The organism is Sphingobium xanthum (assembly GCF_019737615.1).
In the GTDB taxonomy this organism is placed as follows: Bacteria; Pseudomonadota; Alphaproteobacteria; order Sphingomonadales; family Sphingomonadaceae; genus Sphingobium; species Sphingobium xanthum.
This window is the reverse complement of the sequence record NZ_JAHKKS010000001.1, coordinates 1-57,358: the sequence shown is the minus strand read 5'-3', so window position 1 is coordinate 57,358 and position 57,358 is coordinate 1. Positions and strand designations below refer to the sequence as shown.

The 57,358-nt window shown below is 65.4% G+C and carries 52 protein-coding genes (1 of these 52 cut by a window edge); 25 read left to right on the top strand and 27 right to left on the bottom strand.

The window, feature by feature from the left end:
- From KM135_RS00260 to KM135_RS00215, 10 genes are all read right to left on the bottom strand, one after another.
- Positions 1 to 1,572: the 5' portion of a nitrate reductase gene (locus tag KM135_RS00260; RefSeq protein WP_221711902.1), read on the bottom strand. 1,029 nt of this gene lie to the left of the window's left edge; the window shows 1,572 of its 2,601 coding nt (coding positions 1-1,572); its start codon is at positions 1,570 to 1,572; its stop codon lies off the left edge, out of view.
- A gap of 121 nt (positions 1,573 to 1,693) precedes the next feature.
- Positions 1,694 to 2,032 (bottom strand): nitrite reductase small subunit NirD, encoded by a 339-nt coding sequence (nirD, locus tag KM135_RS00255; RefSeq protein WP_221711901.1) that lies wholly within the window; start codon positions 2,030 to 2,032, stop codon positions 1,694 to 1,696.
- Positions 2,029 to 4,557, bottom strand: coding sequence for a nitrite reductase large subunit NirB (nirB, locus tag KM135_RS00250; protein WP_221711900.1), 2,529 nt, complete (start codon positions 4,555 to 4,557; stop codon positions 2,029 to 2,031). Before nirB ends, nirD begins: the two co-directional genes overlap by 4 nt.
- 311 nt (positions 4,558 to 4,868) lie before the next feature.
- Positions 4,869 to 6,113 (bottom strand): nitrate/nitrite transporter, encoded by a 1,245-nt coding sequence (locus KM135_RS00245; RefSeq protein WP_221711899.1) that lies wholly within the window; start codon positions 6,111 to 6,113, stop codon positions 4,869 to 4,871.
- A 220-nt stretch (positions 6,114 to 6,333) separates the two neighbouring features.
- On the bottom strand, positions 6,334 to 7,542 hold the full coding sequence (locus KM135_RS00240; RefSeq protein WP_221711898.1) for a CmpA/NrtA family ABC transporter substrate-binding protein: 1,209 nt from the start codon (positions 7,540 to 7,542) through the stop codon (positions 6,334 to 6,336).
- Positions 7,539 to 8,120, bottom strand: coding sequence for an ANTAR domain-containing response regulator (locus KM135_RS00235; RefSeq protein WP_221711897.1), 582 nt, complete (start codon positions 8,118 to 8,120; stop codon positions 7,539 to 7,541). Before KM135_RS00235 ends, KM135_RS00240 begins: the two co-directional genes overlap by 4 nt.
- 153 nt (positions 8,121 to 8,273) lie before the next feature.
- A complete protein-coding gene (locus tag KM135_RS00230; RefSeq protein WP_221711896.1) occupies positions 8,274 to 9,071 on the bottom strand; it encodes an N-acyl homoserine lactonase family protein in 798 nt (265 codons plus the stop codon).
- Between the two features lie 16 nt (positions 9,072 to 9,087).
- The gene (locus KM135_RS20120) at positions 9,088 to 9,978 is read right to left on the bottom strand and encodes an NAD(P)-dependent oxidoreductase (protein WP_343228113.1); all 891 of its coding nucleotides are present in this window, start codon (positions 9,976 to 9,978) and stop codon (positions 9,088 to 9,090) included.
- Between the two features lie 24 nt (positions 9,979 to 10,002).
- Positions 10,003 to 10,803 carry an SDR family NAD(P)-dependent oxidoreductase gene (locus KM135_RS00220; protein WP_221711895.1) on the bottom strand — a complete coding sequence of 267 codons (801 nt, stop codon included), beginning with the start codon at positions 10,801 to 10,803 and terminating at the stop codon, positions 10,003 to 10,005.
- Entirely contained in the window at positions 10,796 to 12,178 is a 1,383-nt protein-coding gene (locus KM135_RS00215) for an MmgE/PrpD family protein (protein WP_221711894.1), read from the bottom strand. The genes KM135_RS00220 and KM135_RS00215 overlap by 8 nt, the downstream gene beginning before the upstream one ends.
- Positions 12,179 to 12,415: 237 nt before the next feature.
- On the opposite strand from KM135_RS00215, the gene KM135_RS00210 reads away from it, so the two are divergent.
- Both KM135_RS00210 and KM135_RS00205 read left to right on the top strand, forming a co-directional pair.
- Positions 12,416 to 13,393: a LacI family DNA-binding transcriptional regulator gene (locus KM135_RS00210; protein ID WP_221711893.1), complete on the top strand. Its 978-nt coding sequence runs from the start codon at positions 12,416 to 12,418 to the stop codon at positions 13,391 to 13,393.
- 87 nt (positions 13,394 to 13,480) lie between these two features.
- Positions 13,481 to 14,209 (top strand): SDR family NAD(P)-dependent oxidoreductase, encoded by a 729-nt coding sequence (locus tag KM135_RS00205; RefSeq protein ID WP_221711892.1) that lies wholly within the window; start codon positions 13,481 to 13,483, stop codon positions 14,207 to 14,209.
- 173 nt (positions 14,210 to 14,382) lie between these two features.
- On the opposite strand, the gene KM135_RS00200 is transcribed toward KM135_RS00205, so the two are convergent.
- Positions 14,383 to 16,017, bottom strand: a complete 1,635-nt coding sequence (locus tag KM135_RS00200) for a thiamine pyrophosphate-binding protein (protein ID WP_221711891.1) — start codon at positions 16,015 to 16,017, stop codon at positions 14,383 to 14,385.
- Positions 16,017 to 16,943, bottom strand: coding sequence for a TauD/TfdA dioxygenase family protein (locus KM135_RS00195; protein ID WP_221711890.1), 927 nt, complete (start codon positions 16,941 to 16,943; stop codon positions 16,017 to 16,019). The genes KM135_RS00200 and KM135_RS00195 overlap by 1 nt, the downstream gene beginning before the upstream one ends.
- A gap of 168 nt (positions 16,944 to 17,111) precedes the next feature.
- On the opposite strand from KM135_RS00195, the gene KM135_RS20115 reads away from it, so the two are divergent.
- Together KM135_RS20115 and KM135_RS00185 are read left to right on the top strand one after the other, a co-directional pair.
- Complete coding sequence (locus KM135_RS20115; protein ID WP_221711889.1) at positions 17,112 to 17,552, top strand: PaaI family thioesterase; 441 nt, start codon at positions 17,112 to 17,114, stop codon at positions 17,550 to 17,552.
- Between the two features lie 67 nt (positions 17,553 to 17,619).
- Positions 17,620 to 19,428 (top strand): flavin-containing monooxygenase, encoded by a 1,809-nt coding sequence (locus KM135_RS00185; protein ID WP_221711888.1) that lies wholly within the window; start codon positions 17,620 to 17,622, stop codon positions 19,426 to 19,428.
- A 10-nt stretch (positions 19,429 to 19,438) separates the two neighbouring features.
- Here the strand turns inward: KM135_RS00185 and KM135_RS00180 are convergent, their stop codons facing one another.
- The 4 genes from KM135_RS00180 to KM135_RS00165 form a co-directional block, all read right to left on the bottom strand.
- Complete coding sequence (locus tag KM135_RS00180; RefSeq protein ID WP_425516982.1) at positions 19,439 to 20,374, bottom strand: MBL fold metallo-hydrolase; 936 nt, start codon at positions 20,372 to 20,374, stop codon at positions 19,439 to 19,441.
- Between the two features lie 164 nt (positions 20,375 to 20,538).
- Complete coding sequence (locus tag KM135_RS00175; RefSeq protein ID WP_221711886.1) at positions 20,539 to 22,188, bottom strand: GMC family oxidoreductase; 1,650 nt, start codon at positions 22,186 to 22,188, stop codon at positions 20,539 to 20,541.
- A 12-nt stretch (positions 22,189 to 22,200) separates the two neighbouring features.
- Positions 22,201 to 22,836, bottom strand: a complete 636-nt coding sequence (locus KM135_RS00170) for a gluconate 2-dehydrogenase subunit 3 family protein (protein WP_221711885.1) — start codon at positions 22,834 to 22,836, stop codon at positions 22,201 to 22,203.
- A 254-nt stretch (positions 22,837 to 23,090) separates the two neighbouring features.
- Positions 23,091 to 23,660: a carboxymuconolactone decarboxylase family protein gene (locus tag KM135_RS00165; protein WP_221711884.1), complete on the bottom strand. Its 570-nt coding sequence runs from the start codon at positions 23,658 to 23,660 to the stop codon at positions 23,091 to 23,093.
- Positions 23,661 to 23,803: 143 nt separating this feature from the next.
- Between KM135_RS00165 and kce the strand changes: the two genes are divergently transcribed.
- Both kce and KM135_RS00155 read left to right on the top strand, forming a co-directional pair.
- A complete protein-coding gene (gene kce / locus KM135_RS00160; protein WP_221711883.1) occupies positions 23,804 to 24,727 on the top strand; it encodes a 3,5-dioxohexanoate:acetyl-CoA acetone transferase in 924 nt (307 codons plus the stop codon).
- Between the two features lie 76 nt (positions 24,728 to 24,803).
- On the top strand, positions 24,804 to 25,748 hold the full coding sequence (locus KM135_RS00155) for a LysR substrate-binding domain-containing protein (RefSeq protein WP_221711882.1): 945 nt from the start codon (positions 24,804 to 24,806) through the stop codon (positions 25,746 to 25,748).
- Here KM135_RS00155 and KM135_RS00150 read toward each other — a convergent pair whose 3' ends face one another.
- Positions 25,749 to 26,525 (bottom strand): SDR family NAD(P)-dependent oxidoreductase, encoded by a 777-nt coding sequence (locus tag KM135_RS00150; protein ID WP_221711881.1) that lies wholly within the window; start codon positions 26,523 to 26,525, stop codon positions 25,749 to 25,751. It abuts the gene before it with no gap.
- A 241-nt stretch (positions 26,526 to 26,766) separates the two neighbouring features.
- On the opposite strand from KM135_RS00150, the gene KM135_RS00145 reads away from it, so the two are divergent.
- The gene (locus KM135_RS00145; RefSeq protein ID WP_221711880.1) at positions 26,767 to 27,588 is read left to right on the top strand and encodes an EthD domain-containing protein; all 822 of its coding nucleotides are present in this window, start codon (positions 26,767 to 26,769) and stop codon (positions 27,586 to 27,588) included.
- A gap of 8 nt (positions 27,589 to 27,596) precedes the next feature.
- Positions 27,597 to 28,304: a CoA transferase subunit A gene (locus tag KM135_RS00140; protein WP_221711879.1), complete on the top strand. Its 708-nt coding sequence runs from the start codon at positions 27,597 to 27,599 to the stop codon at positions 28,302 to 28,304.
- A 6-nt stretch (positions 28,305 to 28,310) separates the two neighbouring features.
- On the opposite strand, the gene KM135_RS00135 is transcribed toward KM135_RS00140, so the two are convergent.
- From KM135_RS00135 to KM135_RS00115, 5 genes are all read right to left on the bottom strand, one after another.
- Positions 28,311 to 28,649: a hypothetical protein gene (locus KM135_RS00135; protein ID WP_221711878.1), complete on the bottom strand. Its 339-nt coding sequence runs from the start codon at positions 28,647 to 28,649 to the stop codon at positions 28,311 to 28,313.
- Between the two features lie 40 nt (positions 28,650 to 28,689).
- The gene (locus tag KM135_RS00130; protein ID WP_221711877.1) at positions 28,690 to 29,850 is read right to left on the bottom strand and encodes an iron-containing alcohol dehydrogenase; all 1,161 of its coding nucleotides are present in this window, start codon (positions 29,848 to 29,850) and stop codon (positions 28,690 to 28,692) included.
- Complete coding sequence (locus KM135_RS00125) at positions 29,847 to 31,346, bottom strand: CoA-acylating methylmalonate-semialdehyde dehydrogenase (protein ID WP_221711876.1); 1,500 nt, start codon at positions 31,344 to 31,346, stop codon at positions 29,847 to 29,849. The genes KM135_RS00130 and KM135_RS00125 overlap by 4 nt, the downstream gene beginning before the upstream one ends.
- Before the next feature lie 30 nt (positions 31,347 to 31,376).
- Positions 31,377 to 32,081 carry a hypothetical protein gene (locus tag KM135_RS00120; RefSeq protein WP_221711875.1) on the bottom strand — a complete coding sequence of 235 codons (705 nt, stop codon included), beginning with the start codon at positions 32,079 to 32,081 and terminating at the stop codon, positions 31,377 to 31,379.
- Positions 32,082 to 32,188: 107 nt separating this feature from the next.
- Entirely contained in the window at positions 32,189 to 33,811 is a 1,623-nt protein-coding gene (locus KM135_RS00115) for an NAD(P)/FAD-dependent oxidoreductase (RefSeq protein ID WP_221711874.1), read from the bottom strand.
- A 144-nt stretch (positions 33,812 to 33,955) separates the two neighbouring features.
- On the opposite strand from KM135_RS00115, the gene KM135_RS00110 reads away from it, so the two are divergent.
- The 4 genes from KM135_RS00110 (at position 33,956) to KM135_RS00095 (ending at position 38,629) form a co-directional block, all read left to right on the top strand.
- Entirely contained in the window at positions 33,956 to 34,321 is a 366-nt protein-coding gene (locus KM135_RS00110) for a response regulator (RefSeq protein ID WP_281422100.1), read from the top strand.
- A 209-nt stretch (positions 34,322 to 34,530) separates the two neighbouring features.
- On the top strand, positions 34,531 to 36,339 hold the full coding sequence (locus tag KM135_RS00105) for a TonB-dependent receptor plug domain-containing protein (protein WP_246605634.1): 1,809 nt from the start codon (positions 34,531 to 34,533) through the stop codon (positions 36,337 to 36,339).
- Positions 36,340 to 36,416: 77 nt separating this feature from the next.
- A complete protein-coding gene (locus KM135_RS00100; RefSeq protein ID WP_246605633.1) occupies positions 36,417 to 36,911 on the top strand; it encodes a TOL_0243 family YfiR-like periplasmic protein in 495 nt (164 codons plus the stop codon).
- On the top strand, positions 36,908 to 38,629 hold the full coding sequence (locus KM135_RS00095; protein WP_221711870.1) for an ATP-binding protein: 1,722 nt from the start codon (positions 36,908 to 36,910) through the stop codon (positions 38,627 to 38,629). Before KM135_RS00100 ends, KM135_RS00095 begins: the two co-directional genes overlap by 4 nt.
- A 33-nt stretch (positions 38,630 to 38,662) precedes the next feature.
- On the opposite strand, the gene KM135_RS00090 is transcribed toward KM135_RS00095, so the two are convergent.
- The 4 genes from KM135_RS00090 to KM135_RS00075 form a co-directional block, all read right to left on the bottom strand.
- Complete coding sequence (locus tag KM135_RS00090) at positions 38,663 to 40,111, bottom strand: S41 family peptidase (protein ID WP_221711869.1); 1,449 nt, start codon at positions 40,109 to 40,111, stop codon at positions 38,663 to 38,665.
- A gap of 37 nt (positions 40,112 to 40,148) precedes the next feature.
- On the bottom strand, positions 40,149 to 40,964 hold the full coding sequence (locus KM135_RS00085) for a hypothetical protein (RefSeq protein WP_221711868.1): 816 nt from the start codon (positions 40,962 to 40,964) through the stop codon (positions 40,149 to 40,151).
- Positions 40,965 to 41,009: 45 nt separating this feature from the next.
- A complete protein-coding gene (locus KM135_RS00080; protein ID WP_221711867.1) occupies positions 41,010 to 41,882 on the bottom strand; it encodes an SDR family NAD(P)-dependent oxidoreductase in 873 nt (290 codons plus the stop codon).
- 508 nt (positions 41,883 to 42,390) lie between these two features.
- On the bottom strand, positions 42,391 to 42,777 hold the full coding sequence (locus KM135_RS00075; RefSeq protein ID WP_221711866.1) for a hypothetical protein: 387 nt from the start codon (positions 42,775 to 42,777) through the stop codon (positions 42,391 to 42,393).
- A 196-nt stretch (positions 42,778 to 42,973) separates the two neighbouring features.
- On the opposite strand from KM135_RS00075, the gene KM135_RS00070 reads away from it, so the two are divergent.
- The 4 genes from KM135_RS00070 to KM135_RS00055 all read left to right on the top strand — a co-directional run bounded on the left by KM135_RS00070 (position 42,974) and on the right by KM135_RS00055 (position 48,498).
- Positions 42,974 to 45,436, top strand: coding sequence for a TonB-dependent receptor (locus KM135_RS00070; protein WP_221711865.1), 2,463 nt, complete (start codon positions 42,974 to 42,976; stop codon positions 45,434 to 45,436).
- An 80-nt stretch (positions 45,437 to 45,516) separates the two neighbouring features.
- On the top strand, positions 45,517 to 46,425 hold the full coding sequence (locus tag KM135_RS00065) for a VOC family protein (protein ID WP_221711864.1): 909 nt from the start codon (positions 45,517 to 45,519) through the stop codon (positions 46,423 to 46,425).
- A complete protein-coding gene (locus KM135_RS00060) occupies positions 46,422 to 47,537 on the top strand; it encodes an FAD-dependent oxidoreductase (protein ID WP_221711863.1) in 1,116 nt (371 codons plus the stop codon). The genes KM135_RS00065 and KM135_RS00060 overlap by 4 nt, the downstream gene beginning before the upstream one ends.
- Before the next feature lie 16 nt (positions 47,538 to 47,553).
- Entirely contained in the window at positions 47,554 to 48,498 is a 945-nt protein-coding gene (locus KM135_RS00055) for a fumarylacetoacetate hydrolase family protein (RefSeq protein WP_221711862.1), read from the top strand.
- 15 nt (positions 48,499 to 48,513) lie between these two features.
- Here KM135_RS00055 and KM135_RS00050 read toward each other — a convergent pair whose 3' ends face one another.
- Positions 48,514 to 49,143: a TetR/AcrR family transcriptional regulator gene (locus KM135_RS00050; RefSeq protein WP_221711861.1), complete on the bottom strand. Its 630-nt coding sequence runs from the start codon at positions 49,141 to 49,143 to the stop codon at positions 48,514 to 48,516.
- Positions 49,144 to 49,257: 114 nt separating this feature from the next.
- On the opposite strand from KM135_RS00050, the gene KM135_RS00045 reads away from it, so the two are divergent.
- From KM135_RS00045 to KM135_RS00005, 9 genes are all read left to right on the top strand, one after another.
- Positions 49,258 to 50,247: an MBL fold metallo-hydrolase gene (locus KM135_RS00045; protein ID WP_221711860.1), complete on the top strand. Its 990-nt coding sequence runs from the start codon at positions 49,258 to 49,260 to the stop codon at positions 50,245 to 50,247.
- Complete coding sequence (locus tag KM135_RS00040; RefSeq protein ID WP_221711859.1) at positions 50,237 to 51,514, top strand: fumarylacetoacetate hydrolase family protein; 1,278 nt, start codon at positions 50,237 to 50,239, stop codon at positions 51,512 to 51,514. Before KM135_RS00045 ends, KM135_RS00040 begins: the two co-directional genes overlap by 11 nt.
- Positions 51,511 to 52,560, top strand: coding sequence for an amidohydrolase family protein (locus KM135_RS00035; RefSeq protein WP_221711858.1), 1,050 nt, complete (start codon positions 51,511 to 51,513; stop codon positions 52,558 to 52,560). Before KM135_RS00040 ends, KM135_RS00035 begins: the two co-directional genes overlap by 4 nt.
- Positions 52,557 to 53,594 (top strand): aromatic ring-hydroxylating oxygenase subunit alpha, encoded by a 1,038-nt coding sequence (locus KM135_RS00030; RefSeq protein ID WP_221711857.1) that lies wholly within the window; start codon positions 52,557 to 52,559, stop codon positions 53,592 to 53,594. The genes KM135_RS00035 and KM135_RS00030 overlap by 4 nt, the downstream gene beginning before the upstream one ends.
- Positions 53,591 to 54,394 (top strand): acetoacetate decarboxylase family protein, encoded by an 804-nt coding sequence (locus KM135_RS00025; RefSeq protein WP_221711856.1) that lies wholly within the window; start codon positions 53,591 to 53,593, stop codon positions 54,392 to 54,394. The genes KM135_RS00030 and KM135_RS00025 overlap by 4 nt, the downstream gene beginning before the upstream one ends.
- Positions 54,391 to 54,888 (top strand): cupin domain-containing protein, encoded by a 498-nt coding sequence (locus tag KM135_RS00020; RefSeq protein ID WP_221711855.1) that lies wholly within the window; start codon positions 54,391 to 54,393, stop codon positions 54,886 to 54,888. Before KM135_RS00025 ends, KM135_RS00020 begins: the two co-directional genes overlap by 4 nt.
- Positions 54,885 to 56,153 carry a spinster family MFS transporter gene (locus tag KM135_RS00015; protein ID WP_221711854.1) on the top strand — a complete coding sequence of 423 codons (1,269 nt, stop codon included), beginning with the start codon at positions 54,885 to 54,887 and terminating at the stop codon, positions 56,151 to 56,153. Before KM135_RS00020 ends, KM135_RS00015 begins: the two co-directional genes overlap by 4 nt.
- The gene (locus KM135_RS00010; protein ID WP_221711853.1) at positions 56,150 to 57,022 is read left to right on the top strand and encodes an MFS transporter; all 873 of its coding nucleotides are present in this window, start codon (positions 56,150 to 56,152) and stop codon (positions 57,020 to 57,022) included. The genes KM135_RS00015 and KM135_RS00010 overlap by 4 nt, the downstream gene beginning before the upstream one ends.
- Before the next feature lie 136 nt (positions 57,023 to 57,158).
- Positions 57,159 to 57,358: transposase (locus KM135_RS00005; RefSeq protein ID WP_343228110.1), on the top strand; the 200-nt coding region annotated here is incomplete at its 3' end.

The following is a 57,358-nucleotide window of genomic DNA, read 5'->3' as shown; positions in this document are numbered from 1 at the left end:
ATTGCCGATCACGGCCTTGTCGCGCAGGTTCAGGATGCGCAGGCCGTCATTGCGATAGGCGGTGAGGCGCGCATATTCGCGCCAGACATCCGCCGGGCGATCATAGCCGAAGGCGGTGCGCCAGCCCATGCGACGGCCGACTTCCTTGATGATCCACCAGTCCGGCTTCGCTTCGCCGGCGAGCGGCAGAACCTGCCGCTGGCGGCTGATCCAGCGCTCGCTATTGGTGACCGTGCCGTCCTTCTCGCCCCAGCCTGCCGCCGGCAGGCGAACGTGTGCGTGACGGCTGGTGTCCGTCTCGGCGATGCAATCCGACACCACGACGAAGGGACATTTGGCGAGGGCAGCGCGCACGCGGGCAGCGTCGGGCAGCGAGACGGCGGGATTGGTCGCCATGACCCAGAGCGCCTTGACGCGGCCTTCCTCGATTTCGCGGAACAGATCGACCGCCTTGAGGCCCGGCTTGGTGGCCATGCGCTCAGCCGCCCAGAAGCGCCCGACATCGGCGACATCCTCCTCACCAAAGCCGCGATGCACGGCGAGCGTCGAGGCCAGCCCGCCAACCTCGCGCCCACCCATCGCATTGGGCTGGCCGGTGATCGAGAAAGGCGCCGCGCCCGGCTTGCCGATACGGCCTGTCGCAAGATGGACGTTGACGATCGCATTCACCTGATCGGTCCCGCGGATCGACTGGTTGATGCCCTGACTGAACATCGTGACCGTGCGCGGCGTCGCGGCAAACAGATCGTAGAAGCGCTGGAGATCGGCGGGCGCGAGATCGCAGGTGCGCGCGATGCTCCACAGGTCGTGATCGACATCGAGTGCATCCCAGAAGCCCTCGGGCACGGCGACATGCCGGGCGAGATACTCTTGATCGACAAGCCCCTCGCGCCGCACATGCGCGAGGAGGCCATTCATCAACGCCACGTCCGTGCCGGGACGCAGCGGCAGATGGAGATCGGCCTCTTCGCAAGTCTCGGTGCGGCGCGGATCGATGATGACGAGCTTGGTGCCACGCGCGGCGCGGGCGGCCATGATGCGCTGGTAGACGATCGGGTGGCACCAGGCCGTGTTCGAACCGACCAGCACGATGAGATCGGCAGCGTCGAGATCGTTATAGCTCGCCGGCACGACGTCCTCGCCGAACGCGCGCTGATGGCCGGCGACGGCGCTCGACATGCAGAGCCGCGAATTGGTGTCGATGTTCGCCGAGCCGATGAATCCCTTCATCAGCTTGTTGGCGACATAATAATCCTCGGTAAGCAGCTGGCCGGAGACATAGAAGGCGACACTGTCCGGGCCGTGCCTCGCGATCGTGTCACGGAAGGTCTTCGCGACCAGATCGAGCGCGCGGTCCCAGCTCGCCTTGCGGTTGCCGATCATGGGGTGGAGCAGGCGGCCTTCCAGCCCGACCGTTTCGCCAAGATGCGTGCCCTTGGAGCACAAGCGGCCAGCATTGGCCGGGTGATCGGGATCGCCCTCCACCTTCATGGCGCGCTCGCCGAGCGGCGTCGCGCGGATGCCGCAGCCGACGCCGCAATAGGCACAGGTGGTGCGGATCGCCTCGCTCATGAACTTGTCCGCCCGAACAGGTGATGGGGGTGGGCAAAGGCTGGGCACGGACAGAACCCACCCCCTCGATCGGAGGGACGAGCCCCCGATCGACCTCCCGCAGGGGGGAGGAAATCATGCATCACGCAGCCGCCTGCACGGTGCTGGCGCGACAGATGAGGACGCGACCGCCGTCGATCTTGACGGGGATGGTCGGCGTGCAGCCCTTGTCCTCGCCCTGCGCCTCGCCGGTCGCCAGCGCGATGTTCCAGTTGTGCAAAGGGCAGGCGACGCTGTGACCGTGGACGATGCCCTGGCTCAGCGGGCCGCCCTTGTGCGGGCAGCGATTGACCAGCGCGAACACCTTGTCGTCGCCGGTGCGGAACACCGCGATTTCCTCGCCGCCCTCGACCGGGATCGTGCGGCTGCCGCGCACCGGAATTTCGCCCAGCCAACCGATATCGAGCCACTCGCCGATCATGCTACTGCCTCCAGATTGATGGGTCGCACCTGCGCCATATGCGCATGCTGTTCGCGGTCCGCGCCGGCAGCACGCTCGGCCCAGGGATCGTCCTGGCTGAAGCTCTGCGAGAAGAGAAAGCGCGAGCGCAGCGCCTCGCGGCCGACGCCGTCCTCGACGATGCGCTGCCGCACATAATCGACGCCGACCCGTTCGACCCAGGGCGCGGTGCGTTCCAGATAGCGGGCTTCCTCGCGGTAGAGCTGGATATAGGCCGCGCAGTAATCCATCGCCTCCTGCTCGGTGCTCACCCGGCAGAGCAGGTCCGTGGCGCGGACGTGGATGCCGCCATTGCCGGCGACATGGAGCTCATAGCCAGAGTCCACGCAGACGACGCCGAAGTCCTTGATCGTGGCTTCGGCGCAATTGCGCGGACAGCCCGAGACGGCGATCTTGAACTTGTGGGGCATCCACGAGCCCCAGGTCATCCGCTCCAGCTTGACGCCGAGGCCCGTCGAATCCTGCGTACCGAAGCGGCACCATTCGGAGCCGACGCAGGTCTTCACCGTACGCAGCGACTTGCCATAAGCATGGCCCGAGACCATGCCGGCGGCGTTGAGATCGGCCCAGACGGCAGGCAAATCCTCCTTCCTGATGCCGAAAATGTCGAGCCGCTGGCCACCGGTCACCTTGACCATCGGCGCGTTATACTTCTCGACCACATCGGCGATCGCGCGCAGCTCGCGCGGATTGGTGAGCCCGCCCCACATGCGCGGAACGACGGAATAGGTGCCGTCCTTCTGGATGTTCGCGTGCATGCGCTCGTTGACGAAGCGGCTCTGCTGGTCGTCGACATACTCGCCCGGCAAAGCGCAGAGCAGATAATAATTGAGCGCGGGGCGGCAGGAGGAGCAGCCGTCCGGCGTCGACCAGTGCATCTTCTGCATGACCTCCGGCATCGACTTCATGCCCTGCGCGACGATCTCGCGGCGCACGTCGTCATGCGTGTAGCTCGTGCATTTGCACATCGTCTTCGGCCCGCTCTGGACGTCGTCGCCGAGCGTCAGCGCCAGAAGAGTCTCGACGAGGCCGGTGCAGGAGCCGCAGCTCGCCGAGGCCTTGCAGGTCGAGCGCACGGCATCGAGGCTGTGTGCGCCCTTGGCAATGCAGGAAACGACCTGGCCCTTGCTGACGCCGTTGCAGCCGCAAATCTCGGCATCGTCCGAGAGCGCCGCAACGGCCGCCTTAGGGTCCGCCTGCCCACCCCCAGAGGCGAAGGCCTGGCCGAAGATGAGAAAATCGCGCATCTCGCCGACATTCTCGCCCTTCTTGAGGAGATCGAAATACCAGTTGCCGTCAGCCGTGTCGCCATAGAGCACCGCGCCGACGATCTTTTCGTCCTGCAGGATCAGGCGCTTGTAGACGCCACGGCTGGCATCGCGCAGGACGATGTCCTCGCAGCCCCCCCCGGTGCCGGAGAAATCGCCCGCGGAGAACACGTCGAGCCCGGCCACCTTGAGCTTGGTCGAGGTGACGGACCCGCGATAGGGATTGGCCTTGCCGACCAGACCGTCCGCCAGGCTGCGGCACATGTCCCAGAGCGGGGCGACGAGGCCATAGACATTGCCGTCATGCTCGACGCACTCACCGACCGCGAGGATCGACGGGTCGCTCGTCACCATATGATCGTCGACCTTGATGCCGCGACCGATATCCAGCCCCGCCTCGCGCGCCAGCGCCACCGACGGACGAATGCCGACCGCCATGACGACGAGGCTCGCCGGAATGTCGCGCCCGTCCTTCAGCCGCACGCCCTCGACCTTGCCGTCGCCATAGATCTCGGCGGTGTCGGCACCGGTCAGCACGGTCTGGCCGCGCCCTTCCAGCGCGGTCTTGAGCAGCCAGCCGGCTGCCTCGTCGAGCTGGCGCTCCATGAGCGTCGGCATGATGTGCAGGACGGTCACTTTCATGCCGCGCAGGCTGAGCCCGTGGGCGGCCTCCAGCCCAAGCAGGCCGCCGCCGATCACGACGGCGTCGCCGCCCGCATCCGCCGCCGCCAGCATCGTGTCGACATCCTTCATGTCGCGGAAGCTGATGACGCCGGGCAGATCCTTGCCCGGCACGGGGATGATGAACGGATCGGACCCGGTCGCGATCAGCAGGCGGTCATAGCCGAGGGTGCGACCCGAGCGGCTGGTAACGGTCTTCGCGGCGCGATCGATGGCGGTGACGGCGTCGCTCGTGACGAGCGAGATGCCATTGTCGGCATACCAGTCATGGCCATTGATCACGATATCGTCGAACGTCTTCTCCCCGGCCAGGACCGGCGAGAGCATGATGCGATTATAATTCACATGCGGTTCGGCGCCGAAGATGGTGACGCGATAGCGGCCCGGATCGCGCGCCAGCAGTTCCTCGACCGCGCGGCAACCGGCCATGCCGTTGCCGATGACGACCAGATGCTCGCGCTGATCGGCACCGTTGCGGGCGCCCTCTTCAGCGGCGGCGGGATCCTTGTCGTCCGCCCGTTGATTCTGAAAATCCATGCCCGTGCTCCAAAACGAAAAAGGCCGCCATCCGGACCTCGGTTCGCAGGAACCGAAGCCTGGATGGCGGCCTTGCCATCACGTAACGCCCGAACGACCCAACATCGGATCGATCGCAACTATATCAGTGGAGGACTGCCCAGCCCTTCGCATTGCAACATACTCGAAACGGTCGAGTCGCTCAAGTGATTTATAACGAAAATCCTCCCTCCTTTCAGAGAGAGGATTTCCCTGGCACCCCTCCAGAAACACTGACCGAAGGCACCTTTTCGGTACTCTTCGGCCAATATTCTCATGACTGAGCCTGGTCCTCAGATGCGCGCGCCGGTACTCCAGCGCGAACGCCAGCCGGCCTTGACCATCGCGAGCCCGGCAAGGGCAAGCAACGCAAGCGCAGCAAAAATCAGGAAGCCCGATGCAAAGCTGCCGGTCAGTTGCTTGGCGAAGCCAAGCGACGAGGCAAGATAGAAGCCGCCGACACCGCCGGCCATGCCGACGAGGCCTGTCATGATGCCGATCTCTGCCTGAAAACGCTGCGGAACGAGCTGGAAGACCGCACCATTGCCGGTGCCGAGCGCCAGCATGGCGACGACGAACAGCGCCAGCGCACTGCCCAGCGTCGGCGCGACGCTGACGCCGCCGAGGGAAACCGCCGCAACCACGAACACCATCATCAGCGTCTTCACGCCGCCGATCCGGTCGGCCAGCGCGCCACCCATCGGGCGGACCAGCGAACCGGCGAACACGCAGGCCGCCGTGCAATAGCCCGCCATGATGGTCGAGAGGCCGAACTGGTCGTTGAAATAGATGGTGAGCGAGGATGCAAGACCCGAAAAGCCGCCGAACGTCACCGCGTAGAAGCCCATCAGCCACCAGGCATCCGCCGTTTTCAGCGGATGGAAATATTCGGTGAACTTCTTGGGGGCAGGCTGGTTCGGCGCGTCCTTCGCCATGATCATGTAGACCACCAGCACGATGACGAGCGGAATGCAGGCGAGACCCAGAACGGCGTTCCAGCCGAACAGCTTGGCCAGGGTCGGCGCGAACAGCGAGGCGAGAACCGTGCCCGAATTGCCCATACCGGCGAGGCCCATGGCCTTGCCCTGATGCTCGGCCGGATACCAGCGGCTGGCGAGCGGCAGCGCGATCGCGAAACTCGCACCCGCGAAGCCGAGAATGACGCCGAGCGCCAGCGTGCCGCCGAAGCTGTTGACGCCCATCATCCATGCCGCAAACAGGCCGACGATCACGATAACCTGGCTGATCGCGCCGGACAGCTTGGGTCCGATGCGATCGACCAGCAGGCCGTTGCCGACGCGCAGCAGCGCGCCCATCAGGGTCGGCGTCGCGACCATCAATCCCTTTTGCGCGGCATTGAGGTCGAGCGTCTTGGCGATGTCCGGTGCGAGCGGGCCAAGCAGAACCCAGACCATGAACGCGAGATCGAAATACAGGAAAGCCGCAATGAGCGTCGGCGTATGGCCGGCGCGCCAGAAGCTGTTCTTGTCGGATGCGGCGCTTACGGCGCTCGGAGCATCCTCGTAGAAGGTTGCCATGTCACGTCCCCCTTGGATGGACGGTGAAAACAAAAAAAGCCGCTCGACCGACATGCGCACGCGATGTGCGAAATCCGGTCAGCGGCTTTGCTGCGATGTTGTGGAGGACGCCCTGCCCCTGCCCTGGGGTTAGCAATCCGATGGACGCGCCTCGTCGCGCGTTCACGGCCTTATCTCGTGATTCGGCTTTTTGTGCAAGGCACAAATTTCCTCCAGCACATCACGGCACGTCAAAGCCCGCAATATATTCGGCAATCCGGTCGGGATCGAAGGCGCGACCGTCGAAGAAACGATCCGGCCCCAGCGTGATCGATCCGCGCTGCGCGCCGATGGCGAGCGGCGCCTCCAGAGCGCCCTCGACCTTCATGCTCGCGCCCGGCATGGGCGTGTCGCTGTCGGCCAGCGCACGGCGATAGATATCGGGCCGGAATACGGCGCCGGCGCGCGCTTCGGCATCGGCGCTCGGTTCGACCATCTTCCAGCGGACAAGTTGCGAATAGATCCACAGGGCCTGGCTGCGCCACGGAAAGGGCGTCGCCTCCCGATCGAACAGCACGAAATCCGGCAGGTCCACCGGCGACTCGCCACGGCGCGCGACGATCCGGCCGGTCAGCGCACGCTCGATCAGTTCCGAGGGCTGATCGACATAGGCGTGCCGCGCGAGCAATTCGGAGAGTTCCGTGCGGTTCTCCGGTTCGTCGCACCAGCGCGCGGCAGCCGAAAGGCCACGCAACAGCCGATCCACGGGCTCGGGATTCTGCTCCATCCAGTCGGTGCGGAAGGCCAGCACCTTCTCGACGCCGCGCTGCCAGAGCCGCTCGCTCGCGGCGACGGCCTCGGCAAGCCCGACTTCGATCGCGGCGCTGCCCCACGGCTCGCCGGCGGTGAAGCCGTCAATCTCGCCGGCCTTCATCGCTTCGACCATCAGGGAGGGAGGCAGGACGCGCAGAACCACGTCGCGATCGGGATGGATGCCCGCGCTCGCCAGCCAGTAGCGCAGAGCCAGGGAGTGGCTGGAGAAGCGATGCACCACACCGATGATCGGCTTGCGGTGATAGAGGCCGATGGCGTTGGCGAAATCATGCGCTGTCGCCAGCGGATCGTTCAGCCGCACGGCCGCATCCGGCTCCAGCGCCGCAGCGAAGTCCGGCGCCATGACGATGAGGTTGCCGTTGACGTTGAGCTTGTAGGGTGCCGAAAGCGCCGAGGGCTGCTGGCTGAGGCCGAGCGTCACGGCGACGGCGAGCGGCGCCAGCATATGCGCGGCATGGACTTGCCCGTATACCAGCCGGTCGCGCAGGGTCGCCCAGCTCTCGGCGCGCACCAGATCGAGCGCGACGGCCTGCTCCTCGGCAAAGCCCTTCTCGCGCGCGGCGACGAGTACGGCGGAATCGGTGAGCCCCAGAAATGCGACACGAATGGGCGTCACGACATTCCTCCCAACAAATCGCTGGCCGTGATCAGGGCCTGCGCAACGTCCACCATCTTCTTGCCCTGGTTCATCGCCGTCGTGCGCAACAGCGCATAGGCATCCGGCTCCGAAAGGCCACGCGACGACATAAGGATCGCCTTGGCCCGGTCGATCGTCTTGCGGTCGGCCAGCTGCGTGCGCGCCTCGTCAAGCTCGGTCTGCATGCGCGCGAAGGCATTGAAGCGGCGAATGGCGAGATCGAGGATCGGCTTCACCCGCTCCTTGCGCAGGCCATCGACAACATAGGCGGAAATGCCCGCATCGATGGCGGCACCGATCATCGAATCATCCGACTGATCGACGAACATGGCGATCGGCTTGGCGAGCGCCCGGCTGACGGTGAGCATTTCCTCGAGCGTGTCGCGGCTCGGATTGCCCAAATCCATGAGCACGACATCGGGCGCCATGCGCTCCAGCCGCGCGACGAAGGCACCGCGCGGGGGCACGACATGGATGTCGTCATAGCCCGCATCCCGCAGCCCTTCCTCGAGGACCGTCGCGCGCGCGCCGCTGTCATCGATGATGACGATTCGCACCCCAAATTCCTTCGCACCTGCAACACAAATGACGCTCAAAGGCGTTCAGGTCAATTTCCCGGATCGCATTTCTGTTGCGAAGTGAGACGATGCGGCGCCTTTTCGCGCGCCGCCTCAGCGCCTTAGTGCGCAACAAAAATTCGTGCGGTGCGATCAGTAAGGGACAGGATCGAGATCGAGCCGGACGATGTCGGCTATGCCGTCGCGCGCCTTGGGATAGCGCTCGGTCACCAGCGGATCGTGGCCGGGCACGATATGTCGTATCGATGTCGCGAGCGCGCGCATCCGGTCATATCCCGCCATCATGTCTGCAACGCTCTCGACCACCGGGAAGGGTCGATACTGTTCGAAATTCGCATAGAAATGCGCGGCGTCCGACCCCAGCACCACCCAGCCGCGCCGGGTCTTCACGCGCACGGCCTGCAGTCCGCGCGTATGTCCGCCGATCAGGTGAACGGAAAGCCCCGGCTCGATCTCGTTGTCGCCCGCGTGGAAGCAGACCTTGCCCGAAAAGACCCGACCGACCATGGCCTGCACGTCCTTCACGTCGAAGCTGTGATTGAGGAACGGCTGGCACATGCAGCGCCCCGTGCAGAACGCCATTTCCGCATCCTGCACATGATAGGTGGCGTGCGGGAACATGTCGCGATTGCCGGCATGATCGAAGTGCATATGCGAGATGATGATGTCGGAAATGTCGGCGGGTGCGAGGCCGACCGCGGCGAGCCCCTCCTCGATCGGGCGGACGATCTGGCGATTGCGCTGCTTGCCCATCGCCGCATCGAAGCCGGTGTCGAGCAGGTAGGTCTTGGTCGGGCCCTTGATCGCCCAGATATAATAATCGAGCGGCATCGGCCCGTCATGCTCATCGCCGCCGATGAAGTTGGCAGCGGCATTGCGATCATGATGGCCATAGCGAATGGCGGTGATCTCGAAGGTGGATTCGCTCATCGCCCCGGTCTCCCGCTCAGCCCTTGCCGCCCCGTATCTCCACTTTAGCCCATTGCTCTACCACCCTGGCCATGGAGGTGAAATCCGAGTCCGGCCCGTAGCTCGCCTGCGTGATGTTGAGCATCGTGCGCGCCGCGCTGCCGACGATCATCGGCACGCCCGCCGCCTCGGCCTCGTCGAGACAGAGGCGCAGATCCTTGAGCGAGAGCTGCGTCGCGAAGCCGAAATCGAACGTACCGGGCAGCACCGAGCGCGGCATCTTGTCGGTCGTGGCGCTGTTCTTGCCACTGGAGGCATTGAGCACGTCGAGCATCACGGCAGGGTCGAGCCCGGCCTTGACGCCCATCGCCATGCCTTCCGAGGTCGCGGCCAGCGCCGCGACGGATAGCATGTTGTTGACGAGCTTCATCGTCTGCCCCTGCCCGGCGCCCTCGCCGACATGGAAGGTCTTGCCGAACAAGGCGAGCAGCGGCTGCACTTCCTCCCAGGTCGCGAGCGGGCAGGCAACCATGAGCGCCAGCTTCGCGCCGAGCGCCCCGGCGCGCCCACCGCTGACCGGCGCATCGACAAGCTGGATGCCCGCCGCGCCCAGCTCCTGACCGACGGCGACCGAGACGCGCGGACCGGTGGTCGAGAGATCGACGACGATGCGCGGCTTGCCCGGAATGAGCTGGCGCGCGACATCCTGCACGATGGCCGGTGTCGGCAGGCTCAGGAACACGATCTGCGCCTGCGCAGCGACATCCGCCGCCGAAGCCGCCGCCTTGCCGCCCGCGTTCTTGAAAGCCTCCACGGCGGCGGCAGTCGGATCGTACGCGACCACCTCATGCCCGGCGGCCAGCAGATGCGGCGCCATCGCGCTCCCCATGCTGCCCAGCCCGATGAATCCCAAGGTCTTGCCGGTCACGTCGTCTGTTCCTTCCTGATGCGCTTATCCGTTGGCGAGCCAGCCGCCCTCTATGGGAACGATGGCGCCATTCATGTCGATCCCGACCGGCCCGCACAGCATGAGCATCACTTGCCCGACGCTGTCCGGGCGGACGAACGCGCCGCTCGGCTGCTTGCCCTCGAGAAACTGGCCTTCCGCCTCGGTGCGGCTGATGCCCTTCTCGGCCATCAGCGATGCCACGCGCGCTTCCCAGATCGGGGTCAGCACGGAGCCCGGCGTGAGCGCATGACAACTCACCGGACCGCCGGCATTTTCGAGCGCGATCGCGCGGGTGAGGCCCTGCAGCGCGGTCTTGGTCGTCACATAGTCGATGCGGTTGACCGTCGCACGCGAGCCATAGACCGAGGTCATGTTGAAGATGCGCCCATAGCCCCGCTCGCGCATGCCGGGCAGCACAAGCTGCGTGGCGATCAGGGCGGCCGTCAGATTGACCGCCAGCGCCCGGTCCCAGGCGTCGAGCGGAAACTCCTCGACCGGCGCGAAATGGCGCACGACCGCATTGTTGATGAGGATGTCGATCGGCCCGCTGCTCCGCTCCACATTGGCAACGAGACCGCGCAGTTCGTCGCGCGAGGTCAGATCGGCCTGCACATAATGGACCGGAACGCCGCTTTCCGCTTCCAGCGCGGCGCGCGCCGGCTCACCGATCTCCGCGCCCTCGATGCTCGTCAGCGTGACCGTCGCGCCCGCTGAAGCCAGCGCCCGCGCCATCGCATAGCCGAGCCCCGCCGTGGAGCCGGTGACCAGCGCCACGCGCCCGTCGAGGCGCATTCCCTCAGCCATTGCGCACCAGCAGGGCACCGATCGCGGATGCATCGGGCAGGGTCTCGACGGCCATGACCGCCTCGACAACCCGCGTCGCCTGATCCCCGCTCAGCACGCCCTCGACATTCTCGCGGAACTTCGCCTCGATGTCGGCGTCGGTCATCGGGTTCTCGGGCGATCCGTGATTATATTCCTCGATCTCGGTCCAGTGACAACCATCGCGCGCAAAGACCTCGACTACGCCCTTGAACTGCTCGGAGCCCGGCATCGACGGATCAGCGACGAACTCGACGCGGTCGGCAAGCGCGAGAATGGCCGGATCGCGCAGCGAGCTTTCGGCATAAGCATCTTTGCCGATGCGCCCGAGCGCCAGCGCCTCGGCCAGCGTATACTGGATCGAAACGCGGCCATGGCTGTCCGTATTCGGTCGCCGCTTCTCCTCGACCGGCTCGCACACGATCGGCACGATGAACGGCGCGACCGGCACCACGATCTTCTCGATCTTGTCCGGCGTCAGGCCGTGGCGCTCGCGCAGGCGCAACAGGGCATCGATATAGGGATGGACGACATGGGCGACCGGGAAGGGCTTGAACGACGAAGCCCGGCTGTCCCAAAATGTCCCAAGCTCTTTCGTCAGCCGATCGAAATTCGGCGCGGGATCGGCCGCCTGGAGATGCGAGGCAAACAGACCGAAGCGCCCCTCGAACACTTCGCTCGGTCCAGTCACGCCATTCTTGCCGAGGATTGCCGCCGCGATGCCGGACTGCGCCGCCCAGCCGGGATGCAGGAATTTCGACTGCGTGCCGTCCACCCAGCACTGGATGAGGCCCGCCGCATAGCTGCCGGTGATGCCCGCCGCCCGGCTCATCTGGCCAGCGTCCAGCCCGAGCAGCTTGCCCGCCAGCCAGCAGACGCCGAACGGGGCAAACAGGCCCGAAGGATGGAAGCCGCGCTTGTGGAATTGCTGCGGCGTCACGCTGCCCACACGGCAGCTCATCTCGTTGCCGAGCGCGATGGCCGTGACGATCGCCTTGCCGCTCGCTTTGTGCTCGTCGGCCAGCGCCAATGCTGCAGCCACGGCAGGGCTGCTCATATGCACAACGGATTCATTGTGCGTGTCGTCATATTCCAGCGCTTGCGAGCAGGCGCCGTTGACGAAGGCCGCGCCGACCGCGCTTGCCGTCCCGCTCGTGCCCCAGAGGCGCGCCGCCGTGCCGGGCCAGGCGCTCGCGGACGCGCGCACAGACTTGCCGAACGGCGTCTCCCCGCCCGCGATCGACAGGCCGATCACATCGAGGATGCGCAGCCGCGTGCTCGCCACCACATCGGCGGGAATATCGTCATAGCTGATGGAAGAGACCCAGGCGGAAATGGTTTCGGAGGCGCTCGCCACGTGTAATTCTTTCTCCGCAGGACTCAAAAAGATACCGGTATCACAAAATCACTAAGCTGCTTTGTGCCCGCTGGCAAGCCTCACCCGGCGATATTGCTGAACTCAGTCGGCAAATGCCGTCCCGGATCAGGATCGCTACACCGCCCGCTTGCTCCGGCTGGCGAGCATGGTAACAGGATGTGAGGAGTCCTGAATTTGCCGCCAAGATCATCGTCCCGCAGCACAGGCGGCGTGCGCATGCACGAAGTGGCCGAGCTTGCCGGCGTATCCCGCATGACCGTCTCGCGCGCGCTCAATCATCCCGAAAAGGTGAAGGAGAAAGTGCGCCTGCGCGTGTTCGAGGCGGTGAGCCAACTCGGCTATGTCCACAATCATCTCGCGCGCAGCCTCTCATCCAACCGCTCCAACGTCATCGGGCTGGTGCTGCCGAGCCTCGAAAACTCGATCTTCTCGCAGACAGTGAAGGCGATTTCGGACGTGCTGAGACCCGCCGGTTTCCACCTGATGCTGGCCGAGGCGACCGACGACGCCAAGGTCGAGGAGGCCGTCATCGCAGCCTTCATCTCGCAGCGTGTCGCGGGCCTCGTGCTGCACGGCACGCAGCATAGCCCAGCTTCGATCCGCATGCTGAAGGGAGCGAACATCCCGGTCGTCGAGAATGGCGACATCCCGACCGAGCCGATCGATATGGTCGCGAGCTATTCGAACCGCGCGGCATCCAGAGCGATGACGCTGCACCTTGCGCGGCTCGGCTACAAGAAGATCGCCTTTGCCAGCCTCGCCAACAATCCGCGCGCGGCCGAGCGGCAGATCGGTTTTCTCGAGGCGCTGGAGGAAGCCGGCCACAAGCCTGACCCGCGCCGCATGGTCGCCGTCTCGCGCGGCTTCGTGGGCGGAACCGAAGCCATCGCCCATATCGAGCAATCGGCGCCCGACACCGACGCCGTGTTCTGCGCCGGCGACGTCATCGCCGTGGGCGCCCTGCTCGAATGCAACCGGCGCGGTTGGGACGTGCCCGGGCGCCTCGCCATCGCCAGCTATGACGATCTCGAGCTGATGCGTCACGTCAATCCGCCGATCACCGCGCTGCGCTTGCCCCGCCACGAAATCGGCCGCCGCAGCGCCGAGATGTTGCTCGCTCGCATCGTCGATCGCGAATTGCCTGCGCGTTCGGCCGACCTGGGTTTCGAGATCTTGCAGCGCGGCAGCACCTGAACTGATCGGAAACACGAATTCGGACGCTTGCCGACACGCCTCGATTTCGTTACCGGTAACAGGTAGACTGACAGACGGGAGCCAGGAATGAAACTGCAAGGACGCACCGCCGTCGTCACCGGCGCAGCGCGCGGCATTGGCGAAGCGATTGCCGGGGCGCTTGCCGCGGCTGGTGCGAGCGTGACGCTCGCCGATATAGACGGCGCGGGTGCGGACGCCGCGGCAAAAGCCATTGGCGGCACTGCGCGGGGCGTCGCGCTCGACGTCACGGATGCCGCTGCCTGCGAGGCGCTGGCTGCGTCGCTCGGCTCGGTGTCGATCCTCGTCAACAACGCCGGCATCATCCGGCAGGGCCGTATCACCGACCCGGACGGCACGGACGTCTGGGCGCGCACGCTCGGCATCAACGCGGGCGGCACGTTCAACATGTGCCGCGCCTTCCATGCCCAGCTCAAGGAAACGCGCGGCGCGGTGGTCAATCTCGCTTCGATTCGCTCCTTTACGGCGGCCGCCAATGCCGCCGCCTATGCCGCGTCCAAGGGCGCCGTGCTGCAACTCACCAAGGCGCTGGCGGTGGAGTGGGCGGCCGAGGGTATCCGCGTGAATGCCATCGCACCGGGCTTCATCGACACGCCGCTGGTTCCCGAGGAAGAGAAGACGCCGCAGCGCGAAGCGATGATCCTCGCGCGCACGCCGATGAAGTTCGTCGGCGAGGCGGCGGACATTGGCGGCGCGGCGGTGTTCCTGGTGTCGGACGAGGCACGCTACATTACGGGCGCGACCCTGCCGATCGATGGGGGCTATCTGGCGGGGTAAAGTCCCTATCCTCGCCCCGCATGGGGAGAGGATACGAAGCCTTGCGAATTTACTCGCTAGGCGCAGTTGGAGAGGGGGGCAGCCACGGCGCCCAAATTCCCCTCTCCAAGGTCCGCTAGCCGACCTGCGTCGGCAAGCTCCCCTATCCTCTCTCCGTTCGGGGCGAGGAAAGACTAACCTCGGATCGCCAATATCTGATCGTCATATTGCGCGGGATTGATCACCACGTCGATCAGCGCTGCCTTGCCCGCCTTCTGCGCATCAGCGAAAGCGCCGGCCAGATCGGCGGCGTCGGTCACCCGCCGAGTCCACCAGCCGAAGCCATCGGCGATTTTCGCGAAATCGGTGTCCGAGAAATCGACGCCCGCTGGCGCGAGTTGCCGCCGTTTCTGCTTGGCGCCGATCAGGGTCAGCGCGCTGTCGTTGAACACGACGACGATCGGCGTCGCGCCATATTGGATCGCGGTGCCAAGTTCGCCGAGGCACATCATGATGCCGCCGTCTCCGGTGAAGGCGATCGTCGGCCGGTCCGGATCGACAAGGCTTGCCGCGAGCGCGGCAGGCAGCGCGAACCCCATGGTCGAGAGGCCGCGCGAGATGAGCGACTCGTTCGCCTCGCCGCTCTGCCAGAGGTGCAGCACCGGCAGCATATGCGCGCCCGCATCGATGGCGATCCGCGTCTCGGGCGGGAAGGCCGCGCGGGCGGCCTGAACGAGCTGCGACGGCGCGATGCCCTCGCCGGTCGGCGTCAGCGCCGCCGTCCACAGGCGATCCTTGGCGGTCGCCAGTTCGTCCGCCGTCCAGTCCGGTTTAGGCAAGGCATCGGCCAGCGCATCCAGCGTCGCGGCGATATCGGCCACCAGCAACTGCTCGGGATGAAGCAGGCTGTGCGCATGGGCATGTTCGGAAAGCTCGACCGTCGGCCTATCATGATAGCGCCAGGGCGATGGCGGCCCCTCGACCGGATCGAAGCCGTAAAGCAGGATGAGATCGGCCGCGCGCAGCAACGGCTCTTCCGCCACGCCACCCGCATAGAGACCGAGACCGAGCCGCGTGCGCTCCGAGACGACACCCTTGGCCTTGTAGGTCGTCAGCGCCGGACAGCCGGTGGCCTTGACGAAGCGGTTGATCGCCGCCGCTGCTTCCGGACGACGCGCCTGCAGCCCCGCGATGATCACCGGGCGCTTGGCCTTGGCGAGCATGGCACGCGCCTGCTCCAGCGCGGCCGGATCGATCGACGCCATAGCAGCTTTCGGCGCGGCGGATGGCGCATCCTCGGCCGGACGACGGATGCGCGATCCGGCGACTTCGAGATAGGCCGGCCCATGCGGCTGCGACATGGTCGCCGCCAGCAGCCGGTCCAGCTCGCCGAGCGCATCGCCACTCCGCAAGTCCGAGCTGGCGCGCAGCATCGGCGCGAGCACGGCGATCTGATCGATGCGCTGGTGGCTGATATAGGCCTGATCGTCCTCATAGCCGTCGGCGATCAGCAGCAGGGGCGCGCGATCGAGATCGGCATAGGCGACGCCGTTGGTCGCGGCGCACAGCCCCGGCCCGCGCGTGGTCATGGCGACGCCGGTCGTGCCGGTCAGTTCGCCCGCGACGCAGGCCATGATCGAGGCGGACGTCTCGGTGCGCGTCAGCACGAACCGCACGCCCGCCTTGTCGGCCGCCGCGATGAAATCGAGATTGCACTCGCCGCCGGGCACGCCGAACATATGCGTGACCCCGCGCCGCGCCAATTCCTCGACCATCGCCTCGGTGACGCTGAGGCTGACGGCCCCCGCTACGCTCGGATTGGCCGCCATCAGACCGGCTGCTCCAGCGTCGGCGCAATATCCTCGAGCGTCACCCGGCGCAGATCGCGCGGATAAAGCTTGTCGTCATAGCGCAGGCCCCGGTGCATGGTGCAGCGATTGTCCCAGATGACGAGGTCCTTCACGGTCCAGCGATGCTGATAGACGAAGGCGCGCTGCGTCGCGAACTCGGTGAGGTCGCGGATCAGCGCCATCGCCTCGGGCGTCTGCTGGCCCTGAATGCGGCCAATATGGGCGGACAGGTAAAGCGCGAGCCGCCCGCTCTCGGCATGGCGACGCACCAGCCGCTGCGGCACCGGCTTGCAGCGCGCGGCTTCCTCCGGGCTGAACGCTTCGAAACCGAGCTGCATGCGCGAGAAGATCAGCGAATGTTCGGTGACGAGATCCCGAATCTCGGCCTGCATCTTCTCGGGCAGATGATCCCAGGCGACGCGCGTGTCGATGAACTCGGTTTCCCCCTCGCTCGGCGGGATGACGCGGGCATGCAGCATCGACCAGTAAGCCGGGGTCGGCTTGAAGCTGCTGTCGCTGTGCCAGAGCAGATTGCCGAGATTGAACATGCGGCGACGATCGTCCACGGCGAGGATCTCGCCGTCCGCGCCGAGGTTCGAGATGTCGTTGATCTTCATGTTCGGAAGGCGGCGGCGCTCCTGATCGACCAAAGTCGGCGTCGCCTCGATCGTGCCGAACTGCTCGGCGAAGGCAGCCTGCGTCTCGTCCGTGAACTGCTGCCCCGGGAAGACCAGCACCGCGAAATGGTTCATCGCCGCGCGCAGCTCGTTGCGCTGCTCCACCGTCAGCGGCCGAGTGAGATCGAGGCCCTCGGCGCACGCCCCGAAATGGGGATTGAGCGGCGTGAACGTCAGATATTTGCTCTCGAAACCAGCGGCCGGCGCGCTGGCAAGGGAAACGGACATACTCTTCTCCACGGGCAGCGCACGGATAGGCGCAGCCAATCACTATGCCCATACGCCTTGCCGATGCCCCGGGTTCATTACTTATGCTGATACTCCATAGTCCGCAGTTCTTCATCCCGCGCGGCACGAGGCGCTAGTCGCGATTGCGACGGGAACGAGGAGCAGGATGTGAGCGAGACGAAAGGCCCCTGGCGCGCCGAAGACTGGGAAATCTGGGACAAGGACGACCCGTTCGAGGCGATCAACGGCGCGATCTACCGCAACATCCATTTCCAGCCGGACGGGATGGAGCTGACGCGCGTCGGCTTCCGCATCGAGAAGAAGAACTGCAACATGCTCGGCACGGCGCATGGCGGCCTCATCGCCGCGCTGATGGACATATCGATGGGCCGCAACGCCTGGTCCGTGGCCGAACGCCCCGCGCCGACGATCAGCATGAATGTCGACTTCGTGCGCGCCGCGCAGGTCGGCGAATGGCTCGAGAGTCGCTGCCGCGTGGTCCGCAAGGCGCGGCGCTTCGTATTCTGCGACGGCCTGCTGCTCGGCGACAAGGGCGTGATCGCGCGCGGCAGCGGCGTCTTCGCGATCCCCGACGCGCCGTCACAATAGCCAGCAGTTATGCCAGCGGCAAAAGACCTATTGGTTTGCGTATAGCTGGTTTTGGCATCACGCTCTCATGACAGAAACCGCCACGCAGCAGCTGCACGACTGGATCGACGCATTCGGGGCGACGCTCGCCAGGGGCGATATCGCGGCTGCGCAGGCCCTGTTCGCGGATGGGGACTGCTACTGGCGCGATTTCGTCGCCTTCTCCTGGACATTGGTGACGGTCGAGGGACGCGAGAGCGTGGGCCGTTTGCTGCGCGAGCAGCTGGCGCATGCCGGGCCGGTCACGGTCGCGCCCAAGGGGGAACCGCGCGCGACCGAGCCTTATGTGGAGGGGTGGTTCAGCTTCGAGACCGCGATGGTGCGCGGCACCGGCCATGTGCGCCTCAAGGACGGCAAGGCGGTCACGCTGCTGACCGCGGGGCAGGAACTGATCGGCCATGAGGAGCCCGCCCGACGCCGCCGCATCGAAGGCGCACATCATGCCGCCTGGCGCGGGCGGCAGACATGGACGGACGAGCGCGAGGAGACGGCACGCACCCTCGGCCGCGAGGTTCAGCCCTATGTGCTCATCGTCGGCGGCGGTCAGGGCGGCCTCGCGCTCGGCGCGCGCCTCAAGCGGCTCGGCGTCCCGACCCTGATCGTCGATGCGCTGGCAAAGCCGGGCGACAGCTGGCGCGTGCGCTACAAATCGCTCTACCTGCACGATCCGATCTGGGTCGATCATCTGCCCTATCTGCCCTTCCCCGATCATTGGCCGGTCTACACCGCCAAGGACAAGATGGGCGACTTCCTCGAGGGCTATGCGAGGATCATGGAACTCGACATCTGGAGTTCCACGCGCTGCCGCAACGCGAACTACGACGAAGCCGCCGGCCGCTGGACGGTCGAAGTCGATCGCGACGGCGAGACGGTCGTCCTCCATCCCCGGCAGCTCGTGCTCGCGACCGGGCTCTCGGGCATGCGCAGCTTTCCCGAGATCGCCGGCGCGGAGACGTTCGAAGGCCTGCAATATCATTCGGCCGATCATCCGGGCGGCGAAGGGATGCGCGGCAAGCGCTGCGTCGTCATCGGCGCCAACAACTCCGCGCACGACATCGCCGCCGATCTCTGGGAGAACGAGGCGGCCGAGGTGACGATGATCCAGCGCTCGTCGACCACGGTCATCAAGGCGTCCTCGATGCGCAAGATCGCGGATCGCGGCTGGTTCTCGGAGGACGCCGTCGCCGCCGGCATGACCACGGACGAGGCGGACCTCCTGCTCGGCGCCCTGCCCTTCCGATTCCGCATCGGCATGGATCAGGCCAATTGCCGCGCCATTCAGGAAGACGAAGCGGACTTCTACGCCAGGCTGCGCGCCACCGGCTTCCTGCTCGATTTTGCCGAGGACGAGACCGGCATTGCAGGCAAATATCCCCGCCGCGCCTCGGGCTATTATATCGATGTCGGCGCGTCGGACCTCATCATCCGGGGCGAGATCAAGGTGCGCAGCGGCGTCGGCGTCCGCGAAATCCGACCGCAATCGGTCGTGCTGACGAGCGGCGAGGAACTGCCGGCCGACGTCATCGCCTATGCCACCGGCTACGGCCCGATGAACAACTGGGCCGAGATGCTCATCTCGAAGGAGGTCGCGGACAAGGTCGGCCAATGCTGGGGCCTTGGCTCCGACACGGCGATGGACCCCGGCCCCTGGGAAGGCGAACTGCGCAACATGTGGAAGCCGACCGCGCAACCGGGCCTCTGGTTCCACGGCGGCAATCTGCAGCAGTCCCGCTTCCATTCGCTGCATCTGGCACTGCAGCTCAAGGCGCTGATGGAGGGCGTGGCAGGGCCGGTGTTCGGGATGGCAACCGAGAAGCAGTCGGAGCCGGCGGAGTAGCTCCCTCCTGTCAGGATGGAGGCTCAGGCGGCAGCGGATAAACGATGAAGTCGGCATGCCGATCGATCATGGGCGGCGTGTCCGCCTTGGCCGCCGCCTGCTGCAACTCGGTAATCGCCGCAGGCGAAAGCGGAAGCACACGCTCGGCCGGATGCGTCTCGGCCTTCATCGGATAGTCCTGTCCCGGCGTGGCGGTCATCTCGATATGCGCGCCGAGCAGCGCGCGGATCGGATGTTTCGCCGCGAAGGCGGCAAGCCGGTCGGCGCTCGCGCGGAACTCCGCGAACTTGCCGTCCGGCACGTAGAGCCGGCCCGGATAAAGCATGTCGCCGGAAAACAGCAATTGCGTGCGTGCGTCATAGACCATCATGTGCGCCGGCTCGTGACCGGGCGTCGGGATGATGTCGAGAATGCGCTCGCCAAGATCGAAGCGGGCAATATCGTCCGGCCAGCGCTGGATGCGGAAGAATGCGGCGACTTCTCCCGGCTTGAGGCCGACAAGATCGGTATCCGGGCGGGCACGGAACTCGTCGTCGCCGGCATGATGGTCGCCATGACCATGCGAATGCGCCACGACCAGGCGGATCGGACGGCCACCATGCTTCGCCTGCCATTCGGCGACGAGCCGATCTATGGTCGGGCGGATCTTGAGGCCCCCCGCGCCGGTATCGATCAACAGAGCGCGATCCTTGCCGAACAGCAGGTAGAGAAACGGCGCCTCGAAATTGGTTCGGACCGACTGGCGAATGACGAACGTGTCGTCATCGATCCTCTGGACCTGCGTCTCCGGCTCGCTGGCGGTCGTGCCGTCGATCCAGTGCGCGAACGGCGGCGCCTCGAGCGCGGGTGACGCGGCGCCGAGCAGAAGCGCGGCACCGATCAGCGCGAAGGACTGGTGCCCGGCGGCGAACCGGCGGGCCGTGCGAAACGACTTACCCTGCCCCACTGATACCGTGCTCCTGCGAAGGCAGGAGCCCAGAACCCAACCGAGGAGCCTGGCCGCCTTGGGCTCCTGCCTTCGCAGGAGCACAAGTTGCGTTAGCCGGAACAAGGCACGATCTACATCCATTGGCCCAACCTATGACCTCTCATCCGGCATGACCAATCGGCTCAGATCTGGTTGGCCTTCGCGAATCTGGCGATATAGTCACCGGCGCGGAACGCCAGTGCCTCGATCGTCTGCGTCGGCTGACCACGGCCGGACGTGACCATGCTCGACCCGTCGCAGAGGAAGAGATTCTTCACGTCGTGCGTGCGGTGATATTTGTCGATCACCGAGGTGGAGGGGTCGTTGCCCATGCGGCAGGTGCCGAGCAGGTGGACGCCGCCGCTCGCTGCGCCGATCTCGCCGGGCACGATCTGCTTGGCGCCGGCCGCGTCCATGATCTCGACGGCACGCTCGACCTGCCATTTGGCATGCTTCATGTCGTCAGGATGATCCTTGTAGGTGACGCGGATCGACGGCACGCCCCAGTCGTCCTTCATCTCGGGATCGATATCGACGCGGTTGGTCTCCTGCGCCAGCGATGTGCCATGGCCCGAGCAGTTCATCCAGTAAGTGTAGGACTCCAGATATTCCTTGAAGCCCGGCCCCCAGGTCGGCGTCCCCTCGGGCACATTCTGGCCCCAGGTGAGCGGCCCGCCCGAGCGCGCATCGAACCCGCCGCCGCCATAGAAGCCGCGCTTGGGATCGCTGTCGTACCAGTCGTGGATGATGCGCGTGACGTTGGCGCCCTTATATTCGTTGAGCGGATGTTCGAACCTGGCCTGCGCGCCGCCACCCTTGTTGAACATGAGATAGCGCCCGACCTTGCCGCTCGAATTGGCGAGGCCGTCCGGAAAGGCACTGGTCGCGGAGTTGAGCAACAGCTTGGGCGTCTCGGCGCCATTGGCGCAGACGACCACGGCCCTGGCATTCTGGAACTGCTCCTTGCGGTCCTTGTCGAAATAATGGACGCCCGTGGCGCGGCCGGCGGCATTCATTCCGATGCGGTACACATAGCTTTCCGAGCGCACCTCGCAGTTGCCGGTCGCCTCCGCTTCGGGAATGACGGTCCAGACCGACGAGGACTTGGCCTTCACTTCGCAGCCGAAACCGCCGCAAAGGCCGCATTGCGCGCATGGCGGGCGCTCCTTGTAGATCACCGAGTTGATCGCCATCGGCGCCGGGAACGGGTGTAGCCCGAGCTTGCGTCCGCCGCGCTCGAACAGCACGCCCGACGACTTCACCGGCAGCGGCGGCATGGGATATGGCTTGCTGCGCCACGGATCGAACGGGCTGGCGCCGGCCAGACCCGAGACGCCGACTTCCCATTCCACCATCGTGTAATAGGGCTCAAGCTCGGCATAAGTGATCGGCCAGTCGACCAGGCTCGCGCCCTCAATACCGCCCAGGCGACTGCCCTCGATGAAGTCGATCTCATGCAGGCGCCAGAAATTGGCGTTGAAGTGCGCGCTGCTGCCGCCGACGATGCGGGCGTAGGTCAGCGGGTTGCGGCCGCTGGGCTGCACGGCCTTCTGGCTCGCGTCGCGGCGGAAGGTCTGCGGATTGGTCCTGGGATTGTTGGTAATGCCCGAGAGCTGGCGATATTTGAGCTCGTCATGCTCGAAGTCCCAGGGCTCCATGCGCGGGCCTTGCTCCATGACGATGACGCTCATGCCGGCGCGCGCCAATTCGCGCGCCACGATGCCGCCGGAGGAGCCGGAACCGACGACGATGAAATCGACGGTCTCGCTGGTCTTGTATGTCTTGCTGTCCATGCGATATCTCCGTCAGGCCGTCTGGATCTTGGTGCCGGGATAGGGCTCGAAACCGGCATAATCCTTGTCGTAATATCCGAACGGCGGCTCCCAATAATGGCTGTCGATCACCCCGAGCAGCTTGGTGCCGAGGCCGTCGCGGTTGCCGCCATATTTCGGCATGGAAGTGATGCCGAGCACGGTCAGCCGCCGCACTGCCTGGAAGAAAGGTGTCTCATCGACCTCGTGCAGAAAGGCGATCTGCTGCGCCTCCGGCGCCGCGGAGAAAGGTGCACCGGCCGCGCTCTTCTTGGCATAGCCGTTCTGAAATTCCGCCAGACCCTGCCGGAAGGACGGGAGTTGCGCCGCGAAGAAGCTGCCGAGCGCATTGTCGATGAAATAGAGAACGCGGATGTCCCGCGCGCCAGGCGTCGCGCCGCCCGGCACGATCTGGTTGGTGATGGCGTCGATTTCCGCCGCCTCGGCAGCGGTCAGGGTCGTGAGCTTGGCCGGGGCATCCGGTGCAGCGCCATGCCCGCCATGCGCCGAATGATCCGCCTGCTCGGCCGCGAAAGCGATCTGCGGCCAGTTCATCGTGATCCAGGCCGCGCTGGCCAGATTGCCGACCGCCGCCAGAAACTGGCGACGCGAGGGGGTTTGGTCTTCCATGGGCTGCTCCCGAATCCGGCTGGAAATCGACCGATTCAGGCGCCGCAATGTGCAGCGTGGAAATACGCAAAACGACGCATTGTGGAAGGAGGCCCGGCACGCCGAGATAGGCGACCGGCACCGGAACGGGGGTCAATTTGGAAGTCGGCTCGAACCGTTAGACGAGGAGCCGATAAGCAATTGCGGACATGGACGATTTCGTAAACGCGACTTGATCCGGGGAGACGGAGACGTTCGGATGATAGGAAAAGCTTCTAAGGCTTCGTCCAGTTCTGCACGGCGGCTTCGTCCATCTCGATGCCGCTCACCGCGATGACGCGCGCGATCAGCATGTAATAGCCCACGATCATGATGATCTCGAACAGCTGCGGATCGGGGAAATAGGCACGCACCGCCGCCAGCGTTTCGTCGGTCGGCGAGATGTCCACCACCAGCTCGGTCACGAACTGAGCCAGCGCCCGCTCCTGATCGTCCAGCACGGTGAAATCGCCGGTCCGCATCGCCTCGCACTTGGCATCGGAAAGACCGGCCGTCTTGCCGAGCGGGAGATGGTGGTAAAGCTCATAGTCCGAGTTGGAGAGATAGGCGACGCGCAGCACCAGCAACTCGCGATGCTGGTCGCTGATCGAGGTATCCACGACCGCCGAGCGGCCGAGCGCCCGCTGCCCGCGCCAGAAGGGATCGGGCGCCACCATCAGGATCTTCATGATGTTCAGCATGGGGCTGAACGTGTCGTAAATCTGCCGCTTCTCGGGGGAGAGCGTCTCCGGATCCGGATAGGGGATGCGCAGTTTCGCGGGCGGCGGAGAAATGGCGTCGATCATGGCGCGCATCATCGGTTGCGCCCCGTGCAAGTCAATCGGGCCGCAGGCGCCCGGCATTCCGAATCTATATCCACTATGCGCTTTGGGCCGGGTGCAACCAGAACCATAACTGATACCGGTAATGAAAATCATGAGGAGCGGTTATGGCAAAGGTCATCATCAGTTGCGCGTCCACTGGCAGCATGCACACGCCGACCATGTCGCCTTTCCTGCCGATCACGCCCGCACAGATCGCCGAGCAGTCGATCGCCGCAGCGAAGGCCGGCGCCGCCATCCTGCATCTTCATGCGCGCGATCCGATCGACGGGCGCCCGACCGCCCTCCCAGAAGTGTTCATGCAGTTCCTGCCGCAGATCCACGCGGCTACGGACGCGGTGATCAACATCAGCACCGGCGGCGGGCCGGGCATGTCGATGGAGGATCGCCTCAAGGCCGCCGTCGCGGTCAGTCCGGAGCTCTGCTCGCTCAACATGGGGACGGTGAACCCCGCCCTCTATCCGCTCGCCCCGCGCTACGAGCCGTACAAATATGACTGGGAGCGCCCGTTCCTGGAGGGGATGGAAGACATCATCTCCAAGAACACGCACCGCGACATCCGCCAGATCATCGAGACGCTCGGCCCCGGCGGCACGCGGTTCGAGATGGAATGCTACGAGATCGGCCATCTCTATAATGTCGCCAGCTTCGCCGATCGCGGCCTCTTGAAGCCGCCTTTCCTCATCCAGTCCGTGCTCGGGGTGCCCGGTGCGATGAGCGCGCATCCCGAGAGCGTCTACTATATGCGCCAGACCGCCGACCGGCTGTTCGGCAAGGATTATATCTGGTCTTTGTTCGGCGCCGGTCGGCACCAGATGCCGGTCTGCACCATGGGTGCGATCATGGGCTCCTCGGTACGTGTGGGGCTGGAAGACAGCCTGTTCATCTCCAAGGGCCAGCTCGCCAGTTCCAATGCCGAGCAGGTGCTGAAGATCCGTCGCATCCTCGACGAGCTGGGCCTCGACATCGCAACGCCCGCCGAAGCGCGCGAAATGCTGGGTCTCAAGGGACGGGACGCGGTCAAGCTATAGCGCCGTTCACGCACTATGCCCGTGCGGCGAATTGATGCACTCTTCGATACGGTGAGCGCATAGTCGGGGAGAGATCGTGAAACTGCAGCAGCTTCGCTACGTCGTCGAGATCGTGCGGCGCGGCAATCATCTCTCCGCCGCCGCCGATGCGCTCAACACCTCGCAGCCAGGCGTCAGCCGCCAGATCCAATTGCTGGAACTGGAGCTGGGCTTCGAGATTTTCGTGCGCACGCGCAATCGCATCATCGGCCTCACCGAGCCGGGCGAAGTCGTATTCCAGATCGCCCAGCGCGTGGTGACGGACGTGCAGGCGCTCAAACGCCTCAAGAGCGACATGACGTCGGGCAATCAGGGCGTCTTCACGATCGGCACGACGCATTTCCAGGCGCGCTACACCTTGCCCCGCGTCGTAGAGCAATTCGTGAAGCGCTACCCCGATGTGCGGCTGGAGCTGCGCCAGGGCGATCCCGAGGAAATCCGCCAGATGGTCGAGGCAGGCGACGTCGATTTCGCCATCGGCACCGAGACCAATCGCGACTTCCCCAATCTGGTGAAGCTCGATTGCTTCGAAGTGAGCCGCATGATCGTCGCGCCCAAGGGCCACCCGATCCTGTCCGTGCCCGAGCTGACCCTCGCCGAGATCGCCAAATATCCGATCATCACTTACGATCATCGCTACAGCGGCCGCTGGAAAGTGATGAAGGCCTTCCATGACGCCGGGCTGGAGCCGCACATCATCATGAGCGGCATCGATGCCGACGTCTGCAAATCCTATGTCTCGCTCGGCCTCGGCATCGGTATCCTCGCCACCATGGCCTATGAGCCAGAGCGCGACGAAGGCATCGCCATCCGCGAACTCGACGATCTCATCCCGCCCAGTACGGTGCAGATCGCGCTGCGGCCCAACACCTATATGCGGCCTTTCCAGCTCGAGTTCATCCGCTCCATCGCGCCGCAACTGACGCCCGTGAGCGTGCGGCAGGCCGTGCAGACATTCCAGAATACGCGCGGCGGGGATTGATCACGCCGCGACGACACCGCCATCCAGCGAGATCAGCGCCCCCGTCACATAGGACGATGCATCCGACGCCAGCCACACCACTGCGCCGGCCATTTCATGCGGCTCGGCGACGCGGTCCATCGGCACCTTGGCCCCGCCCGTCTGGCTCGGCAGCGCCATACGCCCGGCGCGCATCGAGGCAAGCAGCCCCGTATTGACCGGACCCGGCGCGATGGCATTCACGCGCACGCCCTTGTCGGCGAGTTCCAGCGCGACCGACTTGGTGAGGCCCGCCACCGCATGCTTGCTCGCCGCATAAGGCGCGCAATAGGCAAGGCCATTGATCGCCGCGGTCGAGGCGAGGTTGATGATCGAGCCTTTGCCGGCCTTGAGCATATGGGGGACCTGATATTTCATCCCGAACATCGCGCCGCGCACATTGATGTTGAACAGGATGTCGAACTGCTCCGCGCTCTGGTCCTGGATCGCGCCCGGCCAGCCCGGAATACCCGCATTGTTCATCGCGATGTCGAGACCGTCGAGCCGCTTGACCGCCTCATCCACGGCGGCCGCCACCTGCTCCTCCCTGGTCACGTCGACCGCGACGTAGCTCACCGCGCGGCCGCTCGCGGCAGCGATTTCCTTGGCGAGATCGTCGCCCTTGGCGGGATCGATACCGCCGATGACGAGGTCCGCGCCCGCACCGGCGATCGCCCGCGCGCAGGCAAGGCCGATCCCCGAATCCGCGCCGATCACCAGCGCCTTGCGGCCATCGAGCGAGAAGGAAATGTCGGCCATATACGGGCTCCTCTGGTTGTCAGGTCTTGGTCTTGACTGCCGGGCTTATCATCCGGGCGGCGCGACCATTAGGTCAGTTCACGATGAACCATGATCACAGGATATGCTGCCGGGAAACAAAGGCACTATAGTCTGGAATTTTCGCAGTCTCTGCCGGTTCGGGCAAGACAGGTCCGGCGCGGGCGATAGAATGGCGCGCGCAGGCAAAGACCATGCGCAGCATGATCGGGAGGGGACGTCGATGGACCAGGCATTCTCGAATCCGGAAAAGCAAGGCGGCGTCACCCGGCGCACCCTGATGGGCGCGATGGTCGCCGCACCCGCTATGGCCGCCCTGCCCGGCAATGCCTTCGCAGCCGGCGCCGCCGATCCGGCAGTCAAAGTCGTCTCGCTCGTCGCGCGCAAGGCCGATCTGTCCACTGACGGCTTTCGCCAACATTGGCTCGGCGTTCATGGCCCCATGGCGCGCACGGTGCCGGGCATGAATGCGTTCATCCTCTCCGAGGCTGTGCAAGACAGCGCGAACGCCGCGCCGCAAGCCCCCTATGCCGAGCGCTTCGACGGCATCGCGCAAAGCTGGCACCCGGCGCGGGACGTGATGCGCGCCGCCTTCGCCACGCAGCAGGGCCGCGACTGGCTGGCCCACGGCGATCTCTTCATCGATCGCAAGGCCTCGCGCGGTTTCTTCGTCAAGGAACAGGTCGTAACGGCCCCGGCCCGCGCGGAGGGCGGCATCAAGCGCACGGCACTCCTCGTGCGCCGGCAGGACGTTACGCATGCGCAGTTCGTCGAGCAATGGACCGGCCGCCATGCCGATCTCGCGCGAACCGTGCCGGGCCTCGTCGGCTGCATCTTCAACCGCATCGAGACGGCGCTGGGCGGCCCGGCTTCGCCCTGGAGCGAGATCGACGGCATTGCCGAATATTGGTGGGATGCCGGCGCGCTCAATCATGGTGAGCGCACGAGTTCGCCAGCATGGGCGGCCTGGTCGGCGCATGGCGACCAGTTCATCGATCGGGCACGCAGCCGCACGATCGTCAGCCTCGAGCATGTGATGATCTGAGCGACCACTTGGCCGACAAGATCTTCGAGACACCAGCTGCCGCGCTCTCCGGCATCCTGTTCGACGGCATGACCATCATGTCCGGCGGCTTCGGCCTTTCCGGCAATCCGGAGAGCCTGATCCCGCAGGTGCGCGATGCGGGCGTCAGGGACCTGACCGTCATCTCCAACAATTGCGGTGCGGACGGCTTCGGCCTCTGGATGCTGCTCGACAACGGGCAGATCCGGAAGATGATCAGCTCCTATGTCGGCGAGAACAAGCTGTTCGAGCAGCTCTATCTGGATGGCAAGCTGGAGCTGGAGCTGAACCCGCAAGGCACGCTCGCCGAGCGCATCCGCGCCGGTGGCGCCGGCATTCCGGCCTTTTACACCAAGACCGGCGTCGGCACGATCGTCGCGAACGGCAAGCCGGTCGAGCGGTTCGAGGGGCATGATTATGTCCGCGAGACCTGGCTGCGCGCCGATCTCGCGATCATCAAGGCGTGGAAGGCCGATCCCTCCGGCAATCTCGTCTTCCGCAAGACCGCGCGCAACTTCAATCCGGTGATGGCGACAGCTGCGAAAATGACGGTCGTCGAGGTCGAGGAGATCGTGCCGCTGGGCGCGCTCGAAGCGGACCATATCCACACGCCCGGCATCTATGTCGACCGGATCGTCAAGACGACGATCAACGAGAAGCGGATCGAGAAGCGCACGACCCGGCCGCGTCCGGACTGACGGGCTTCAAAGCTTCTCCAGACGCTCCAGCCATGCCTGGGCCTGCCTGGGTTCACCGACCGCATGAGCCGAGACCTTCCCGCGCGCGGCGAGAAAGTCGCGATGCAGATCGAAAGGCGGCATGGCGAGCGTCTCGCGCATGCCGTCGATCGCATCGGCCATGTCGGTCAGGGTCTCGATGATCGGCGCCACTTTCGCGCGCGCCTGCCGATCCTGCTGATGATCGAACAGTCCCCAGACGCCCGACGCCGTGACGCGCAGCGCGTCGATCAGCGTCGCGCGATATTCTTCCTCAAGGTCTGCCCTGCGCATGTCCATGCGTTCGAGGCGGTCGATTTTTGCCATCGCGCGGCTTTATCCCGAACAGGCCATGGACGCCAGCCAGCTACCCCCAGGCTTGCTCGTAAAGCCCCTGCATCTCGGCAACGGTCGGCACGCGCGGATTGTTCGCGGGCGATCCGGAGGCGATCGCCTGCTCGACCATGAGCGGGATCAGCCCATGCCATTTGTCGCGGTCGATGCCGTAGCCTTTCGGGTCCGGCACGGCGAGATCGCGGTTGAGCGCGGTCAGCTCCTCGACCAGCCGGGCGACCGTCATCTGACCGCCCTCCCCCTCGCGCGCCAGCCCCATGGCATCGGCGCAGACCGCGTAGCGCCCCACGTCGCCCGCCGCCGAGAAGGCCGTGACCATCGGCAGCAGCATCGCGTTGGAGAGGCCATGCGGCACATGGAAATGCGCACCGATCGGCCGGCTCATGCCATGCACGAGCGCCACCGAGCTGTTCGAAAAGGCGATGCCCGCATAGGTCGCACCCAGCATCATCGCCTCGCGTGCCTCCCGGTCCTGCCCGTCCGCCCAGACGCGTCGCAGATTGGGCGCGATCAGCCGGATCGCATCGATCGCGAAACGATCCGAGACCGGATTCGCACGCCTGGACACATAGGCCTCGATCGCGTGCGTCAGGGAGTCGATCCCGGTATCGGCGGTGAGGCGCCGCGGCATCGTCAGGGTCAGCTCATAGTCGATCAGCGCCGCGACCGGCAGATAGGCGAGGCCGATGCAGAGCATCTTCTCGTCCCGCTCGCTGTCGGTAACAATGGTGAAGCGGGTCGCCTCGCTGCCCGTGCCCGCCGTGGTCGGTATGGCGATGACCGGCAGGCCCGGCTGATCCTGGACATGCGGCGCCTTATAGTCCCGGCACGTCCCGCCATGGACGGCCAGCACCGCTACGGCCTTGGCGCTGTCGATAGGGCTGCCGCCGCCAAAGCCGACGACGCAATCATGATCGCCTTCCTTCAAGGCCGCCAGCGCACGCTCGACCGAGGGCACGTCCGGCTCCGGCATCGTGTCCGCGAACAGCCGCGCGCTCATTCCGGCCGCCGCCAGCGCGTCCACGATCGGCTGCACGCGCCCGTTCTGCACGAGATAGTCGTCGCTCATGATGAACGGCCGCCAGAGGCCCAGTTGCGTCAACACCTCCGGCAGCGCGAGCGCGGCGCCCGCGCCGACACGCATCATGCGCGGGAAGGCAATGGAAGCCGTCATGTCTGCGTGGGCATGATGAAGTCGGCGCCGGTGCTGGGGCCGGTCGGCCAGCGCATCGTCGCGGTCTTGTACCGCGTATAGAAGCGCACGCCTTCCGGTCCATGCATGTGATGCTCGCCGAACAGCGAGCGCTTCCAGCCGCCGAAGCTGTGGAACGCCATCGGCACCGGGATCGGCACGTTGACGCCGATCATGCCGACCTTCACCCGATTAAGGAAATCCTGCGCCGTGCGTCCGTCGCGCGTGAAGATGGCCGTGCCATTGCCATATTCATGATCGTTGACCAGCCCGATCGCTTCCTCGAAGCTGCCGGCGCGGACGACCGAAAGCACCGGCCCGAAAATCTCTTCCCTGTAGATGCGCATGTCGCTCGTGACATGATCGAACAGGCAACCGCCGAGGAAGAAGCCCTCCTCATAGCCCTGCAGTTTGAGATCGCGCCCATCGACGACAAGCTCCGCGCCTTCCTCGATGCCGAGATCCACATAGCCGCGCACCTTGTCGCGATGCGCGCCGGTCACCAGCGGACCCATATCATTGCCGTCGTCGCTGCCCGGCCCGATCTTCAGCGCGCGCACGCGCGGGGCCAGCGCCTCGACCAGCCGGTCCGCCGTCTCCGCGCCGACCGGCACGGCAACCGAGATCGCCATGCAGCGCTCGCCCGCCGAGCCATAGCCCGCGCCCATCAGCGCATCGACGGCCTGGTCCATGTCGGCATCGGGCATGACGATCATGTGGTTCTTGGCGCCGCCCAGCGCCTGCACGCGCTTGCCCTTCGCGGTGCCGCGCTGGTGGATATATGCCGCAATCGGCGTCGATCCGACGAAGCTGATCGCTTCGATGCGCGGATCGTCGAGCAATGCATCGACCGCGTCCTTGTCGCCATGCACGACCGTGAACACGCCGTCCGGCAGCCCGGCTTCCTTGAGCAGCTTCGCCAACTCGACGGCCAGGCTCGGGTCACGCTCGGAAGGCTTGAGGATGAAGCTGTTACCGCAGGCCAGCGCTACGGGGAACATCCACATCGGCACCATGGCCGGGAAGTTGAACGGCGTGATGCCCGCCACCACGCCGAGCGGCTGGCGGATCGAGACGGCATCGATGTTGCGCCCGACGCCTTCGCTATACTCGCCCTTCAGCATCTGCGGAATGCCGCAGGCGAACTCGACCACTTCGAGGCCGCGCAGCAGTTCGCCTTTCGCGTCGCTGATCACCTTGCCATGCTCGCTGGTGATGATCGCGGCGAGCCGGTCCTCGTCGCGCACCACCAGCTCACGGAACTTGAACAGGACCCGCGCGCGCAGATGCGCAGGGGTCGCTGCCCAGCCGGGGAAAGCAGCGGCCGCGCTCGCCACTGCCTCACTCACCAGCGAACCATCCGCCAGCCCGACAGATTTGGTCACGACGCCCGTCGCCGGATCATAGACTGGCACGCTGCGGCCACCGGCCCGCGTCACCGTCTCGCCCCCGATGAAATGCGGCAACGTCTCGGTCATTCGAACATCTCCGGTCTCGCGGGCTGGCCGTCAGTGGTTGTGAGTGTGCTGCTGCGCCGCGGGCGCCGGTCCCGCCCACTGGATGAGGATGTTGCGCCCGACCACGCCGTCCGGGAACGGCGTGATGACCTTCTCCTTCATGCGCCGGTCGAATTCGGCCATCGTCGCCTTGAGGTCGTGGCTCTTGATCGCATAGATGGCGACATAGCGCGGGGCGCCGAACGCCTCGGGCGCCTGCGACACCAGTTCCCCGCGCACGCTCCACTGCATGCCGGGAATCTGCAACACCTCGATCTGATGCACCGTCCCATAGAAATGGTTGAAGGCCGTCTCCTTGTCCGGCGCGGCCTCCAGATGGGCGAACAGATAATAGGTCCCCGGCTCGCCGCCCGCGCCGGGCACGAGGCTGGCGGCCCCCGCCTTGGCGGCAGCGCTCGCCTGCACATACTCGCCGAGCGCCTTGTAGACGAGGGTCGGCCCCTTGGCGGCCTCCTTGACGCGCGCCACGCCGGTCTGATCGGCCTCGACGAAGACGACCTGCTTGCCCGCTTCCGGCCGCGTAATCATGACGAGCGGCAGCAGACTCGGCTTGAGACCGGCCTCGACCGCCGCATCGCCCGACTGGAAGGCGAAGACCTGATAGCGCTCGCCCTGCGCCATTGCCGCCGTACTCAGCAACGCCGCGCCAAGAAGTGCTCCGGCAACCCGCATGCGCTTGCCCAATCCTGCGATCATCACAGCCTCCCCGATTCTTCACATGTGTTCCATCGGCGGTTACGCGCCCGCGCCGCCATTGACCATATCAAAGATGCACCGACAACGGCGAACCGTCGATACTGGTCTCAGGGCGCGGTGATCCGCGCCGCGACCGCTTCGGCCAGCTTGATCCCGTCGATCGCGGCGGAGAGAATGCCGCCCGCATAGCCCGCGCCTTCGCCGCCGGGGTACAGACCCTCGACATTGAGGCTCTGATAATCCTTGCCGCGCGTGATGCGGATCGGCGAGGAAGTCCGCGTCTCCACGCCCGTCATCACGGCATCGGGATGATCATAATGCCGGATCTGCCGCCCGAATACCGGCAGCGCCTCGCGGAAGGAGTCCAGCACGAACTCCGGCAGGCAGGTCGAGAGATCCGTCATCGTCACGCCCGGCTTGTAGGACGGCGTGACCGATCCCAGTTCCTTCGACGGCCGACCAGCCATGAAGTCCCCGACCGTCTGTCCCGGCGCCGAATAATCCGAGCCGCCCGCGACGAAGGCGAGCGATTCCCAGTGCCGCTGGAGCGCGATCCCGGCAAGCGGACCATCGGGATAGTCGCGCTGGGGATCGATGGCGACGACCAGACCCGAATTGGCATTGAACTCGGCGCGCGAATATTGGCTCATGCCATTGGTGACGACGCGCCCTTCCTCGGACGTTGCGGCGACCACGCGCCCGCCGGGGCACATGCAGAAGCTGTAGACCGTGCGGCCATTGGCGCAGTGATGCGCGAGGCTGTAGGCAGCGGCACCCAGGATCGGATGTTTCGCAAAGCGCCCATAGCGCGCCTCGTCCACCCAGCTTTGCGGATGCTCGATGCGCACGCCGATCGAGAAAGGCTTGGGCTCGATATGGACGCCGCGCCCATGCAGCATCTCGAAGGTCGGGCGGGCACTGTGGCCAACGGCGAGCACGACATGGTCGGTCTCGATGACGCTGCCATCCGCCAGCACCAGCCCGCGCAGCCGCTTGTGCCCGTCGCCCGCGCTTTCCAGCATCAGATCGTCGACGCGCGTCTGCCAACGATATTCGCCGCCCAGTTCCTCGATCGTGCGCCGCATGCTCTCGACCATGGTCACGAGCCGGAACGTGCCGATATGCGGATGCGCCTCGGTCAATATGTCGTCCGGCGCGCCGGCGTTGACGAACTCCTCCAGCACCTTGCGGCCGAGGAAGCGCGGGTCCTTGACGCGGCAATAGAGCTTGCCGTCCGAGAACGTGCCCGCCCCGCCTTCGCCGAACTGCACGTTGCTGTCGGGATCGAGCACGCCGCGCCGCCAGAGGCCCCAGGTGTCCTTGGTCCGCTCGCGCACCACCTTGCCGCGATCCAGGATGATCGGCCGAAAGCCCATCTGCGCGAGGATCAGCCCGGCGAACAGGCCGCATGGGCCGGCACCGACCACGACCGGCCGCTTGCCCGACCAGCCGGCGGGCGCGATGGCGGGAAAGCGATAGGTCGTGTCGGGGCGCGGGCGCACATCGTGATCCCCGGCAAAGCGCGCCAGCACGTCCGCCTCGTCACGCACAGCGAGGTCGATCGTATAGACCAGCAGGATCGCGCTCTTGCGCCGCGCATCGTTGCCGCGCCGCACGATCTCATGGCTCTGCAGATCGGCGCGCGCGATGCCGAGCCGCGCGCAGATCGCTTCGGGCAAGGCCGCCTCTTGATGATCGAGCGGCAGGGTCAGTCCGGACAGGCGAAGCATGCCACGCCCCTAGAGCATCGCGCGGGAAAGTGGGAATCGCTTTTCCGGCCTCGCGCGTTTGCAGCTCGCTCTGAACTGAATGTCGATACAACCTGATGGCGATCCATCCTAGCGGGGGCCATCGTCGCATGATAACAGACTGCTATGGCTCCCAATTCGTCTGGCCCGCCCTCCGTCGTTCTCCTCGTCGAGGACGAACCGATGATCGCGATGAACACCCAGATGCTGCTCTCCGCGATCGGCATCGATCAGGTTCATACGGCTTCCACCGTCTCGGAAGCCTTCGAATTGATCGACCGGGAGGATTTCGATTTCGCGATCCTCGACATCAGCCTCGGCGACGAGAGCGGCGTGCCCGTCGCGGAGCGCCTCTGCCGGAATGCTGTCCGGCTCGTCATCACCACAGGGTTCGAGGATGTCGACCTGCCTCCGGGTTGCGAGGGCACGCCGATCCTGCGCAAGCCTTATCGCCTGAAGGATCTGGAAACGATCCTGCTTTCGGGCGTCTGATTTCTCCGGACGCTTTCGGCGCGACGCCGGGATCATTCGGGGAACCGATTCACCGCTGGCGCGTTTCACGCAATCGTGAAAACGGGGGAATGGGGACTATGCGATTGATCTCGGGGGCGTCCCGCGCGTCGCGTCTCCTGGCGGCTTTTTGCACGGGGTGCGCCATTGCGCTGCCGGCCTATGCCCAGAGCATCGAGGAACTGCGGGACATGCCCATTTCGGCTCTGTCCAGCCTCGACGTCAGCTCGATCACCAAATCGTCGGGCGCACTCGGAGAGACGCCCGCTTCCGTCTATGTCATCACACATGACGACATCGTCCGCTCCGGCAATCTCACCTTGCCCGGCATTCTGCGGCTCGCACCCAATCTCCAGATCATGCGTGGCGCACAGAATCCGGTAATCACCGCGCGCGGCCTCGGCGGAAATCTGACGGCCCAGAATTTCTCGAACAAGCTGCTCGTGCTCATCGACGGTCGCAGCGTCTACACGCCGCTTTACTCGGGCGTCTATTGGGACATGCAGGATGTGCTGCCCGAAGATGTTGAGCGCATCGAGGTGCTGAGCGGACCGGGCGCCACGCTCTGGGGCGCGAACGCCATGAACGGCGTCATCAACGTCATCACCCGCAATGCCGGCGCGAGTCAGGGCCTTTACGGCACGGGTGCGATCGGTAACCGAACTTATGACGCTGGCTTACGTTATGGTGGCACGGTGGGCGAGAGGGTCAATTACCGCCTGTTCGTCAAGCGCCGCGAAAATTTCGAGAGCAGTGACGGCGCGAATGACGGGTCACGCCGAACGCAAGTCGGCTTCCGCGTCGACTGGAGCCCGTCCGCAGACGATCTTTTCATGGTCCAGGGCGATGTCTATGAAGGCGCGCGAAGCCAGGGGACGACGCCGGACGAGGAGATTCACGGCCTCGATCTGCTGGCCCGCTGGAACCGCTCGTCGTCGAACGGATCGGCGCTGCAGGTTCAGCTCTATTATGACCGCGCCGGTCGCAAGGTGCTCGACGGCAACGGTCGGTTCACCGTCGATACCGTCGATCTCGACCTGCAACACAGCATCCCCTTCGGCGCGGGCCACCAGATCATCTGGGGTGGGGGTGCGCGTCTCAATCATTATGATATTTTCGGCGTCCCGAACCTCGAATTCGTGCCGACTCGCGCGACTCAATTCCTTGCCAATGCATTCGTCCAGGGTAGCTTCGCGCTGACGCCGTCGGTCACGGCGATCGCCGGCCTCAAGGTCGAGCATGGCCCCTATCATGAGACCGAGCTCCTGCCGAGCGCGCGCCTGTCCTGGAAGCTGGACGATGAGACGTTGCTGTGGGCAGCTGTTTCGCGCGCGGTTCGGTCGCCGACACCGTTCGACCGGGACGTGCGCGAATATATGCCCGGCATCACGCCGCCTTTCGTGATCGGCACGCCGGACTTCCGCTCCGAGAAGCTGACCGCGTTGGAAGCCGGCACGCGTCTCGTGCTGACGCCCCGGATTTCCGCGACGTTATCCGGCTTTTACAATTTCTATGACGATCTGCGCAGCGTCGAGCCAACGCCCGCCACCTTGATTCCGCTCTATTGGGGCAATGGCATAAAGGGTGAGAGCTATGGCTTCGACAGCTGGGCGGATGTTCGCCTGACCGACTGGTGGCGGATCAAGCCGGGCTACAGCCTGCTCGTCCAGAAGTTCCGCTTCAAGCCGGGGTCCTTTCCCCTTCTCGGTATCTCACAGGTCGGCAATGACCCGAAGCACCGTGCTTCCGTGCGCTCATCCATGGACATCGGCCCACAAATCAATCTCGACGCCGACCTGCGCTTCGTGAGTGCCTTGCCCGACCCCTTCTCGCCCAGTTATGTCGAGCTCGGCGCCCGGATCGGCTGGGCATTCAGCGAGCGCGCGGAATTCTCGATATCGGGCTTCAATCTGCTCCACGACCGGCATCAGGAGCTTCCCCTCTCTCAGGGCAAGCCCCTTGGCCGAAGCGTCTATGCGGCGCTGAAATGGACGATGTGAGGCCTCCCTCCCCGGCGCGAACCCTTCGCCGGACGCTGACTGCTCCGGTCGTGCTGTGCTGCGTCCTGGCGCTGCTCATGTCGCAGGACGCGCCGGCGACGGCGCAGCAACCGGCCTCGCTCGAACAGGCCGTGAAGGCCAGCTTCCTGTTCAAGTTCGCGCCGTTCGTCTCCTGGCCGGCGGCAGCACAACCGCAGGGCGGGCCGTTCAACATCTGCCTGCGCGGCGAGGACCCGTTCGGCGCCACGCTCGACGAGGTGGTGCGCGGCCAGAGGATATCCGGCCGCTCGGTCAGCGTCCGCCGTCTGGGCGACAATGGCAATCTCGGCGGCTGCCAGATGCTCTTTGCCGGCCGGTCAACGGCGACCAGCTATGCGCCGTTCGCGGAGATCGACGGGCAGCCGATCCTTACGGTCAGCGATCAGAAGAGCGGCGTCGATGGTGCCATGATCCAGTTCGTGATGCAGAATGGCCGTGTGCGGTTCCAGATCGACTCCACGGCGGCGCGCGCCAATGGCCTGACCATCAGTTCCAAGCTGCTCGGCATGGCCGTTTCGGTGGACAGGCGATGACGGCGGAATCGCCTTCGCGTCTCCCCCTTTCCCGGTTGCGGGACTGGCTCACCAGCCTGGTCGCGACGCCGATCACGGCGGGCATCATCGCCTGCCTGCTGCTCGGTGCCGGTGCCGCCTTCGCGTTCCAGATCGACCGGATCAGCCGCGACGAGAAGCTTCAGCAGACGACGGTTCAGGCGCAGGTTCTGGCCAGCGGCATCGCCGCGCCGCTGGCGTTTGACGATAGCGCCACACTCCAGGAATATCTCGGGGCTCTTCACGCCGATCCGCAGATCCTGGCGGTCGCCGCCTATGACGCGCAGGGAGGGTTCGTCGGCGGTTACGCGGTCGCCCCCGCAAAGCTGCCCAGAAAGGGCCAGATCGGCGAGCCGGTCATATCGGCGCGGGAGTTGACCGTCACCGTCCCTGTTGTCCAGGGCGACACGCAGCTGGGCTCGGTCTATCTGCGGGTCGGACTCGACAGCTGGTCGCGCCGCGCGACGCGCTATGTGGGCATCGCCGCGATCGTGATGATGGCCGCTTTGCTCATCGTCGTGCTGGGCGCCTCCTATGCCTCGCTGCACGAGGCGCACAACCAGCTGCAACAGGAAACCGCAAGCCGGATGCAGGCGGAGGAGGCGCTGCGCCAGTCGCAGAAAATGGAAGCGCTTGGCCAGCTCACCGGCGGCGTCGCGCATGATTTCAACAATCTGCTGATGGTCGCCTCGGGCGCGCTCGATCTCATGGACCGCACCGACGATCCGACCAAGCTGGAGCGCCTGAAGGCCGGCATCCGCCACGCGGTCGATCGCGGCGCCAAGCTTACCCAGCAATTGCTGACCTTCTCCCGCCGCTCGCCGCTCAAGCCCGAAGTCATCGATCTGGGCCATCGCATCCGCGGCATGGACGCGCTGCTCGATCGTCTGCAGACCGACGGCATCCAGATCGAACTCGATCTGCCGGCCGGTCTCTGGCCCGTCGAGGTCGATCCCTCCGAGCTGGAAGTCGCCATCCTCAACATCGCGATCAACGCGCGCGATGCCATGCCCGGCGGCGGCACGATCGTCATTTCGGCGGTCAACCAGTCCGGCAACGAAGGCGCGGACGATATGGTGCGCGTCGCCATTTCGGACAGCGGGACGGGCATTGCGCCGGAAATCCTCAACCGTATCTTCGAGCCCTTCTATACGACCAAGGGCGTGGGCCATGGCACGGGCCTCGGCCTGAGCCAGGTCTATGGCTTCGCGCGCGCTTCGGGCGGCGACGTCGAGGTGAGGAGCGAAGTCGGCAAGGGCACGCTCATCTCCCTGCTGTTGCCCCGTTCACATGGCGAGCCGGAGCGCGCGGCGGTGATGCCCGCCGTTGTCCAGGCCTCCGCACGGCGCCGCATCCTTCTGGTCGAGGACGACAACACCGTGGCCGGCATGGTCGGGGACATGCTGAGCGCGATCGGATACGACCATGAGCGCGCGGTCAGCGGCGACGCCGCCATGCGCCGGCTCGAACGAAATCCGGACTTCTCGATGGTCCTCTCGGACATGATCATGCCGGGGCAATTGAGCGGCATCGATCTCGTGCGCCAGATCTCGCAGCGCTGGCCGACGATGCCCGCCATTCTCATGACCGGCTATAGCGAGGCCGCCTCGACCGCGCGCAACGAGGGCATCCGCCTCGTCACCAAGCCATTCACGATCCAGACCCTCTCCGCCCAGATCGACTCCATTCTCGTCCATTGACCGGACGCGGCCTGGCGGTGGAAAGCTCGGAATCTAGAAAAGTCCGGGAACTTCCCGCTCAGGCGTGGTGGGACGATCGGGCACGAGCAGGCGCGCCGCCGGCGCCGCGACCGACTGGGCGCGTATGCCCGCCGTAGCACCGCCGATCGGCGTGCAGCTCCGCCCGGCAAGATAATCCAGCGCCACGCTGATCGAGGCTTCCCGCGCATCGCCGAGCGGATAGGCGATGTCGTCGCTGGCCGCGCAGGTCTTCTCCATGGCCGGTGCGAGGCCATCATAATAGTCGCCGCGCCCTGCCGCGTTCCTGGTGGCGAAAGCGACGACGCGCAGGCGATCGTCGCAGGCCGAGCGGTCGAGCGCGATCTGGCCGACCGGCTTGCCATAGCTATTGCTGCCGATCAGCGCGACATCGGCATGCAGATAGGGCACCATCGCGTTGATCACGAGCTCGCTCGCCGAGGCCGATCCCTCGAAGCCGATGAAGGCGATGCGGCGCGGGCTGATCGACTCCGCCTGCGGCGAGAAATAGCTGATCTCGTCCTGCGACGACTTTTCCGGCCGATAGCTGATCTGCGTGAAGACCTCGTTGGTCCGGCGATTGCCGCCGAGCAGATTGCCGAGCGTATCGGCCACCGAGAGCAGCCCGCCGCCATTGTAGCGCAGGTCCACGATGATGTCGGTCACGCCCTGCGCGCGGAAATCGGCGAAGGCCTGGCGCAGCGCGGTGTTGGCCGAGGTGATGAAGGTGCGCAGGTTCAGATAGCCGACCTTGCGCCCGCCATCGTCGAGCACCCGCGCGCCATAGCGGCTGGAGACCGGCGTCAGGTCATAGTCCGCCTTGGTCGCGGTGACGACGCGCTCGCCACCGGCATCGCGGATGCGCATCGATCGCGTCGTGCCGGGCGTCGAGGGGCCGAGCGCGTCGATGAAGCCGCCCTCGCCCGATGCGGCGATGATCTCGCTCGTGTCGCGCAGACTTCCCTCGCTGGTGCCGACCGCCAGGATCTCGGTCCCGCGATCGAGCCCCGCTGCCAGCCCCGGCGCACCCTCGAAGGCTTCGGAGACATAAGCGCGGCGCCCGGCTTCATCGACCTTGAGCCGGATGCCGAAGCCGGCGGTCGCGCCGGTCCGGTAATAGTCATCTTCCTCGGCGATCGAGGTGACATAAGTGAAATAGCGATCCTTGCCCTGTGATCGCGCCGACGCGGTCAGCGCATCGACATAGTCGGCGACGCTGCCATAGGGCGTCGGATCGAGCGACGCCGGCAATGTGTCCGGGAAGAGATACCATTCGCGCAACTGCGCCGCCGCCCAGTCCTGCCGCGCGCGCAGGGTGCAGGTCGCATTGCCGGCGGGCGTCGGTGTCGGGCTGCCGCCTGTGCCACCACCACCCGCGCTCGATCCTCCTCCGCCGCCGCAGCCGGAGAGAAGGAGGGCAGTGCTGACGAGCGCGGCGATGGCCTTGCGTTGCGCAAACTTCATGAAGCCGGACCTAGATCGCGCCGCGACGGCTGTCAGGTCAAAACTCGCCGGAGGCAGGGATTTCGAGACCGAGCGTCGCACGCAGGTGCGCGCGCGTCTCCCGCTCGAACGCCTCGGGCCAGTCTCCGCCGATCGCCTCCAGCAGCGCCCGCGCGCGGGGCAGGAAGATGCGCGCGATGGCGACATTGCCTTCGAACGTGCTCTCCAGCGTCGGCGCGAGCGGCGGCAGCGCGAACAGCGCGGCCTTCTGTTCTTCGGTCAGGTAGAGATCGCGCGAGAGCATGCCGCCGCGCGCCCATGGTCCGATGCCGTTTTCCTCGAGCATGAGGTTCACCGTCATGCCGCGCAGCAGCTCGATGCCCGCCATGAGCAGCATGAGTTCACCCCGACCGGCACCGACCGGCGCAAGGCCGAGCACCCGCAGAAACTCGTTGACGATCGGCAGCACCGATTGCGGCGTGGCGCGATAGCTCTCCGGAAACCGCCCGCCCGGCTCGATCCCGCTGCGATTGAACAGGGTCGTCAGCACGGCGGGATCGTAGCGCCCGAGATCGCCCGGCTCGGCGAGGCTGATGTCGAAGCGCCGCCAGCCCTCCGCCACGACATTGATGACGATGCCGCCGAACAGGCTGTTGACCAGCAAGGGCGGCGCGATCTGCGCGATGCTGACCGCGAGGTCCTGCGACACCGCCGCCTTGGTCCCTGCCGCGCAGCAGGCCAGCAGATCGACGTCGCTCCACTGATCGCCGCCGCCTTGACCGAGACTGCCCGCGAGCCACAAGGCCTCGATCCGGTCGTCGGCCGACAGGTGCGCGGCAGCGCGATCGATGATGTCCCGTTGCTCAGGCGTCATGTCCGTGTCCCCTGACAGACCGCCCTTTACACGAGGGCCTGCCGGTCAGTCTTCCTTCTTCGGCACGCTCAGCGACTTGCTGAGATCGAGGCTGTCGTCGGCGTCCGGCATGGAGGCGATGATGTCGTGGAAGCGCTGCGTCACCTGCGTCTTCCAGTTGCCGTGGGTCGAGACATAGAGCGTGTTGTTGCGGATCGCGTCGACGATCATGTCGCCCACCTGCGTCGCGTCCATCCAGCTGTCGGCGACGACGCGCTTGGCAAGCTGCTCCTCATTGTCGCGGATGCCACTGCCGTCGCGGAAGCGCTCCGGGCGGTTCTGGCCGGATTCGTGAATGCGGCTCTTGATCGGCCCGGGCATCAGCACGGTGACGCCGATATTGTCCTGCGCCATCGTGTCCCTGATCGACTCGGTGAGCGTGACGACGCCGGCCTTGGCGACCGCATAGACCACCATCGCGCTCATCATCGGCGTGACGCCGGCGAGCGAGGCGGTATTGACGATATGCCCGCCCCGGCCGCGGCGACGCATGCCGGACGCGAACTCCATGATGCCATTGATCGGGCCGAGCAGGTTGATGGCAAGGCCATAGTCCCAGTCCTGATAGGTGAGCTGCTCGAACGGGCCGGAAGGATCGATGCCGGCATTGTTGACCAGGATGTCCGGCCCGCCCATCATCGCTTCGCATTCCTTCGCGGCTTCGCGCATCTGCTCGCGATCCGAGACGTCGAGGCGGATGGTATGGACGTTGCGGCCTTCCTGCCGCTCCTCGAAGAACTGCTTGGCCTCGTCGAGATGGTCCTGCCGGATGTCGGCCAGCACGAGCTTCGCGCCGTTCGCCAGCAGCCGCTGCGCAATGCCGAAGCCGATGCCGCTCGCGCCGCCGGTAATGAACGCTGTCGTGCCTGCGATTTCCATGGGGACCCTCTCCGTGATTGACTCTGTCCGGGCTGCGCTCTTGCCGCATTCGGCCGCTCCGGGCAACCGCCAGGCGTTTGTCCGGTCACCCAATCAACGCCTGTTTCACGGGAGCTCGACAGGCGTCGGCGCATGAGCGACCGGCAGGAGCGAGCGTCCTGCCCCCAGGCAGCCTCATGTCGTGCCCGGCGCGACATTCCCCTTCGTGCCGCATCTTCGCCGATTCCATGAGATGACCGCCGACGACGGTGGCGTTCAACCTGTCCGCGCTCGCCGCCGCCATGGCCGCCGCTTCCGCTGCCCTAGGGCGGATTCAAAGTTCGCAACATTCAGATATCGTCACCCTGAACTTGTTTCAGGGTCTATTCATCCTCCCGCGCCGTGCTCGGAAAGCCGCACAAACGGCGCGGTTGCGTCTCCAATCGGGTGAAGGCGCGCGCTGCCCGATGGACCCTGAAACAAGTTCAGGGTGACGATGAATTATGCGGCGAATTTCAGATGCAGGACCCTATTCTCGGCCCTGATCGCGCAACCAGTCGAGCGCGTTCTCAACCGAACCGAACATCGTTGCATTTCGCTCGCCGAACATCCGGCGCAGCTGCAGATCGAGCTCCGGCGACCCGACCGCGATCGCGATGATGTCGTCCGGCTGTCCATTCTTGGTGCCTGACCGCGTCAGTGAGACGATGACGTCCTGGGTCATCAGCTGGTTTTGCATGAGGTTGAGCAGAAGGCGGAGGCGGCCGGACTGTTCGCGTGCATGCTGGAAATGCTGGCCGGCTTCACGGCCATATCGCCGCGCCTCCTCGACCGTCCAGGCCCCCACCACATCGACCTGCATGACGCCGAGTTCGGTATGATAATTGAACTCGAACAAGAGCTTCTCACGGAGCATGTCACTTCCCGTCGCCCTGGATAGGACAGTTCCGCGCTCGCCGCAAAGAAAGACTGACGGCTCCCGCCACGGTCGCGGGCGCGTCCCTGCGCAATATTCCTGCATATAGGAAAAATCCGGTTGCGCGCCGACCGAAATTCCCTATTCTCGGAAATAGGAATAAACGACCTCAGAGTCGAAAGCCGGGGAGAGTGCTATGAAAGGGATCATTCGTGCGTCCGTCGCTGTTGCTGCCGTCATGGCTCACGGGCCGGTTTTGGCGCAGCAGTCTTCGCCGAACAGTGCCGTCGCATCTGACGGGGCCGAAACGGACGATGGCCTCGAGGAAATCATCGTAACCGCTCAGCGCGTAGCGGAGAGCAGTCAGCGCACACCGGTCGCCATGGATGTCGTGAAGCCCGAGGAGCTGGTCCGCCAGAACGTGATCCGCGCCGAGGATCTCGCACGCACGTCGCCCGCGCTGGCGGCGAACAGTGGAGGCGGCCCCACCACGGTCTTCTTCGTGCGCGGCGTCGGCAATGCGACCGTCAACGCCTATTCCGACCCGGCAATCGCCTTCAACTATGACGGCGTCTATCTCGGTCGGCCGTCCTCGACCTCCGGCGTCTTCTACGACCTCCAGCGCGTCGAGGTCCTGAAGGGTCCGCAAGGCACGCTCTATGGCCGCAATGCGACCGGGGGCGCGATCAACGTGATCCCCAATCGCCCCAAGCTCGGCGAGACGGCCGGTTCCTTCACGCTCGGCTATGGCAATTATAACTGGCTGACCGGGCAGGCCGCGCTCAACCTGCCACTCGGCGAGACGGTGGCCCTTCGCGTTGCCGGATCGGTTGCGCAGCGCGACGCCTTCCTGTCCGACGGGACAGGCAAGCAGCGCGAATATGCCGGCCGCGCGCAGATCTATGCCGAGCCGACGGATGCCTTGTCGCTGCGCATCGGTGTCGATTTCGCGCATCAGGGCGGCAGCGGCGCGAGCGGCTATTATCTGGGCACGGTCACGCCTGCCTTCGGGGCCAACGGCTTTGCCGGCTATGCCTATGCGCCGACCGGCTTTTCGCCCAATCAGGGCCTGCTCGATCCACGCTCGAACGCGCTTCAAAGCGCGCGCTTCATTGCCCAGGTCGGCCGCGCCGGTGCCGTCGTCGATGGCGTGCCCTATAATGACAACGACTATTGGGGCATCACCGGTGAGCTGAATTACGAGACGGCCACCGGCACGTTCACCCTGCAGCCCGCCTATCGCGAGTCCACACTCGACTACACGTTCAACGGGGTGTTCCGTTCCGCCGGCACGCGGGAGAAGGACAAGCAGAGCAGCGTCGAGGCGCGCTGGACAGGCAAGATCGGCAGCGCCGTCGATTATCTGCTCGGCGCCATGTATTTCGACGAGAAGATCGACGTCCCGAATGCCTTCTACAATCAGTCCAACCTCATGCCGATCCAGAATTTCGCGACCGGCACGGAGTCCTGGGCAGGCTTCGGCAAGCTGAGCTGGCGCCCCGTCGAGCAACTGACGCTCACCGCTGCCGGCCGCTATACGTCCGACAGGAAGCGGTTCGACGGCCTGTCGTCGGTCTATATATTGTTCTGCGGCAATCCCGCGCCCCCGCAGGATATCTGCCCGACATTGCCGTTGATGCCCTCGATCCGGAATACGGCCGAGCTGGAAAGCTTCTACACATCGCGCGGCATTCCGGTGACGCCGGTGCCGCTCTATGTTCTGCCGCCGATTGCCGGCGGATCGCAGACAGCGCCATTCGTGTTGCGCTCGCCGATCGCGATCAACGCGGGCCTCAAGAACGAAAAGTTCACCTATCGGCTCGCCGCGCAATATGACTTCAGCCCGCGCAGCATGATCTATGCGAGCTTCGAAACCGGCTATCATGCCGGCGGCTTCTCCTTTGCGCGCGGCGTCGAAACCTATGCGCCGGAGACGATCAAGGCCTACACGATCGGCAGCAAGAACCGCTTCCTCGGCAACACGCTGCAAGTGAACGTCGAAGCCTTCGTCTGGAAGTACAAGAACCAGCAATACAGCCAGTTCGGCTACGACCTCGGCACGCCGCCCGCGACCGTCTTCCTGACGCGCAATATCGGCGACAGCACCATCCAGGGCGTCGATCTCGACGTGGAGCTGCTGGCCACCCGCAACACGTTACTGTCGGCCAATGTCCAGTATCTCGACACGACGTATGACAGCTTCATCTATTTCACGCCGAACCAGGGCTTGCCGCCGAACACGACCTGCGGTTTCGCGCCGACGACGCAGACCACGCCGGGCGGCACGGTCAACGTGTTCCGGATCGACTGCTCGGGCAAGCAGGCGTTCAACTCGCCCAAATGGTCTTTCAACCTCAACGGCCAGCAGACCATCCCGCTCGGCGGGACCAAGCTGGTCCTGCAGGCCGGGACACGGTATCGTGGATCGAGCTATTCTTCGGCGGACTATCTCCCCTATCTGCGCTCGCCCGCGACCTTCGTGAGCGACGCATCGGTCACGCTTGCCAGCGCCGACGACCGCTGGTTTGCGAGCGTCTACGTCTTCAACATCGAGGACAATCAAAGGCTTGTTGGCGGCACCGTCAATTCGGCCGGCGCGATCTCCGCTTCCGCCGAGCAGCCCCGCACCTGGGGCGTTCGCATCGGCGGCAAATTCTAGCGCGATGCGGCAGCAAAGGCTTTGCAAAAACGTCTGTATCATATTATTCCCAATATCAGGAATTAAGAGTCGGAGGGGTTATGTCGACGTCGGTCACCGATCTACATTATGTCGCGCTGGCAGTGCCGGATCTTGCGGCGGAGCGCGCCTTCTTCGGAGAGACCTGGGGCCTGACGGAAGTCGGCGAACAGGATGGCAAGGTCTATTTCGCTGCCGAAGCGTCGGCCTATCCCTATGTCATCCGTCTGCGCCAGGATGCGGAGCGCAAGACCGATCTGATCGGTTTCACGGCGGCCTCCCGCGCCGATGTCGATGCGCTTTTCGCGCAGGTGCGGGGAGCGGGCTGCAAGATCATCTCCGAGCCCGGCGACGCCGAGGGTCCGGCAGGCGGCTATGCGTTCCGCTTCTTCGATCCGGATGGCCGCGCGATCGAAGTGATCAGCGACACCACGCCGCGCACGCCCCGGTCGCTTGCCAGGGGCGAAGCGATCCCGACCGGGCTCAGCCACATCGTGCTGCACACGCCCGAGCCGGCGAAGCTGGTCAAGTTCTATGAGGATGTGCTCGGCTTCCGCCTGTCGGACTGGATCGGCACGTTCATGGCCTTCTTGCGCTGCAATCCGGTGCATCATCGGCTCGCCATTCTGCCGGGGCCGCCGGCGCTCAATCATGTCGCGTTCGATGTGTCGTCGGTCGATGAGCTGATGCGCGGCCTCGCGCGCATGCACGAGAAGGGCGTCACGCTCTCCTGGGGGCCGGGGCGCCACACGGCGGGGAACAACACGTTCACTTATTACCTGACACCCAACGGCAACGCCGTCGAATATACCTCCGACCTCGAACAAATAGACGAAACCAGCTGGCGGCCGACCGTCCATGAGTTCAGCCCGAGTATCACCGACCAATGGGGCACGGGCCGCATCATTCCGGGCAATGTGCCGCACGCGGAAATGATGCCCGATAAGGGCCTGTGGCAGGTGCCCGCATGATCGGCAAGACGCTTGTCGTCGGCGGCGGCGTCGGCGGTATGACGGCCGCGATTTCCCTGAAGCGGATCGGCGTGGAGGTAGACCTGATCGATGCCGATCCGCAGTGGCGGGTCTATGGCGCCGGAATCAGCGTCACGGGCATTTCTCTGCGCGCCTTCGATGCGCTCGGCATTCTCGATCAGGTCCGCGCGCGCGGCCATGTCGGCGCGGGAATGCGCGGCAAGACGGCCAGTGGGCAGACGATAATGGAACCGCCGGTGCCGCCCGATCCGCAGCCGATCCAGCAGGGTGGCGGCATCATGCGCCCGGTCCTGCACGAGATCCTGTCCTCGACCGTGCGGGCCGAGAAGATCGATGTGCGTCTGGGGCTCAAGGTGGATAGGCTGGCGCAGGACCAGACCGGCGTCCAGGTCACGTTCGACGACGGCAGCAGTGGCCGGTACGATCTCGTGATCGGCGCCGACGGCATCTATTCGCAGATCCGCTCGATGATCTTCCCCGATGCGCCCAAGCCGAAATTCACCGGGCAGGGCTGCTGGCGCGTGGTCGCCAAGCGGCCGACGGAGGTCGATCGCACGGAAATGTATTTCGGCGGGCCGGTAAAGCTCGGTATCAATCCGGTGTCGCAGGACGAGATGTACATGTTCATCCTCGAACATGTGCCGGACAATCCCTTCTTCCCGGAAGGCGAGATGGTCGAGCATGTTCGCGCGCTCATGGCCCCGTTCGGTGGCGCAGTGCCGCGCGTGCGGGAGAGCATCGTCGATCCCGCGCAGATCAACTATCGCCCGCTCGAATGGCTGCTTCTGCCCAAGCCCTGGTATAACGGGCGCGTCGTCCTGATCGGCGACGCGGCGCATGCGACGACGCCGCATATGGCAAGCGGCGCCGGCATCGCCGCCGAAGACGGCCTCGTCCTCGCCGAGGAACTGCAGCGGCATGAGAGCGTCACCGACGCGCTGCACGCCTTCATGGAGCGCCGTTTCGAGCGCGCCCGTCTGGTTGTCGAGAACAGCGTCATGATCGGCGACATGGAGATGGCCGGCGACATGTCCGACAAGGCGCCGAAAATGCTGGGAGCGACCATGGGCCAGCTCCAGGCGCCCTATTGATCTTGGGAGAGACGGAATGAGCTTCGGTCTGGCGACGCTGCGCGATGGCGGCGCGGCATTGGTGGTTGGCGATCGGGTGATCGCGCTCGCGCCGCTCGGCGAAGGGCGCGAGGTGCTGGCATTGCTCGACGACTGGGATGCGGCCTTCCCGAAACTGGAAGCCCTTGCGGCAACGGGGGAAGGCGCGACCGTGCTCGACGAGACGGCTTTGGCGGCGCCCTATATCCCCCGCCAGATCTTCTGCACGGGCGCCAATTACCGCAAACATGTGATTGGCTTGATCATGGGCGATCCGTCCATGCGCACGCCGGGCGACGAGGACATCTCCGACGAGGAGCGTCGCGCCCGCGCGGAAAAGGTAATGGACGAACGCGCCAGGGCGACAGACCCTTATTGCTTCATCAAACTGCCGTCCTGCGTGGTTGGGCCAAACGACGCGGTCGTGCTGCCGCGCAATGTCGTGAAGCCGGATTGGGAGCTGGAGCTGGGCGTCGTCATCGGCAGGCGGGCGCACCATGTGTCGCCGGACGAAGCGATGGACCATGTCGCCGGCTTCGCGGTCGTGAACGACGTGACCGCACGCGAGCATATCTTCCGCCGCGATGCGGGTGGGTTGGGGGCGGACTGGCTCTCGGGCAAATGCTTCCCGACCTTCCTGCCCTTCGGCCCGATGATCGTGCCGCGGCAGTTCGTGGCCGACCCCTATGACCTGACGATCCGCCTCGCGGTCAACGGCAAGGTCTATCAGGACGAATCCACGCGCGACATGATGATCGGGATTGAGCGACAGATAGCCTATCTCTCCGATCGCGTCGAACTCATGCCAGGCGACGTGATCTGCACCGGCTCGCCTTATGGCAATGGCTCCGCCTTTGGCGTCTTTCTCCAGCCCGGCGACGTGATGGAAGGCTCGATCACCGGGCTCGGCATGCAGCGCAATCCCTGCGTGGCGGAAGCCTGAGTCGTGTGTGTCGTCCTAGCGCTTGCGGATGCCGTTCAGCATCAGGTCGACGATGAAGTCCTCGAAGTCGTCGCCAAGGGCGTCCATGTCCGTGCCGTCGGGCACGAGGTTGCGCACCACCGGCCGCGCGGAGACGAAGAAGTCGAACAGCCCGACCAGCGCGACATGCAGGAACAGCGGGTTGACGTCCCGCAGCGTGGTGCCGCCATCCCGTGCGAGCAGGCCGGCGAAGGCGTTGACGGCCCGCATGTTCATCTCGCCCTGTTGCCGGCGGACATCGGCGGATTTCGCGTCGGCGAGCTCATCGACCATCAGGCGATGGACATGCTTGGTCGATCGCGTGAAGCGCGCCGTGTTGCGGATGCGCGCCTCGAGCAATTCCATCGGCTCGGCATCGTGGTCAACATCGGGCGGCACATCGGCGAGCATCTTGTCGACCACGGCCAGAAGCAGCTTCTCCCGGTCACCGAAATAATAGCGGATGAGCGCCGGATCGACCCCGGCCTCGCGAGCGATCAGCGAGATGGTGACGCGCGCGGGCGGGAGTTCCTGCACCAGCTCCATCGTCTTGTTGAGCACCGTCTCGCGGCCCACCGCGTTGTCCGAGGGGCGGCCTTGCCCACGCTTCTTCGCAACCTTCGCCATATTCCCGCTATTCCGCTTTTTTTCGCGAGCGGCAAGCGCGACGATAATATTCCTGAAAATAGGAATTGCTTCGCTGTTCGGGATCGATAAACTCCGACTCAAAGGGAGAGGCGAATGGCGAACTGGCCGTTCACGCAAGGCATGCATGACATCGGCAACGGCGTTTATGGCTATGTGCAGCCGGATGGGACGTGGGGCTGGTCGAACGCCGGGCTGATCGTCAGCGCGGGCGAGACATTGCTGGTCGATACGCTGATGAGCGTGCCCCTGACCCGCGAGATGCTCGATACCTTCAAGGCTAAGGTGCTCGAGGCGGCGAAGATCGACCGGCTCGTCAATACGCACGCCAATCCCGATCATTTCTTCGGCAACGGCCTCGTCGCGGACGCGGAAATCATCGGCACGGTCGAAGCGAAGGAGGAGATGGCGGGGTTCAATCCGAAGATGCTCGCCGCCCTTAAGGACAATTATCCGCAAATGGGGGATGGCGGCGAGTTTCTCTACGAGACGATGGGCCGCAAGTTCGATTTCTCCGGGGTCGATAAGGTGACGCTGCCCAACCGGACTTTCGAAAAGCAGCTCTCACTCTTCGTCGGCGACAAGCTGGTCGAGCTGACCGATCTCGGCCCGGCTCATACCGCGTCCGATACGATCGTCTGGGTGCCCGGCGACCGCGTCTTGTTCACCGGCGATCTCCTGTTCAACGAAGGGCATCCGATCATGTGGGCCGGGCCGATCGAGAACTGGATCGCCGCCTGTCAGCACATCATCGACCTCGATCCACAGGTGGTCGTGCCCGGCCATGGCCCGATCACCGACCGGAACGCCGTGGCCAATATGAAGGCCTATTTCGAATACATCCGGGACGAGGCACGGGCGCGCTTCGATGCAGGCATGCGCTTTGAAGAAACGGCGCGCGACATCAACATGCAGGAATATCGCGGCTGGACCGACCCGGAGCGGATCGTGGCGAATGTCTTCTCGCTCTACCGGCAATGGGGAGCCGCATTCACGCCCGAGCAGCAGCGCGACCTGTTCGGCGCGATGGGCCGCTACCACAAGGAACTGACCGCCCACAGCGAGGCCTGCGATCATGAGCATTAGGATCAACGAGACGCATGACCCGGCGCGGCGAAGCTGGGTGGAAAGCGCCAACACGCCGGGCGGGGATTTCCCGATCCAGAACCTGCCCTTCGGGCTGTTTCGGACGGACGATCATGTGCGCGGCGGCGTCGCGCTTGGTGATCGCATCATAGACATGGCGGCTTTGCTCGACACCGGTTTGCTCGTGGGAGTGGCGGCAGAGGCGGCGCAAGCGGCGAGGGGACCGAGTCTGGCTCCGCTGCTCGCTTGCGCCGCCGAGGCCGTCAGCGCACTGCGGGCGCAATTGTCCGATCTGTTCCGGCAAGGCGGAAACGGCGACATCGCGACGCTGGAAACCTGCCTTGTGCCGATGGCGCAAACCGAGCTGCTCCTGCCGCTGAAGCCCACGGCCTTCACGGACTTCTGCACCTCCATCGATCACATCAAGCGCATGGGCGGCCGGGACGCTCCGCTTGCGACCATGTCTCTTCCCGTCGCTTATAATGGCCGCGCCAGCTCGGTCGTCGCGAGCGGCACGCCCATCGTGCGCCCGACCGGCCAGTTCGCCTCACCACCAGGCAGCAACAGCATCCTCTTCGGACCCGAGCCGATGCTTGATTTCGAGTTGGAGTTCGGCGTGTGGCTGAGGGACGGCAACGCGCTCGGCGAGCCGTTGGCCATGCCCGCCGCCGAGGACCTCATGTTCGGCTGCTGCCTCGTCAACGACTGGTCCGCGCGCGGCATCCAGTTCTTCGAATCCATCCTTGGGCCTCATCTCGGCAAGAGCTTCGCCACGACGATCAGCCCGTGGATTGTCACCATGGAGGCACTCGCACCGTTCCGCGTCGCCGCCCGTGGCCGGACCAGCGAGGAGCCGGCCGTGCCTGCCCATCTGCTCGGCGCGAGCGACCGCAGCCATGGCGGCGTCGACATCGAGCTCACGGCCGACCTCGCCGGCGAGCAGATCGTGCGCACCAATCTCAAGGAGCTGTTCTGGACGCTCGCGCAGATGGTCGCGCACCAGGCCTCCAACGGCTCCCCGCTCGAGCGCGGCGATCTGGTCGCGACCGGCACCGTCTCCGGCGCCGCCGACGACGCCAAGGCCTGCCTGGCCGAGATTACGATGCGCGGCGGCGTCAGCATCGATCTGCCCGACGGCACGAAGCGCGACTGGCTGGAGGATGGCGACACTCTGACCTTGCGGGGGCGAGCAATGGCGGAAGGCTACGTACCGATCGGTTTCGGCGACTGCACCGGCACGATCCAGCCCGCGCGAGCACGCGCATGACGATCACCACCTGCGGCGATCGCAAACCGATTCCGGTCTCGGCGCGCGGGAAGCATCTCGTCGTCGATATCCATTGCCATCTTGGCATCCCGGCCGCCGATGCGATCGTGCAGGCGAAATATCCGGGGCCACCGCCCGGCATCAACGATTTCACCAGCGCCAGGACCGTGGAGGTCAACCGCGCCCAGTTCGCGACGATCGGCCGCACGCTCAATACGTTCGACCAGCGCATTGCCGACATGGACCGTCTCGGCATTGACGTGCAGGCGATCAGTCCAAGCCCGGGGCAATATTTCTACTTCACGGACCCCGAGACCGGTCGCGACGCCGCGCGCGCCGTCAACGACGGCATGGCGGCGGCTGTCGCACAGCATCCCGATCGCCTCGTCGGCATGGGCACGGTGCCGCTTCAGAATGTCGAAATGGCAGTCGCCGAAATGCGCCGCTGCATGCGCGAACTCGATCTGCGCGGCATCGAGATCAGCTCCAACGTCAACGGCACGGACTTCCATGCCGAGGAACTGCGCCCCTTCTGGGCCGCAGCGGAGGAACTCGGCATCCTGCTCTTCATCCACCCGCTCGGATTCACCGAGGGGCGCCGGCTCAGCGATTATTATTTCAACAATCTGATCGGCAACCCGCTCGAATCCACGCTCGCCATCGGGCATCTGATCTTCGGCGGCGTGCTGGATCGCCATCCGGGCCTGCGCGTCTGCGTCGCGCATGGCGGCGGCTATGTCCCTGGCTACTGGGGCCGCATGGATCATGGCTGGCGCGCGCGCGGCGATTGCTCGGAGCATTGCCAGCACCCGCCCTCCAGCTATCTGCGCAAGCTCTGGCTCGACACGCTGGTGTTCGATCCTGACCAGCTCGACAGTCTCGTGCGCACGCACGGCGCTCACAAGCTCTGTCTGGGCACCGACTATCCCTTCGACATGTCCGAGCCCGATCCGGTCGGCTTCCACGCGCGGCTCAACGATGCGGACAAGGCAAAGATCCTTGGCCTCAACGCGGCCGATCTCCTCGGCTTGACGGTGACAGCATGACACAGACCGGTCCCAATTATCCCCGCAACTGCTGGTACATGGCAGGCTGGTCGAACGAAGTCGGCGACGCCTTGCTGCGCCGTCGCATCCTCGGCGAACCCATCTTGTTGTTTCGCACGGCGGACGGCGCCCCGACCGCGCTCACCGATCGCTGCCCGCATCGCTTCGCCCCGCTCAGCGCAGGTGCGCGCGAAGGCGATCTGGTGCGCTGTGCCTATCATGGCCTGGCCTTCGATGCTTCCGGCCAGTGCGCCCACAATCCCTTCTCGGCCACGCTGCCCAAGGGTGCCGCCGTGCGCAACTGGCCGGTCCACGAACGTGACGGCATAGCCTGGATCTGGATGGGAGACGCCGATCAGGCCGACCCCGCGTTGCTGCCCGACTTCAACACGCTCTTTCGCGACGGCGCGGAGCCTGTGCGTGGCTTGATGCCGATGCGCGCGCCCTACGAGTTCGCGACCGACAATTTGATGGACTTGAGCCACATCGAGTTCGTGCATCGCGGCAGCTTCGCGGGAGCGGGCGTGATTTTCGCCGGCAAGCATGAAGTTCGACGGGATGGAGACCGCCTCCACTCCAACTGGTGGATGCCCAATGTTCCGGCGCCCGGTCATACTTATGGCATCTACGAGCGGAGCCTTCCGACCGATCACTGGCTGGACATGCGCTGGGATGCCCCCGCGTCCATGTTGCTGGAAATCGGCGCGACACCGGTGGGCGAACCGCGCGAGACCGGCGTGATCATTCATCAGGCGCATATCATCACGCCCGAGACAGCCGATACGGCGCATTATTTCTGGGCGAGCACGCGCGGCAGCGGCGTGGCGAGCGAGCAGGGCGACGCCATGCTGTTCGCCATGATGACGCAGGCTTTCGAACAGGAGGACAAACCGATCATCGAGGCGGCCTATGCCAATCTCGATGGCCGGGATTTCTGGGACGCCAAGCCCGCATTCCTCGGCATCGATGCAGGCGGCACCCGCGCGCGCCGCCTGGTCGAGGAACTGATCGGACGGGAGACACGCGCGGCATGAGCGGTGCCCTCGCTCCGCTTTACCGCATGCCGGTGTCCTTCGGGCCGGCGCCGGGGCCGCGTAATCTGCCGGCCGACAAGGCGCATCTGCGTTATCGCAAGCAGGTCGCCTCGCTCGCGATCTCGGCGCGCTCCGATGCGGCGATGCTTGGTGCGCTTCTGCCGGATGGCTTTGCGCTGCGCGGAGAGCCACGCATCGAGGTGAGCTTGATGCTCCTGACCGATATCGGCTGGTTGGCCGGACGCGGCTACAACATCGTGCTCGTCCGCGTCCCTGCAGTCTGGGGAGGCGCGGAGCGCGTCGAGGGCGATTTCGTCCCCGTGGTCTGGGAAAGCATGGCTGATCCCATCCTGACCGGCCGCGAGGAACTCGGCTGGTGCAAGATCCACGCGACGATCCCGGATCCCGAAATCATCGATGGGCGCTGGATCGGCGGTGCGGCCTGGGAAGGCCATTGCTTCTTCGAGATCGAGGCGGCCGGCTTTAGACCCGACACCGCACTGCCCGCCCCTTCGCTGCCGATGCTGTTCCAAAAATATATGCCCCGCACCGGCGCCTGGGGTAAGCCGGATGTGACCTACGCGACGGCGAGCACGCCGGACGGCCCCCCGCCCGATATCCTCGCGATGGAGCGGGGACAGGGGCGTTTCGCCTTCCTTCCCGCTCGCTGGGAGGACATGCCGACGCAATACCCGATCGTGAATGCGCTCGCGGCCCTGCCGCTATCCGACTTCGGGCCCGCGATTCTGATGCGCTCTTCGGGCGGCGGCGATGGCAGCGCGCAACGGATCCTCGCATGACGACGCGGCGGATCGTTACCGGCCATGCGGCCGACGGGCGCTCGGTCATCGTCGCGGATGGCCCGGTGCCTCATGTGCGCGTCCTGCCCGGCGCCAGCTTCGACGAGGTCTGGTCGACCGACGCGACGCCCGAGGCAATCGGTCCGGTGCCGGCAAGCGAACCGACCAGTGCCGCGCCACGGATCGGTCCCCCGCCCGCAGGCAGCGTCATCCGCGTCATCGATTTCCTGCCGGCCGCGGCCGGCGGCGTCCGCAGCCCGATGCATCGGACCCGGTCGATCGACTACGGCATCGTGCTCGAGGGCGAAATGGTGCTGATCCTCAGCGATGGCGAGACCGTGCTGCGCCCCGGCGACGTCGTAGTCCAGCGCGGCACCGATCATGCCTGGGAAAACCGCTCGGAGCATCCCGCGCGGATGGCCTTCGTACTGATCGACGCAAGCTTCGACGCCGATCTCGAGGCATTGACGACCGGGCAGGAGCTGACCCCATGAATGATCGTATCAGAGGCGCCGGTTACACGCTCTTCGTCCTCTTTCTCTGCAACTTCCTGAACATCGCCGACCGCACCCTGCTTGGCATCGTCGTGGACCCGGTGAAGGCGGACTTGCGTCTCAGCGACACGCAGATGAGCCTGGTCTCGGGTACGGCCTTCGTCTTGTTCAACTTGCTGATGGGCATCTTCATCGCCCGCTGGGTCGATCATGGAAACCGCAAGCGCATCCTCATTCTCGGCGTGGCGCTGTGGTCCGGCGCCACGGCACTGACCGGCCTCGCGCAGGGCTTCTGGTCGCTCGGCCTTACCCGCATCCTTGTCGGCGTCGGCGAGGCGACGGCCTTTCCCGTGGCGATCTCGATGATCTCGGACCTGTTCGCCGCGCCGAAGCGGCCCCGCGCCATCTCGGTCTTTCAGGCCAGCACCTTCGTCGGCCTCGTGGTCGGCGCGATCCTCGCGGGCGTGCTGGCGGCGGCTCATGGCTGGCGCGCAATGTTCCTCATTTGCGGCCTCTCCGGATTCGCGCTCGTCGCGCTCATGCTGGTGAGCATGCACGAGCCCGTCCGTACGCGCGATACAGATGACCAGTTGCAGGAAAAGAATCTCCTTCAGGCGATCGGCCACCTCGTCGGCCTGCCGGGCTTCAAGGCGCTCTCGCTCGGCATGGCATTTGCCGGCATGGCGGTGGCGGTGCTGCCGACCTGGGCACCCGCGTTCCTGCTGCGTAGCCATGGCGTGCCGCTCGCCTCGGTTGGCGCGCTCATCGGCCCGGCGGTCGGACTCGGCGGCATTACGGGGACCATTGTCTCCGGCCTGCTCGCCAGCCATCTCGCGCGCAAGCATGGCGGTGAAGTGCATGGTCTTCTGGTGCCGCTCATCGCCGTCCCGCTGGCAGCGCCCTTCTTCCTTGTTTTCATACTTGCGCCGTCTCTGGTACTCGCCATGTCGTCGGCCGCGATCATGAACTTCCTGCTGGCAAGCGCGATGGGGCCTTGCATCGCCGTGGCGATCGGTATCGCGCCCATCCGCATGCGTGCTGTTTCATCGACGCTCATGCTGCTTGCCTCGGGCATCATTGGTGGTGCCGTTGCTCCGGTCATCGTCGGTGTGGTCAGCGACGCGACCGCACCCTATCTCGGCACCGACGCACTGCGCTATGGCCTTGCGACAATGGCGCCGATGCCGCTCGTCGCAGGACTGCTCCTGTGGATGTCTTTCGTTCGAATACGCGCGGGACACAGCCATTCGCCGGCCGGCGCGTGAAGGAGTCGGCCTCATCGGAGTTCGTCCGGGGCTGGCGGACCGTCCTGATGGCGGCGCTCGGCGTCGGTCTGGGCGTATCGGGCCTGCTCACTTACAATGCGGGCTTGTTCGCGCGCGATCTGGCCGGTGCGATCGGACTCAGCCGTACCGCGTTCGGCGCGGCCTTTTTCGGTTCGACCCTCGCGATGGCGGCAGCCATGCCGCTGGTTGGCCGGCTCGTCGATCGGTTCGGACCGCGCGCCATTGCCGCCTTTGGCGCCGCCATGCTTTCGGTCGGCTTTCTTGCGCTCTCGCAAGTTCGATCCGTGACGCTCTATATCATCATCGTCGTGCTGATCGGGCCGCTAACCGCTGGCTCCACGCCGGTTCCCTATACGCGCGCCGTCTCCGCTGCCTTCGATCGGGCGCGGGGGGGCCTCGCGCTGGGACTGACGCAAGTCGGCATCGGCCTTGCCGCAGCCATCGTGCCGCCGGTGATCGGGCTGGTCATCGCCCGGCAGGGCTGGCAGCACGGGTTTCTCGCGCTCGCCATGCTGGCTGCGCTCGGTCTCCTCCCCGCACTGCTCGGCTTGCCGGGCCGATCGCCGCACAGCGGGTCGCCGGGTGACGAGGACCATGCCGCGATCCGTGCTTCCAGCCTGTTCCGGCTGCAATATGCTGCCTTCTGTACCATGGCCTTTGCGTTCGCCGGCATGCTCTCGCATTTCGTGCCCATGCTGCGGGAGGCCGGGATGCCGGTCGAGCGGGCCGGCGCCTTGGCCGGTCTCATCGGCGGATCGGTCATCGTGACGCGCATACTCGTCGGTTGGCTTGCCGACCGCATCGAACCCGCCTGGCTCGGTTGTGCAAGCTGCCTCGTCTGTGCGTAAGCGGTGTCCTGCTGGCACCTTGCGCGGCCGCTGATCAGCGTCGAGTTTCCGCCCTCTGATCCGGACCGGGGCGGCTGATGCTATGACGATGCCATGTGACGATGCTAGCACGAAGGGGCGTGCCCGGCGTTTCGAGGTGTTCACGGGCGCTGGCCGACGTCGTGATTGGGATCCGTCGGTCAAGGCAGCGATCGTCGCGGAGAGCTACTCTGGCCTCGAGAGCGTGAGCGCGGTCGCCCGGCGGCACGATATCGTACCGTCGCAGCTTTTCACGTGGCGCCGCGAGCTTCGCGAGCAGCTTCAAGGCGTGACCGCCGGGCCGATCGCCACGTCGAG

Bases quoted from the DNA above. Each gene is read 5' to 3' on its own strand.
- KM135_RS00150 (WP_221711881.1), bottom strand. From the start codon at position 26,525: ATGGCCGACATTTCCTTCTCGCTCGATGGCCGCAAGGCGCTGGTGATC.
- KM135_RS00030 (WP_221711857.1), top strand. From the start codon at position 52,557: ATGACACAGACCGGTCCCAATTATCCCCGCAACTGCTGGTACATGGCA.
- KM135_RS00090 (WP_221711869.1), bottom strand. From the start codon at position 40,111: ATGAAGTTTGCGCAACGCAAGGCCATCGCCGCGCTCGTCAGCACTGCC.
- KM135_RS00065 (WP_221711864.1), top strand. From the start codon at position 45,517: ATGTCGACGTCGGTCACCGATCTACATTATGTCGCGCTGGCAGTGCCG.
- KM135_RS00220 (WP_221711895.1), bottom strand. From the start codon at position 10,803: ATGGCTGAGGGAATGCGCCTCGACGGGCGCGTGGCGCTGGTCACCGGC.
- KM135_RS00145 (WP_221711880.1), top strand. From the start codon at position 26,767: ATGGACCAGGCATTCTCGAATCCGGAAAAGCAAGGCGGCGTCACCCGG.
- KM135_RS00210 (WP_221711893.1), top strand. From the start codon at position 12,416: ATGCACGAAGTGGCCGAGCTTGCCGGCGTATCCCGCATGACCGTCTCG.
- KM135_RS00070 (WP_221711865.1), top strand. From the start codon at position 42,974: ATGAAAGGGATCATTCGTGCGTCCGTCGCTGTTGCTGCCGTCATGGCT.
- KM135_RS00085 (WP_221711868.1), bottom strand. From the start codon at position 40,964: ATGACGCCTGAGCAACGGGACATCATCGATCGCGCTGCCGCGCACCTG.
- KM135_RS00015 (WP_221711854.1), top strand. From the start codon at position 54,885: ATGAATGATCGTATCAGAGGCGCCGGTTACACGCTCTTCGTCCTCTTT.
- KM135_RS00020 (WP_221711855.1), top strand. From the start codon at position 54,391: ATGACGACGCGGCGGATCGTTACCGGCCATGCGGCCGACGGGCGCTCG.
- KM135_RS00035 (WP_221711858.1), top strand. From the start codon at position 51,511: ATGACGATCACCACCTGCGGCGATCGCAAACCGATTCCGGTCTCGGCG.
- KM135_RS00100 (WP_246605633.1), top strand. From the start codon at position 36,417: ATGTCGCAGGACGCGCCGGCGACGGCGCAGCAACCGGCCTCGCTCGAA.
- nirB (WP_221711900.1), bottom strand. From the start codon at position 4,557: ATGGATTTTCAGAATCAACGGGCGGACGACAAGGATCCCGCCGCCGCT.
- KM135_RS00185 (WP_221711888.1), top strand. From the start codon at position 17,620: ATGACAGAAACCGCCACGCAGCAGCTGCACGACTGGATCGACGCATTC.
- KM135_RS00175 (WP_221711886.1), bottom strand. From the start codon at position 22,188: ATGGACAGCAAGACATACAAGACCAGCGAGACCGTCGATTTCATCGTC.
- KM135_RS00230 (WP_221711896.1), bottom strand. From the start codon at position 9,071: ATGAGCGAATCCACCTTCGAGATCACCGCCATTCGCTATGGCCATCAT.
- KM135_RS00060 (WP_221711863.1), top strand. From the start codon at position 46,422: ATGATCGGCAAGACGCTTGTCGTCGGCGGCGGCGTCGGCGGTATGACG.
- KM135_RS00195 (WP_221711890.1), bottom strand. From the start codon at position 16,943: ATGTCCGTTTCCCTTGCCAGCGCGCCGGCCGCTGGTTTCGAGAGCAAA.
- KM135_RS00080 (WP_221711867.1), bottom strand. From the start codon at position 41,882: ATGGAAATCGCAGGCACGACAGCGTTCATTACCGGCGGCGCGAGCGGC.
- KM135_RS00095 (WP_221711870.1), top strand. From the start codon at position 36,908: ATGACGGCGGAATCGCCTTCGCGTCTCCCCCTTTCCCGGTTGCGGGAC.
- kce (WP_221711883.1), top strand. From the start codon at position 23,804: ATGGCAAAGGTCATCATCAGTTGCGCGTCCACTGGCAGCATGCACACG.
- KM135_RS00025 (WP_221711856.1), top strand. From the start codon at position 53,591: ATGAGCGGTGCCCTCGCTCCGCTTTACCGCATGCCGGTGTCCTTCGGG.
- nirD (WP_221711901.1), bottom strand. From the start codon at position 2,032: ATGATCGGCGAGTGGCTCGATATCGGTTGGCTGGGCGAAATTCCGGTG.
- KM135_RS00050 (WP_221711861.1), bottom strand. From the start codon at position 49,143: ATGGCGAAGGTTGCGAAGAAGCGTGGGCAAGGCCGCCCCTCGGACAAC.
- KM135_RS00045 (WP_221711860.1), top strand. From the start codon at position 49,258: ATGGCGAACTGGCCGTTCACGCAAGGCATGCATGACATCGGCAACGGC.
- KM135_RS00125 (WP_221711876.1), bottom strand. From the start codon at position 31,346: ATGACCGAGACGTTGCCGCATTTCATCGGGGGCGAGACGGTGACGCGG.
- KM135_RS00115 (WP_221711874.1), bottom strand. From the start codon at position 33,811: ATGCTTCGCCTGTCCGGACTGACCCTGCCGCTCGATCATCAAGAGGCG.
- KM135_RS00110 (WP_281422100.1), top strand. From the start codon at position 33,956: ATGGCTCCCAATTCGTCTGGCCCGCCCTCCGTCGTTCTCCTCGTCGAG.
- KM135_RS00055 (WP_221711862.1), top strand. From the start codon at position 47,554: ATGAGCTTCGGTCTGGCGACGCTGCGCGATGGCGGCGCGGCATTGGTG.
- KM135_RS00130 (WP_221711877.1), bottom strand. From the start codon at position 29,850: ATGACGGCTTCCATTGCCTTCCCGCGCATGATGCGTGTCGGCGCGGGC.
- KM135_RS00170 (WP_221711885.1), bottom strand. From the start codon at position 22,836: ATGGAAGACCAAACCCCCTCGCGTCGCCAGTTTCTGGCGGCGGTCGGC.
- KM135_RS00245 (WP_221711899.1), bottom strand. From the start codon at position 6,113: ATGGCAACCTTCTACGAGGATGCTCCGAGCGCCGTAAGCGCCGCATCC.
- KM135_RS00040 (WP_221711859.1), top strand. From the start codon at position 50,237: ATGAGCATTAGGATCAACGAGACGCATGACCCGGCGCGGCGAAGCTGG.
- KM135_RS00165 (WP_221711884.1), bottom strand. From the start codon at position 23,660: ATGATCGACGCCATTTCTCCGCCGCCCGCGAAACTGCGCATCCCCTAT.
- KM135_RS00120 (WP_221711875.1), bottom strand. From the start codon at position 32,081: ATGATCGCAGGATTGGGCAAGCGCATGCGGGTTGCCGGAGCACTTCTT.
- KM135_RS00200 (WP_221711891.1), bottom strand. From the start codon at position 16,017: ATGGCGGCCAATCCGAGCGTAGCGGGGGCCGTCAGCCTCAGCGTCACC.
- KM135_RS00075 (WP_221711866.1), bottom strand. From the start codon at position 42,777: ATGCTCCGTGAGAAGCTCTTGTTCGAGTTCAATTATCATACCGAACTC.
- KM135_RS00205 (WP_221711892.1), top strand. From the start codon at position 13,481: ATGAAACTGCAAGGACGCACCGCCGTCGTCACCGGCGCAGCGCGCGGC.
- KM135_RS00105 (WP_246605634.1), top strand. From the start codon at position 34,531: ATGCCCATTTCGGCTCTGTCCAGCCTCGACGTCAGCTCGATCACCAAA.
- KM135_RS00135 (WP_221711878.1), bottom strand. From the start codon at position 28,649: ATGGCAAAAATCGACCGCCTCGAACGCATGGACATGCGCAGGGCAGAC.